42 protein-coding genes are annotated in these 50,274 nt (G+C 73.0%); 29 read left to right on the forward strand and 13 right to left on the reverse strand.

Annotated elements, in window-relative coordinates; translation table 11 throughout:
* The coding region (locus VMN58_02325) for an aminotransferase class IV (protein HUF32029.1) at positions 1 to 609 on the reverse strand (609 nt) is incomplete at its 3' end.
* The gene (locus tag VMN58_02330) at positions 606 to 1,634 is read right to left on the reverse strand and encodes an anthranilate synthase component I family protein (GenBank protein ID HUF32030.1); all 1,029 of its coding nucleotides are present in this window, start codon (positions 1,632 to 1,634) and stop codon (positions 606 to 608) included. The genes VMN58_02325 and VMN58_02330, both read right to left, overlap by 4 nt.
* 128 nt (positions 1,635 to 1,762) lie before the next feature.
* On the opposite strand from VMN58_02330, the gene VMN58_02335 reads away from it, so the two are divergent.
* The 11 genes from VMN58_02335 to VMN58_02385 all read left to right on the forward strand — a co-directional run bounded on the left by VMN58_02335 (position 1,763) and on the right by VMN58_02385 (position 14,633).
* Positions 1,763 to 2,908 carry an acyl-CoA dehydrogenase family protein gene (locus VMN58_02335; GenBank protein HUF32031.1) on the forward strand — a complete coding sequence of 382 codons (1,146 nt, stop codon included), beginning with the start codon at positions 1,763 to 1,765 and terminating at the stop codon, positions 2,906 to 2,908.
* A 47-nt stretch (positions 2,909 to 2,955) separates the two neighbouring features.
* Complete coding sequence (locus tag VMN58_02340; protein ID HUF32032.1) at positions 2,956 to 4,401, forward strand: LCP family protein; 1,446 nt, start codon at positions 2,956 to 2,958, stop codon at positions 4,399 to 4,401.
* A 1-nt stretch (position 4,402) separates the two neighbouring features.
* Positions 4,403 to 5,269 carry a glucose-1-phosphate thymidylyltransferase RfbA gene (rfbA, locus tag VMN58_02345; GenBank protein HUF32033.1) on the forward strand — a complete coding sequence of 289 codons (867 nt, stop codon included), beginning with the start codon at positions 4,403 to 4,405 and terminating at the stop codon, positions 5,267 to 5,269.
* Between the two features lie 11 nt (positions 5,270 to 5,280).
* Positions 5,281 to 6,303 (forward strand): dTDP-glucose 4,6-dehydratase, encoded by a 1,023-nt coding sequence (gene rfbB, locus VMN58_02350; GenBank protein ID HUF32034.1) that lies wholly within the window; start codon positions 5,281 to 5,283, stop codon positions 6,301 to 6,303.
* Positions 6,300 to 7,157, forward strand: coding sequence for a dTDP-4-dehydrorhamnose reductase (gene rfbD / locus VMN58_02355; protein ID HUF32035.1), 858 nt, complete (start codon positions 6,300 to 6,302; stop codon positions 7,155 to 7,157). Before rfbB ends, rfbD begins: the two co-directional genes overlap by 4 nt.
* Positions 7,150 to 9,816, forward strand: a complete 2,667-nt coding sequence (locus tag VMN58_02360) for a nucleotide sugar dehydrogenase (GenBank protein ID HUF32036.1) — start codon at positions 7,150 to 7,152, stop codon at positions 9,814 to 9,816. Before rfbD ends, VMN58_02360 begins: the two co-directional genes overlap by 8 nt.
* Entirely contained in the window at positions 9,817 to 10,755 is a 939-nt protein-coding gene (locus tag VMN58_02365; protein HUF32037.1) for a UDP-glucuronic acid decarboxylase family protein, read from the forward strand.
* A gap of 44 nt (positions 10,756 to 10,799) precedes the next feature.
* Entirely contained in the window at positions 10,800 to 11,666 is an 867-nt protein-coding gene (locus tag VMN58_02370) for a glycosyltransferase family 2 protein (protein ID HUF32038.1), read from the forward strand.
* Positions 11,667 to 11,869: 203 nt separating this feature from the next.
* Complete coding sequence (locus tag VMN58_02375) at positions 11,870 to 12,637, forward strand: hypothetical protein (GenBank protein ID HUF32039.1); 768 nt, start codon at positions 11,870 to 11,872, stop codon at positions 12,635 to 12,637.
* A gap of 8 nt (positions 12,638 to 12,645) precedes the next feature.
* Positions 12,646 to 13,689: an NDP-sugar synthase gene (locus VMN58_02380; GenBank protein ID HUF32040.1), complete on the forward strand. Its 1,044-nt coding sequence runs from the start codon at positions 12,646 to 12,648 to the stop codon at positions 13,687 to 13,689.
* Positions 13,686 to 14,633, forward strand: a complete 948-nt coding sequence (locus tag VMN58_02385) for an NAD-dependent epimerase/dehydratase family protein (GenBank protein ID HUF32041.1) — start codon at positions 13,686 to 13,688, stop codon at positions 14,631 to 14,633. The genes VMN58_02380 and VMN58_02385 overlap by 4 nt, the downstream gene beginning before the upstream one ends.
* A gap of 16 nt (positions 14,634 to 14,649) precedes the next feature.
* On the opposite strand, the gene cofE is transcribed toward VMN58_02385, so the two are convergent.
* The 5 genes from cofE to VMN58_02410 form a co-directional block, all read right to left on the reverse strand.
* Complete coding sequence (cofE, locus tag VMN58_02390) at positions 14,650 to 15,354, reverse strand: coenzyme F420-0:L-glutamate ligase (GenBank protein HUF32042.1); 705 nt, start codon at positions 15,352 to 15,354, stop codon at positions 14,650 to 14,652.
* Between the two features lie 82 nt (positions 15,355 to 15,436).
* Positions 15,437 to 16,405 carry a 2-phospho-L-lactate transferase gene (cofD, locus tag VMN58_02395; protein ID HUF32043.1) on the reverse strand — a complete coding sequence of 323 codons (969 nt, stop codon included), beginning with the start codon at positions 16,403 to 16,405 and terminating at the stop codon, positions 15,437 to 15,439.
* Positions 16,406 to 16,503: 98 nt separating this feature from the next.
* Positions 16,504 to 17,646 carry a glycosyltransferase family 1 protein gene (locus tag VMN58_02400; protein ID HUF32044.1) on the reverse strand — a complete coding sequence of 381 codons (1,143 nt, stop codon included), beginning with the start codon at positions 17,644 to 17,646 and terminating at the stop codon, positions 16,504 to 16,506.
* On the reverse strand, positions 17,643 to 18,713 hold the full coding sequence (locus VMN58_02405; GenBank protein HUF32045.1) for a glycosyltransferase family 1 protein: 1,071 nt from the start codon (positions 18,711 to 18,713) through the stop codon (positions 17,643 to 17,645). Before VMN58_02405 ends, VMN58_02400 begins: the two co-directional genes overlap by 4 nt.
* Positions 18,710 to 19,819: a glycosyltransferase family 1 protein gene (locus VMN58_02410; protein ID HUF32046.1), complete on the reverse strand. Its 1,110-nt coding sequence runs from the start codon at positions 19,817 to 19,819 to the stop codon at positions 18,710 to 18,712. The genes VMN58_02405 and VMN58_02410 overlap by 4 nt, the downstream gene beginning before the upstream one ends.
* Positions 19,820 to 19,932: 113 nt before the next feature.
* Between VMN58_02410 and VMN58_02415 the strand changes: the two genes are divergently transcribed.
* The 9 genes from VMN58_02415 to VMN58_02455 all read left to right on the forward strand — a co-directional run bounded on the left by VMN58_02415 (position 19,933) and on the right by VMN58_02455 (position 30,982).
* On the forward strand, positions 19,933 to 20,889 hold the full coding sequence (locus VMN58_02415) for an ABC transporter permease (GenBank protein HUF32047.1): 957 nt from the start codon (positions 19,933 to 19,935) through the stop codon (positions 20,887 to 20,889).
* A gap of 3 nt (positions 20,890 to 20,892) precedes the next feature.
* Positions 20,893 to 22,146 carry an ABC transporter ATP-binding protein gene (locus VMN58_02420; protein ID HUF32048.1) on the forward strand — a complete coding sequence of 418 codons (1,254 nt, stop codon included), beginning with the start codon at positions 20,893 to 20,895 and terminating at the stop codon, positions 22,144 to 22,146.
* The gene (locus tag VMN58_02425) at positions 22,143 to 23,204 is read left to right on the forward strand and encodes a hypothetical protein (GenBank protein ID HUF32049.1); all 1,062 of its coding nucleotides are present in this window, start codon (positions 22,143 to 22,145) and stop codon (positions 23,202 to 23,204) included. The genes VMN58_02420 and VMN58_02425 overlap by 4 nt, the downstream gene beginning before the upstream one ends.
* A 3-nt stretch (positions 23,205 to 23,207) precedes the next feature.
* Positions 23,208 to 24,290 carry a glycosyltransferase gene (locus VMN58_02430; GenBank protein HUF32050.1) on the forward strand — a complete coding sequence of 361 codons (1,083 nt, stop codon included), beginning with the start codon at positions 23,208 to 23,210 and terminating at the stop codon, positions 24,288 to 24,290.
* Positions 24,287 to 25,369 (forward strand): glycosyltransferase family 4 protein, encoded by a 1,083-nt coding sequence (locus VMN58_02435; GenBank protein HUF32051.1) that lies wholly within the window; start codon positions 24,287 to 24,289, stop codon positions 25,367 to 25,369. The genes VMN58_02430 and VMN58_02435 overlap by 4 nt, the downstream gene beginning before the upstream one ends.
* Positions 25,366 to 26,544: a glycosyltransferase family 4 protein gene (locus VMN58_02440; protein HUF32052.1), complete on the forward strand. Its 1,179-nt coding sequence runs from the start codon at positions 25,366 to 25,368 to the stop codon at positions 26,542 to 26,544. The genes VMN58_02435 and VMN58_02440 overlap by 4 nt, the downstream gene beginning before the upstream one ends.
* Before the next feature lie 83 nt (positions 26,545 to 26,627).
* Positions 26,628 to 28,088 (forward strand): N-acetylmuramoyl-L-alanine amidase, encoded by a 1,461-nt coding sequence (locus VMN58_02445; protein HUF32053.1) that lies wholly within the window; start codon positions 26,628 to 26,630, stop codon positions 28,086 to 28,088.
* A complete protein-coding gene (locus tag VMN58_02450; protein HUF32054.1) occupies positions 28,085 to 29,962 on the forward strand; it encodes a S8 family serine peptidase in 1,878 nt (625 codons plus the stop codon). Before VMN58_02445 ends, VMN58_02450 begins: the two co-directional genes overlap by 4 nt.
* A gap of 72 nt (positions 29,963 to 30,034) precedes the next feature.
* A complete protein-coding gene (locus VMN58_02455; protein HUF32055.1) occupies positions 30,035 to 30,982 on the forward strand; it encodes a GDP-mannose 4,6-dehydratase in 948 nt (315 codons plus the stop codon).
* 80 nt (positions 30,983 to 31,062) lie between these two features.
* Here the strand turns inward: VMN58_02455 and gmd are convergent, their stop codons facing one another.
* The gene (gene gmd, locus VMN58_02460; GenBank protein HUF32056.1) at positions 31,063 to 32,046 is read right to left on the reverse strand and encodes a GDP-mannose 4,6-dehydratase; all 984 of its coding nucleotides are present in this window, start codon (positions 32,044 to 32,046) and stop codon (positions 31,063 to 31,065) included.
* Between the two features lie 65 nt (positions 32,047 to 32,111).
* Here gmd and VMN58_02465 point away from each other — a divergent pair, with 65 nt between their 5' ends.
* Positions 32,112 to 32,570 carry a helix-turn-helix transcriptional regulator gene (locus tag VMN58_02465; protein ID HUF32057.1) on the forward strand — a complete coding sequence of 153 codons (459 nt, stop codon included), beginning with the start codon at positions 32,112 to 32,114 and terminating at the stop codon, positions 32,568 to 32,570.
* Between the two features lie 12 nt (positions 32,571 to 32,582).
* Here VMN58_02465 and VMN58_02470 read toward each other — a convergent pair whose 3' ends face one another.
* From VMN58_02470 to VMN58_02480, 3 genes are all read right to left on the reverse strand, one after another.
* Positions 32,583 to 34,391, reverse strand: a complete 1,809-nt coding sequence (locus VMN58_02470; GenBank protein ID HUF32058.1) for a phosphodiester glycosidase family protein — start codon at positions 34,389 to 34,391, stop codon at positions 32,583 to 32,585.
* Positions 34,392 to 34,504: 113 nt separating this feature from the next.
* The gene (locus VMN58_02475; GenBank protein ID HUF32059.1) at positions 34,505 to 36,919 is read right to left on the reverse strand and encodes a glycosyltransferase; all 2,415 of its coding nucleotides are present in this window, start codon (positions 36,917 to 36,919) and stop codon (positions 34,505 to 34,507) included.
* Positions 36,916 to 38,091: a hypothetical protein gene (locus tag VMN58_02480; GenBank protein ID HUF32060.1), complete on the reverse strand. Its 1,176-nt coding sequence runs from the start codon at positions 38,089 to 38,091 to the stop codon at positions 36,916 to 36,918. Before VMN58_02480 ends, VMN58_02475 begins: the two co-directional genes overlap by 4 nt.
* Positions 38,092 to 38,234: 143 nt before the next feature.
* On the opposite strand from VMN58_02480, the gene VMN58_02485 reads away from it, so the two are divergent.
* Complete coding sequence (locus tag VMN58_02485) at positions 38,235 to 40,211, forward strand: SpoIID/LytB domain-containing protein (GenBank protein ID HUF32061.1); 1,977 nt, start codon at positions 38,235 to 38,237, stop codon at positions 40,209 to 40,211.
* 78 nt (positions 40,212 to 40,289) lie between these two features.
* Here the strand turns inward: VMN58_02485 and VMN58_02490 are convergent, their stop codons facing one another.
* Complete coding sequence (locus VMN58_02490) at positions 40,290 to 40,661, reverse strand: hypothetical protein (GenBank protein ID HUF32062.1); 372 nt, start codon at positions 40,659 to 40,661, stop codon at positions 40,290 to 40,292.
* A 149-nt stretch (positions 40,662 to 40,810) separates the two neighbouring features.
* On the opposite strand from VMN58_02490, the gene VMN58_02495 reads away from it, so the two are divergent.
* From VMN58_02495 to VMN58_02505, 3 genes are read left to right on the forward strand one after another with little or no spacing between them, the layout of a single operon-like run.
* Positions 40,811 to 44,044: a glycosyltransferase family 2 protein gene (locus tag VMN58_02495; GenBank protein ID HUF32063.1), complete on the forward strand. Its 3,234-nt coding sequence runs from the start codon at positions 40,811 to 40,813 to the stop codon at positions 44,042 to 44,044.
* Complete coding sequence (locus tag VMN58_02500; GenBank protein ID HUF32064.1) at positions 44,041 to 45,468, forward strand: DUF5719 family protein; 1,428 nt, start codon at positions 44,041 to 44,043, stop codon at positions 45,466 to 45,468. The genes VMN58_02495 and VMN58_02500 overlap by 4 nt, the downstream gene beginning before the upstream one ends.
* Before the next feature lie 35 nt (positions 45,469 to 45,503).
* Positions 45,504 to 45,968, forward strand: a complete 465-nt coding sequence (locus VMN58_02505) for a hypothetical protein (GenBank protein HUF32065.1) — start codon at positions 45,504 to 45,506, stop codon at positions 45,966 to 45,968.
* 30 nt (positions 45,969 to 45,998) lie between these two features.
* On the opposite strand, the gene ftsH is transcribed toward VMN58_02505, so the two are convergent.
* Entirely contained in the window at positions 45,999 to 48,038 is a 2,040-nt protein-coding gene (gene ftsH / locus VMN58_02510; GenBank protein HUF32066.1) for an ATP-dependent zinc metalloprotease FtsH, read from the reverse strand.
* 75 nt (positions 48,039 to 48,113) lie between these two features.
* Between ftsH and VMN58_02515 the strand changes: the two genes are divergently transcribed.
* The 4 genes from VMN58_02515 to VMN58_02530 all read left to right on the forward strand — a co-directional run.
* Complete coding sequence (locus VMN58_02515; GenBank protein ID HUF32067.1) at positions 48,114 to 48,341, forward strand: DUF3499 family protein; 228 nt, start codon at positions 48,114 to 48,116, stop codon at positions 48,339 to 48,341.
* A 34-nt stretch (positions 48,342 to 48,375) separates the two neighbouring features.
* Positions 48,376 to 49,119: a type II CAAX endopeptidase family protein gene (locus tag VMN58_02520; GenBank protein HUF32068.1), complete on the forward strand. Its 744-nt coding sequence runs from the start codon at positions 48,376 to 48,378 to the stop codon at positions 49,117 to 49,119.
* A gap of 56 nt (positions 49,120 to 49,175) precedes the next feature.
* Entirely contained in the window at positions 49,176 to 49,397 is a 222-nt protein-coding gene (locus VMN58_02525; protein HUF32069.1) for a hypothetical protein, read from the forward strand.
* A gap of 245 nt (positions 49,398 to 49,642) precedes the next feature.
* The coding region (locus VMN58_02530; GenBank protein HUF32070.1) for a hypothetical protein at positions 49,643 to 50,274 on the forward strand (632 nt) is incomplete at its 3' end.

Raw genomic sequence — 50,274 nt, forward strand, 5'->3', positions numbered from 1 at the left:
GCCCGCCAGGCAGCCGCTCGACAGCGGCGGGGTCATCAGCCGGCCGCCGCGGGCGATGAAGACGTTGGTGCCGGTGCCCTCACACAGCTCGCCCCTGGTGTTGGCGAAGATGGCCTCGCTCGCATCCTGACCAGCCGCGGCAGCGAGGGCGACCACGTTCTCGCCGTAGCTGGTGGTCTTCATGCCGGCGAGGGCGCCGCGCTCGTTGCGGGTCCACGGGACGGTGATCACCTCCGCGGTGGGAGGGAACGGCTCGAGGGCGGCCACCGCGGCGATGACGGTGGGAGGCGCGTCGCCTCTGCCGGAGCCGAGGGGTGCCCGGCCACCGGTGATGGTGAGGCGGAGACGGGCGTCGGCCAGCTCAGATGCCTCCACCACCTCGGTGAGGGCTCGGGCGAGGAGGTCGCGTTCGGGGATGCGCAGGCCGAGGCCTCCGGCCGAGAGGGCAAGGCGGTCGAGGTGGCGGGTGACCGCGAAGGGCGCCCCGCCGTAGACGCGCATCGTCTCGAAGACGCCGTCGCCCACGGTGATGCCGTGGTCGAACGCCGACACGCGCGCCTCGTCGGCCGCCACCAGCCCGCCGTCGAGCCACACCATGGGCTCAGTCACGTGAGGACCCCCGCGCCGGATGCCACCTGCAGCAGCCGCTTGGCCTTCAGCTCGGTCTCCTCCCACTCGCCCACGGGGTCAGAATCCCACGTGACGGCGCCGCCCGTGCCGAAGTGCAGCTCGCCGTCGTCGAACCAGAAGGTGCGGATGGCCACGTTGAGGTCACCGAGGCCGGCATCGGCGTCGACCCAGCCCACGGCTCCGCAGTAAGGGCCCCGTCCCACCGGCTCGAGGCGGTCGATCACCTTCAGGGCAGCCAGCTTGGGGGCGCCGGTGACCGAGCCGGGCGGGAAGGTGGCGGCCAGCAGCTCGGGCCAGCCGACGCCGGAGCGCAGACGCCCCTCCACCGTGCTCACCAGGTGGACGAGGCCGGGGTGGTGCTCGACGGCGCACAGGGCGGGAACGGTGACGCTGCCCCACTCGCACACCCGACCGAGGTCGTTGCGGACGAGGTCGACGATCATCACGTTCTCGGCCCGGTCCTTGGCCAGGAACCCCTCGGCCGTGGACGCGGTGCCCTTGATGGGCTGCGAGGTCACCCGGCGGCCGTCGCGCCGGAGGAAGCGCTCGGGCGAGGCCGAGGCGACGTGGACGCCCTGGGCCGGGAGGCGGACCACGGCGGCATGGGGGGCGGGGTTGCCGCCGGCAAGGGCGGTGCCGAGAGCCAGCACATCGGCTCTCGGGGGCAGGGGGGCCGACAGCCGGCGGGTGAGGTTGACCTGGTAGACGTCGCCGTCGGCGATGGCCTCGCGCACGGCGGCGACCCCTGCGGTGAAGCCCGCCCGGTCGAGGCTGGACCGCCACGCGCCTGCGTCGGGGCCCACCCACGTGCGGGCCGGCCGGCCGACCATGGGCCGCCGGGAGCCGAAGCGGGCGCACACCGGCTCGCCCTCGAAGGGCAGGACCACGACCCAGAAGCCGACGCCGTCGAGCGCGGCGACGTCGTCGGTCACGTCGAGCAGCTCGGTTGCCACCCAGCCCCCGACGGCGGCGACCGGCGCCACGTCGAGGTCTGCAGCGGCCATGGGCCCAGCGTACGCACCCTGCGCAGCCTCCCCGAGAGCGTTCTGGCACCAGGATCGCGCCGAGGACCAGCGCGGTTCTGGTGCCAGAACGGGGGTGGGTGGGGCGGGGCCGTACGCTGCACGGTGTGATGCAGGAGCTGACACCCGAGCAGGAGGCCTTCCGAGCGGTGGTGCGCGACTTCGCCCAGGCGGAGATCGCGCCCCACGCGGCCGAGTGGGACCGCGACCACCACTTCCCGGTCGACACCGTCCTCGCCATGGGCGCCCTCGGCCTCTTCGGCCTCCCCTTCCCCGAGGAGTACGGGGGTTCGGACGCCGACTTCACCACCGTCTGCCTGGCGATCGAGGAGCTGGCGCGGGTCGACCACTCCATGGCGATCACCCTCTCGGTCACCTGCGGGCTCGGCGCCGGGCCCATCCACCGCTTCGGGACCGAGGAGCAGAAGCAGCGGTGGCTGCCCGACATCTGCGAGGGCCGGGCCATCGCCGCCTTCGGCCTCACCGAGCCCGACGCCGGTAGCGACGCCGGCGCCACCCGCACCCGGGCCACGCTCGACGAGGCGACCGGCGAGTGGGTGATCGACGGGGAGAAGGCGTTCATCACCAACTCGGGGACGCCGATCACCTCGATCATCACCGTCACCGCTCGCACCGGCCCCGGCGAGATCAGCGCCATCGTCGTCCCCGCCGGGACGCCCGGCCTCGAGGTGCAGCCCTCGTACCGCAAGCTCGGCTGGCACGCCTCCGACACCCACGGCCTGGGCTTCAGCGACTGCCGGGTCCCGGCCGACCACCTCCTCGGTGAGCGCGGGCGAGGCTTCGCCGCCTTCCTGAGCCTCCTCGACGAGGGCCGGGTCGCCATCTCGGCGCTGGCCGTCGGCTGCATCGAGGCGTGCCTGGAGGCGTCGGTGGCCTATGCCAAGGAGCGCCACGCCTTCGGGCGGCCCATCGGCGCCAACCAGGCGGTGGCCTTCGCGTGCGCCGACCTGGCGGTGATGGCGGCCAACGCCCGCAGCCTCACCTACACGGCGGCGGCACTGAAGGACGCCGGCAAGCCCTTCAAGCAGGCAGCGGCCATGGCCAAGCTGTACTCGACCGAGGCGGCGGTGAGCGCGACCCGGACGGCCACCCAGATCTTCGGCGGATCGGGCTTCATCGACGACACGCCGGTGGCCCGCTTCTACCGGGACGCCAAGGTCCTCGAGATCGGCGAGGGCACCAGCGAGATCCAGCGGCTCGTCATCAGCCGCGGCCTCGGCCTGCCGGTCGAGTAGCGGGGCCGCCTCGGCGTTCGGCGCTCGGCGTCGTATCCTCACCGGCGATGGTCGCCGCCACCCCCGCGAGCGTCCGCCTTCGGCGCACCTGGCCGCAGCGGCTGCTCATCACGTTCAACTGCCTGCTGATCGTGGGCTGCCTCAGCGCCGCGGGCGGCGTCGGGTACTTCTACTACCGCTTCGGCACCCTCCCCCGGCTGACCTTCGGTGACGGCGTGCTCAGCGGCGACTCCGACCCCGGTGGCGCCCAGAACTACCTGCTGGTGGGCAGCGACACCCGGGCGGGCCAGGATGCCGAGTCGTTCGGCACGGTTGGTGGTGCGAGGGCCGACACGATGATCCTGGTGCGGATCGACCCCCGCGCCGAGCGGGCGGCGATGGTCTCGTTCCCCCGCGACCTCTTCATCCCGATCTACAGCGCCGAGGGGCTCGAGGGGGGTCGGGATCGCATCAACACCGCCTTTGCGAACGGCCCCGATCAGCTCGTCATGACCATCACCAAGAACTTCGGCATCCCCATCCACCACTACGTGCAGGTCAACTTCGCCGGGTTCCGCGACCTGGTCGACGCCGTCGGCGGCGTGGAGCTGTACCTGGCCGGCGCGGTGCGCGACCGCGAACCGGGGACGGGTCGCAACGTCGCCGGCCTCGACGTGCCCGAGAGCGGTTGCGTGACGCTCGGTGGCGGCCAGGCCCTGGCCTACGTGCGCAGTCGCAACTTCGAGCAGTTCGTCGACGGCCGGTGGCAGCGCGACCCCAGCGGCGACCACGGGCGCATCCAGCGCCAGCAGGACTTCATCCGCCGGGCCGTCCGGGCGGCGCTGTCCGAGGGCCTCACCAACCCCACCAAGCTGAACCAGCTCCTCGACGTGGCCGACGACAACATCGTCGTCGACAGCAAGCTCGACGGGCGCGACGTGGTCAACATCGGGAAGCGCTTCCGGTCGCTGACGCCCGACACCCTCGACCAGCGCTCGCTGGTGGTCAGCGACTTCCGGACGTCGGCGGGGGCCGCCGTCCTGCGCCTCGTCGACGGGCCGGACAACGAGGAGACCTTCGACATCTTCCGAGGGATCGAGGCCGGCCCCGAGGACGTCACGCCGGCGTCGGTGCGGCTGCGCGTGCTCAACGGGACGGGGCGCTCGCGCGAGGCCGGCGGCGCCCGCGACGGCCTGGGCGTGGCCGGGTTCAACGTGGTCGGCGTGGGCGACGGTTCCTTCGGCACCGACCTCACGACCATCCGCTACGCCGCCGGGCAGGAGGCCAAGGCCGCCCTCCTCGCCGCCTACCTCGTCAGCCCCGGAGCCCACTTCGTCCTCGACCCCGCCCTCACCGTCGACATCGTGCTCACCACCGGCATGGACTACGAGGGCATCCTCGCCGAGCCCCGCCCGGTGGAGGCGGTGCCGCCCCCGGCGGCCGAGGAGCCCCCGCCCCCGGCCGACGAGGCGCCCGAGGCCGAGGCCGAACCAGACCCTGCGGAGGACTGCTGACGTGAAGGGCATCGTCCTCGCCGGGGGTTCCGGCACGCGCCTGCACCCGGTGACGCGGGCCGTCTCCAAGCAGCTGTTGCCGGTCTACGACAAGCCGATGGTCTTCTACCCCCTGTCGGTGCTGATGCTGGCGGGCGTGCGCGACGTGCTGCTCATCTCCACGCCCGACGACCTGCCGCTGTTCCGCCGGCTGCTGGGCGACGGCACCGACATCGGCATGCGGATGACCTACGCCGAGCAGGCCGAGCCGCGCGGCCTGGCCGAGGCGTTCGTGATCGGGGCCGACCACATCGGCGACGACAGTGCCGCGATGGTGCTCGGCGACAACATCTTCCACGGCCACGGGCTCTCACAGATCCTCCAAGCCGAGGTCGCCGCCCTCGACGGGTGCACCCTCTTCGGCTACTCGGTCAAGGACCCCGAGCGCTACGGCGTGGCCACCACCGACGGCGCCGGTCGCATCGTCGACATCGAGGAGAAGCCGGCCCATCCGAAGTCGTCCACCGCGGTCACCGGCCTCTACCTCTACGACAACGACGTGGTCCGCTACGCCGCCGAGGTGAAGCCGTCGGCCCGCGGCGAGCTCGAGATCACCGACATCAACAACCGCTACGTGGCCGAGGGGCGGGCCAAGCTCGTCGAGCTGGGGCGGGGCATGGCCTGGCTCGACACCGGCACCCACGACTCGCTGTTGGAGGCCTCCACGTTCGTGCAGGTGCTCGAGCACCGCCAGGGCGACCAGATCGCCTGCCTGGAGGAGATCGCGTTCCGCCAGGGCTGGATCGAGCGGGAGCAGCTGGTGGAGCTGGCGGCGCAGTACGGGAAGTCGTCCTACGGCGACACCCTCCGCCGCCTCGCCGCCACGTAACCTCGCTGGCCATGAACGTCCTGATCACCGGCGGCGCCGGGTTCATCGGCGCCAACCTCGTGCGCCGTTGGGTGAGGGACTCGCCCGGCGACGCGGTGGTGGTGCTGGACGCGCTCACCTACGCCGGCAACCTGGCCAACCTCGAAGGCATCGACCAGCTGGTCACCTTCGTTCACGGCGACATCGCCGACGAGCCGCTGGTCCAGTCGCTGCTGCGGGAGCACCACGTCGACGTCATCATCAACGTCGCCGCTGAGTCGCACAACAGCTTGGCGGTGCTCGACCCGGGCTTGTTCTTCAGGACCAACGTGCTGGGCACGCAGTCGCTGCTGGAGGCGGCACGGCAGGTCGGGGTGCACCGGTTCCACCACATCTCCACGTGCGAGGTATACGGCGACCTCCCGCTCGACAGCGACGAGGCGTTCACCGAGTCGTCTCCGTACCGGCCCCGCACGCCGTACAACGCCTCCAAGGCAGGAGCCGACCACGCGGTCCGTGCCTACGCCGAGACCTTTGGGCTGCCCGTCACCATCACCAACTGCGCCAACAACTACGGGCCCTACCAGTTCCCGGAGAAGGTGATCCCCTACTTCACCACCCTCGCCCTCGACGACAAGCCGCTCCCGCTCTACGCCTCAACCGAGAACCGGCGTGAGTGGATCCACGTCGACGACCACTGTGCCGCCATCGAGATGGTCGTCCGTGAGGGCCGCGTCGGCGAGACGTATCACGTCGGCACGGGCACCGAGGCGTCGATCGACGACATCGCCGACGCCGTGCTCGGCGCCCTCGGCAAGCCGGCGTCGCTCAAGACCATCGTGCCCGACCGTCCCGGCCACGATCGTCGCTACCTGCTCGACTCCTCGAAGATCCGCCGCGAGCTGGGATGGGAGCCGACCGTCGACTGGCCGGGTGGTCTCGCTTCGACCGTGGCGTGGTACGCCGACAACCGGTCGTGGTGGGAGCCGCTGCTCGGTCGGGCGCCGGTGGTCGAGGCGGCCTGGCCTGGCGGTGCTGCGGGCGCTCCATCGTGAGACGACCCACGGTGCTCGTCACCGGGGCCGGGGGCCAGCTCGGGACCGACCTGGTCGCCACCTTCGAGGCCGGCGGCCACCACGTCGTGGCTGCCGACCGGGCCACCCTCGACGTGTCCGACCGCCACGCCGTGCTCCAGGCGCTCACCGGGGTGCGGCCCGAGCTCGTGGTGCACGCCGCGGCGTGGACGGCGGTCGACGCCTGCGAGTCCGACCCCGACCGCGCCTATGCCGTGAACGCCCTCGGCACCCGCCACGTGGCCGAGGGTGCCCGGCTGGTCGGTGCCCACGTGGTCGCGATCTCCACCGACTACGTCTTCGACGGCACCTCGGACCGGCCCTACGTGGAGTGGGACCAGCCCAACCCGCAGTCGGTGTACGGGCGCTCGAAGCTCGGCGGCGAGCTCGAGCTCGATCCGGCCGCCACGCTGGTGCGCACGGGGTGGGTGGTGGGTCCCCATGGCCACAACATGGCCAAGACGGTGCTGCGCCTCCACGCCGAGGGCCGCCCGCTGGCCTTCGTCGACGACCAGCGGGGCAGCCCCACCACCACCGGCGACCTGGCGGCCGCCGTCTGCCGTCTGGCCGTGGCCCGCCAGCCCGGCACGTTCCACGTCACCAACCAGGGCGACACCACCTGGCACGGCTTCGCCCGCGCCGTGGTCGCCGCAGCCGGCGGCGATCCCGGGGCGGTGCGGGCCATCACCACCGCCGAGCTCGATCCGCCCCGTCAGGCACCCCGGCCCGCCATGTCGGTGCTCGACAACGCCGCCCTCCGGCTCCAGGGACTGCCCCTCCTGCCAGACTGGAAAGACTCGCTGGACCGACTGGTGAAGGAGCTCGTGGGTGAGTAGCAGGATCGCGATCGTCGGCACCGGCTACGTCGGGCTCACCACCGGCGCCTACCTGGCCCATCTGGGGCACACGGTGGTCTGCGCCGACCTCGACGCCGCCAAGGTCGAGCAGCTGAACCGGGGCGAGGTGCCCATCCTCGAGGCCGGCCTCGACGAGCTGGTGGCAGAGGGCCTCGACACCGACCGGCTGTCGTTCGTCGTCGGCGCCGCCAACGCCGTGGTCGACGCCGAGTTCGTGTTCCTCTGCGTGCAGACCCCCCAGGACGACGACGGCTCGGCCGACCTCACCTACATCCGCGAGGCGGCGAGCGAGATCGGGCCGGCGCTCGAGGCCGAGTGCGTCGTGATCAACAAGTCGACCGTGCCCGTCGGCTCCACCCGGGTGGTCGAAGCGGCCGTCGGCCGCGACGACATCTTCGTGGTCTCCAACCCCGAGTTCCTCCGCGAGGGCTCGGCGGTCCACGACTGCCTCCACCCCGACCGCATCGTGATCGGCTCCGACGACCAGGCCGCTGCCATGCGGGTCGCCGACCTCTTCGCCAGCCTCAAGGCGCCGCTGGTGGTCACCGACCCCGCCTCGGCCGAGACGATCAAGTACGCCTCCAACGCCTTCCTCGCCACCAAGGTCAGCTACGTCAACGCCCTCGCCAACGTCTGCGAGGCGGTGGGCGCCGACGTGCGCGAGGTCGTCCTCGGCATGGGCTACGACAAGCGCATCGGCTTCGAGTTCCTCAAGCCCGGCCCCGGCTGGGGCGGTAGTTGCTTCGTCCCCGACGAGACGGTGCTGGCGGCCCGGGGCGGCCGGCTGCGGCTGTTGACCTTCGAGCAGCTCTTCGCCGAGGTCGAACGGGTCGGGTCGGATGGGTGGTCCGTGCTCTCATGGGTCCCAGGTGAGGTGACCGCCGAGCTGCTCCCCGTGTCGACGTTCACCGCCCGTCCGTGGGACGGCGACGTGACCGAGGTCCGCACCAAGATGGGCCGACGTGTGACGACCACGCCATGCCACCCCTTCGTCGTCGGTGACGGGGTCGCCGGGCTCCCAGGATCGGTCAAGCGTGCGGACGAGCTGACCACCCGCGACTGGCTCCCCATCGCGCAGGGCATGCCGGTCTTCGTCGACGACCGTGACGAGTCGTCAACGGTCCTCGACGGGCTGGGGAGTGCGGGCATCGCGCCAGAGGCGGTGATCGTCCACCTCTCGGAGAGCCAGCGCCAACTCGCTCGCAAGCGAGACCACCGTCTGCCCGCCCACCGTCGGTACGAGTCGCGCCGGACCGGCTGCCTCCGCCTCCACGAGGTCCGAGAGCTCGACCTCCCAGAGGGCGAGGGAACCTTCGGGACGGTCAACAACGGAACGTTCGTCCCCGCGGGTCTCGACATGGATCACGCCTTCTGGCGCATGGTCGGTCTCTACCTGGCCGAAGGGCACATCGGCAGCGACGGCACCCGCCGGCGCATTGCGTGGTCGTTCCACCTGACCGACGAGCCGGAGCTCGTCGAGGAGGTGGCTGGCTACTGGACGAGCGTCGGGGTGAAGGCGACGGTGAGGCCCATGACGACCGCCTGTCAGGTGTCAGTCTCTTCGCGGATCCTGGCGGGTTGGTTCGAGCACGTCCTTGAGGTAGGGGCCGACTGCTACTCCAAGCGCATCCCTGATGCGATCTGGACGGCGCCGGAGTCGCACAAGCGGGAGCTGCTCCGCGGACTCTGGGACGGTGACGGATCGTGGTCGCTGGTGAGGGGTGGTCCCAGCGTGGTGCTCGAGTACGGCACCGTCTCGCGAGATCTGGCCGACGGCATGCTCCGTCTGCTGGGAGACCTCGGCATCGTGGCCAGGCTGAAGGTGGGGCGCACCGCGAAGTCGACGGTCGACACGTACTGGCTCACCATCAGCGGTGCCGATCAGATCGACAAGTGCGCCTGGCTCCTCCCCGACGACGAGCAGCTGGAGGTGCGCCGAGCCACCGCCGGCCAGGCCAAGCGGATCGCGCCCACGGGGTACCGACGCTTCGCCGAGTCCAAGAACGCCGCGTGGGTCCGGGTGACGAGCACCGAGCGTCGTCACCACCGCGGGACCGTCTACTCCCTAGAGGTCCCCGGGGCCCACACGGTCGTGACCAGCTTCGGGTTGGTGGGCCACAACTGCTTCCCGAAGGACACTCGGGCGATGGTGCACATCGCTGAGGAGGCGGGGTACGACTTCGGGCTGCTGAAGGGCGTCATCACCGTCAACGACGAGCAGTACGAGCGCATGGCCGACAAGGTCGAGCGCATGGCGGGGGGCTCGCTGGAGGGCTGCGTGGTGGCGGCGTGGGGGCTCACCTTCAAGGCCCGCACCGACGACATCCGCGACTCGCCGGCCATCGCCGTCATCCGCCGGCTCCAGGAGCGCGGCGCCACCGTGCAGGCCTACGACCCCGCCATCCCCCGGACCCGCACCGGCCTCGAGGGCATCGACGTTCGGCCCGACGCGTACGCCGCCGCCGAGGGCGCCGAGGTGCTGGTGGTGCTCACCGAGTGGGACGAGCTGCGCTGGCTCGACTTCGCCAAGGTGGCCGGGCTCATGCGAGGGGCGCGCATCGTCGACACCCGCAACCTTCTGGAGCCGGCGGCGGTGCGACGCCTCGGGTTCGCCTACGACGGCTTGGGGCGGGCCTAGGTGGCCCGCATCGTCGTCACCGGGGGGGCGGGGTTCCTCGGGTCGCACCTCTGCAAGGCCCTGCTCGACCGCGGCGACCAGGTCGTCGCCCTCGACAACCTGATCACCGGCAACGCCGACAACATCGCCGACCTGTTCGGGCGCGAGGGGTTCGTCTTCCAGCGCCAGGACGTGTCGAACCACGTGCACGTGACCGGCCGGGTCGACGCGGTGATGCACCTGGCCAGCCCGGCCTCGCCCAAGGACTTCACCGAGATCCCCATCCAGATCCTCAAGGTCGGCGCGCTCGGCACCCACAACCTCCTCGGGATGGCCAAGGACAAGGGCGCCACCTTCTTCCTGGCCTCCACCAGCGAGGTGTACGGCGACCCCCAGGTGCACCCGCAGCCCGAGACCTACTGGGGCCACGTGAACCCCATCGGTCCGCGCGGCGTCTACGACGAGGCCAAGCGCTACGCCGAGGCCATGACCATGGCGTACCACCGCCACCACGGCGTCGACGTCCGGATCGCGAGGATCTTCAACGTGTTCGGACCGCAGATGAGGCCGGGGGACGGGCGGGTGGTGTCGACGTTCCTGGTGCAGGCGCAAGCCGGCAAGCCGCTCACCATCCACGGCGACGGCAGCCAGACCCGCAGCTTCTGCTACGTCGACGACGAGATCCGGGGCTTCCTCGACCTCCTCGACTCCGGCTACGTCGGACCGGTCAACATCGGCAACCCCGACGAGTTCACCGTCCGGGAGCTGGCCGAGATCGTGCTCGAGGTCACCGGGTCGAGGTCCGAGATCACCTACGAGGCGTTGCCTGTCGACGACCCCGCCCAGCGCCGCCCCGACATCACCCTGGCCCGCGAGCTGCTCGGGTGGGAGCCCCGCATCTCGCTGCGCGACGGCCTGGCCCGCACCGGCGAGTGGCTGTCCCAGGTCGTGGGGCACTAGCCGACATCGCCGGTCGCGCGGGGAGCGGTCAAGATGGAGCCGCCATGAGCTCCGAGGTCGCCGCCGTCATCGTCAGCTACAACGTCGCCGACCTCCTGCTCGAGTGCATCGAGAGCCTTCAGGACGACGGCGTCGACCACATCGTGGTCGTCGACAACGCCTCGGCTGACGGCTCCGTGGAGGCCGTGCGCCGGGCCTACCCGGAGGTCGAGGTGGTGGCCCTCGAGCGCAACATCGGGTTCGGCTCGGGCGTCAACCAGGGCGTGGTCCGCACCACCGCGCCCTTCGTGCTGGTCGTGAACCCCGACGTCGTTGTCCACTCCGGTTCGACCAAGGCACTGCTGCAGGCGCTCGAAGCCGACCCCGGCCTGGCTGTGGTCGCTCCCCGCATCCAGACGCCCGAGGGCGCGCTCTACCCGTCGGCCCGCACCTTCCCCGACATGGTCGACGCCGCCGGCCACGCCTTCTTGCACTTCGTGTGGCCGTCGAACCCCTTCAGCCGGCGGTACCGGATGCTCGACTGGGATCACGCCACCGCCAGCGACGTCGACTGGGTGGCCGGCACCCACTTCATGGTCCGCCGAGAGGCGTGGGACGCCGTCGGCGGCTTCGACGAGTCGTACTTCATGTACATGGAGGACGTCGACCTCTGCTGGCGGCTCGAGAAGGCGGGCTGGCGGCGCGGCTACGAGCCCGCCGCCACCGTGACCCACGGCATCGGCCGGTCCACCGACCAGACGCCGTACCGCATGATCGCCGCCCACCACCGCTCGCTGCTCCGCTACGCCGCCCGCACCACCACCGGTGCCCAGCGCCTGCTGCTGCCGCTCATCGCCGCGGCGCTGGTGGTGCGCACCGCCATGGCCTGGGCCCAGCGCGCCTTCCGAGGCCGCCCCCACGCCGCCCCTTAGAAGAGGCCTCGGGGCCCGTCGTCGAGCGGGGCCCTCCCGTCCTCCGCAGGCTCCGGACGGGTCCCTCCCCTCGACGCCACCCGCTCGCGCGCGGTGAAGCGGTCTCGGCTTCGCCGAGGCCCTTCCCCCGTCGGCGACGGGCCCCGTGAGGGTCCCCGGTGAATCGGGGACGGGCCCCGCGAAGCGCTACGGTGGCGCCCGCCATGGGACGAGCATCATCGAGCAAGAAGGTCGCCAAGGCGGCCCGCACCGCCGGGCGACCCGGCGAGTCGAAGAACATCGTGTGGCCCGTCGCCATCGGCGCCGTGGTGCTGCTCGGCGTGCTGCTGGTCGTGGTGTCGCGACCCGACAACCCCGAGCCGGTCGCTCCACGCCTCGGCGACCACTGGCACGCCGCCTACGGCGTCAACGTGTGCGGCGACTGGATGCCCCCGCTGCAAGACCAAGGCCAGGACGCCTCCGGCCTCCACACCCACGGCGACGGCCTGATCCACCTGCACCCCTTCTCCACCCGCTCCTCCGGCCACAACGCCAACCTGAACACCTTCGGTGAGATCGTCGGCATGGAGATCGGCGACGGCTCGCTCTCGCTGCCCGGCGGCATCGAGCTCGAGGACGGCGACGACTGCAACGGCGAGCCCGGCGTGGTGCAGGTGATGGTCTGGGACAACCCGGCCGCCACCGAGGGCCGCCGGGTCCCGGCCGACCCCGGTGGCTACGCCCCGCAGGACGACGAGGTCGTCACGATCGCCTTCCTCCCCGAGGGTGCCGGGCTCGAGATGCCGCCCACGGTGGCCCGCCTGGCCGACCCCCTCGCCGCCGAGGAGGGCCGCGAGCCAGTGCCCATCGACGACCCCAACGCCCCCGACGACCCCAACGCCCCCGAGGATCCCGAGGCGGGCACCTCGCCGGAGGACGGCGAAGCGCCGCTGACCGATGACGAGGGCGACCCCGCCGACGCCGGACAGTGAGGGCGGTCGTGCTCGTCGGGGGCTTCGGCACCCGGCTCCGACCCCTCACCCTGAGCACGCCCAAGCAGATGCTGCCGGTGGCCGGCCGGCCCATGATCGAGCGGGTCCTCGCCCACCTGGCGTCGCACGGCATCGACGAGGTGGTGCTGTCGCTCGGCTACCGGCCCGACGCCTTCATGGGCGCCTACCCCGACGCCACCTGCGCCGGCGTGCGGCTGCGGTACGCGGTGGAGCCCGAGCCGCTCGACACCGCCGGCGCCATCCGCTTCGCCGCCACCGAGGCGGGGATCGACGAGCGCTTCCTGGTCGTCAACGGTGACGTGCTGACCGACCTCGACCTGGGGGCGCTGATCGACTTCCACGACGCCGCCGGCGCCGAGGGCACCATCGCCCTGACCAAGGTCGACGACCCGTCGCAGTTCGGGGTCGTCCCCACCGACGACGACGGGCGGGTGGAGGCCTTCGTCGAGAAGCCGCCGCCGGGCGAGGCCCCGACCGACCTCATCAACGCCGGCTTCTACGTGCTCGAGGCGTCGGTGCTCGGCCGGATCGCGCCCGGTGTGCGGGTGAACATCGAGCGGGAGACGTTCCCGGCCATGGTGGCCGACGGCACCCTCTTCGCCCGGCCCGACGAGGCCTACTGGCTCGACGTGGGCACGCCGGAGCGCTACCTCGCGGCCTCGCTCGACCTCCTCGACGGCAGGCGGGTCGAGCAGCTCGAGGCCTCCGACGCCGACCTGGTGGCAGGCGAGGTCATCCTCCCCGCCGCCCTGGGCGACGGCGTGCGGATCGCCGAGGGTGCCTCGGTGGCGCGCTCGGTGCTCGGCGACGGGGCCCGGGTCGAGCCCGGGGCCCGGGTGACAGGATCGGTGCTGCTGCCCGCCGCGGTGATCGGCCGCAACGCCGTGGTGACCGACTCCGTGGTGGGCCTCGGCGCCGTGGTCGGCGAGGAGGCCACGGTGGAGGGCGTCAGCGTCCTCGGGGACGCCGCCTTCGTCGAGGCGGGCGAGCACCTCGACGGGGCCCGCCGGCCCGACGCGGACGAGGCGTGAAGGCCCTCGTCACCGGTGGGGCCGGCTTCATCGGTTCGACCCTGGTCGACCGCCTGCTGGCCGAGGGGCACAGCGTCGACGTCGTCGACGACTTCTCCACCGGCTCGCTCACCAACCTCACCGCCGCCCGCGCCGACCGGAGCCACGACCTCCGGGTCCACCAGGTCGACATCCGCAGCCCGGAGACCATCGACCTCGTCGCCCGCCGCGAGCCCGAGGTGATCTTCCACCTCGCCGCCCAGGCCGACGTCCGGGTCTCCGTCACACGGCCTGCCCACGACGCGGCGATCAACATCATCGGCAGCCTGAACGTGCTCGAAGGCGCCCGGGCCGCCGGCACCCGCAAGGTCGTCTTCGCCTCCAGCGGCGGCACCATCTACGGCGACCCCGACCCGTCGGATCTCCCCGTCCGGGAGTCGCACCCCCAGCACCCCCTCTCGCCCTACGGGGTGGCGAAGAAGGTGGTGGGCGACTACCTGCGCGCCTACCGCTCGCTCCACGGCCTGGAGTACACCGCCCTGGCGCTGGCCAACGTCTACGGGCCCCGCCAGGACCCCCATGGCGAGGCGGGCGTGGTGGCCATCTTCGCCGGCCGGCTCCTGGCGGGTGAGGCGTGCACCATCTTCGGCGACGGCACCCAGACGCGTGACTTCGTCTACGTCGACGACGTGGTCGACGCCTTCGTCCGGGCCGCCGACCGGGGCAGCGGCCTGCTGTGCAACATCGGCACCGGCGTCGAGACCTCCGTCCGCCACCTCTACGAGACGATGGTGCGCCAGGCCGATGTGGTCGCCACCGCCACCGAGGCGCCGGCCCGCCCCGGTGAGCTGGCCCGCAACGCCCTCGACCCCGGCCGCGCCGCCATCCACCTCGGCTGGACGCCCTGGACCACCCTCGACGAGGGAACCGCCGCCGTCCTCGACTGGTGCCGCCGGAGCTCGTGACGGAACCCGTGAGCCGCTAGCGGAACAGGTCCTCGGCGGGTGGGCGCACCACCTCGTCGTGGACCGACCCCTCCCGCAGCCACGCCGGGTCGATGCCCCGCACGATGGCGACGGGGACGCCCGTGGCCTTGCCCATGACCAGCTCGGCCGCCGCGGCGATCTCGTCGACGATCGCGACCTCGGTGACCATCAGCTCGCGCCCGTAGGCGTCGACCGTGCCCCGCAGGTCGACGATGCCGGCGACGCCCGCGCACCCGATGGCCACGTCGGTGACCCCACGGCGCCAGGCCCGGCCGAAGGTGTCGGACACGATCACCCCGACCTCGACGGCCAGGCGGGCCCGCAACCCGTCGCGGATGCGGCGGGCCGAGCGGTCGCTGTCGACGGGGAGCAGGGCGGCCTGGCCCCGCTCGACGTTCGACAGGTCGATGCCGGAGTTGGCGCACACGAAGCCGTGCTCGGTCTCGGTGATGAGCAGGTCGCCACGACGCCGCAGCACCCGCACCGCCTCGTCGACCACCAGCCCCTTGTGCGACAGCGGGTCGTCGGGATCGACGGCCACGAGGCGGCCCTCGGCTTTCGAGACCACCTTCTGGGTGACGACCACGACGTCGCCGGTGAGGATCTCGGCCCCGGAGGCGGCGAGCACCTCGGCGAGCACGTCGCCGGGCACCACCTCGGGCAGCCCCCGGACCGGGATCACGCGCAGCTCGCCGCTCATCGACCCTCTCCCACGGGCGTTCTGGCACCAGGATCGCGCCGGGATCCGGCGCGATCCTGGTGCCAGAAGCGGGAGGGGGTGCTCATCTCAGCGTCACCTCGGCGAGGGCGGCGGCCTCGGCCGGTCCTCGCATGATCGTGGGCGCCACCACGCACCGCACGCCCTCGGCCTCGACGGCGGCGGCCAGGTCGGCATCGGCCTCGTCGATGACGAGGGTGGCGGCGAAGGGGGCGTAGAGACGGGCCACGCCCACCACCGACGCCTCGTGGCCGAGCTCGGTGAGCAGGCGGTCGGCGGGGCCCTTGAGGGCAGCGCCGGCGACGATGGGGGAGACGGCCACGACGTCGTCGCGGCGGGCGTCGAGGCGCTCGCGCACACCGGCCACGGCCAGGACCGGGCCGATCGAGACCACCGGGTTGGAGGGAGCCACCACGATGCGGCCGGCCCCGTCGATGGCGTCGAGCACGCCGGGCGCCGGGCATGCCTCGCCCACGCCGGCGAAGCGGACCGAGGTGACCGCCACGTCGTGGCGGCGCTGCACGAAGTACTCCTGGAAGCCGACCTCCTCGCCCGTCGCCGCCATGGTCAGGCGGGTCTCCACCCGGTCGTCGGTCATCGGCAGCAGGCACAGCCCCAGGCCGAACGCCCTGCCCACCTCGGCGGCCACGGTGCTCAGCGAGGCCCCCTCGTGCAGGCGCGCCGTGCGGTACAGGTGGGTGGCCAGGTCGCGGTCGCCGAGGCCGAACCACGTGGTGCCGGCCCGGGAGCCTGCCGGTGCGTGGGCGCCGAAGCGGCCGAGGGCGTCCATGGCCTGCCACGTCTCGCCGGCCAGGCCCCACCCGGTCTCGGGGTTGATGGCCCCGGCCAGGGTGTAGGTGACGGTGTCGAGGTCGGGGCTGATGTGCAGGCCGTGGAGGACGATGTCGTCGCCGGTGTTCACCACCGCGGTCACCGAGGTGGGGTCGACCACCTGGAGGAGGCCGCTCAGGTAGCGGGCCGCGCCCACCCCACCCGCCAGCACGGTGATGCGGTCGCCAGCGGGTGTCGGCACCCCGGCGACGCTACCGGCCACGGTTCTGGCACCAGGAACGCGCTGCCCGACGGCGCGGATCTGGTGCCAGAACGGAGGTGGGGGGGTGGGCTCTGGGGTCAGCCTGCCGCCAGGCGGTAGGCGGCGACGTGACCCTCGGCGCAGGCCTCCCACGTGTACGGGGCGGCGACGGGTGGGCCGGCGGCCCGCAGGGCGGTGGCCACGCCGTCGGTGTCGTCCACGAGGGTGGCCAGGGCATCGGCGAGGGCGTCGTGGTCGTCGGGCGGCACGAGCAGGGCGGCGTCGCCCACCACGTCGGCCATGGGGGATCCAACCGTCGTCACCAGGGGCGCCCCGCACGCCAGCGCCTCCAGCGCCGGCAGGCCGAAGCCCTCCTCGAACGAGGGGTAGGCGACGGCCGCGGCTTCGCGGAAGAGCACCGCCGGCACGTCGGCGTCGACGTAGCCGAGGCGGAGCACGCGGCTCTCCAGTCCGTGGTCGGCGACCGACTCGTCGACCGCCGCCGCCCCCCAACCGGGCTGGCCGGCGATGACGAGGCTGAGGTCGGGCCGCGCCTCGGCGATGCGGGCGAAGGCCGACACCAGGCCGGGGACGTCCTTGCGGGGCTCGAGGGTGCCCAGGAAGGCGATGAAGGGGGCCTGCACCCCGAGGCTGGCGAGGCGGACGGCGTCGGCCTCGACCGTCCCGGCGGTGGTGTCGTGGCGGAACCTGGTGTGGTCGACGCCGTGGGGGACGACCAGCACGGGCGCGGTGGGGGCGAGCACCTCGCCGAGGCGGTCCGCCGTCCGTTGGCTGACGCAGATGAGGGCGTCGGCGCGGTGGGCGGCGGCCCGGATCATCCGGCGGAAGTAGACGACCTTGCTGCGCTCGTGCCACTCGGGATGGTCGAAGAAGGTGAGGTCGTGCACGGTCACCACCCGCGGCCCGGACGCACGCAGGGGCATCGTGTAGTGGGGGCCGTGCCAGACGTCGGCGCCGACGCGGCGCACCACCCTCGGCGCCAGCACCTGCTCCCACGCCAGGCGGACCGGCCGGCGGGTGGGAGCCACAGCGTGGATCTGCGCGGCGGGGGCGAGACCGATCCAGCGGCTGACGTCGCGGGTGGTGGTGATCAGCTCGAGATCGATGGCGTCTCCGGCGGCCAGGGCCTCGACCATCCGGAGCACGTAGATGCCCGCGCCGGCGGGCCGTTCGGGGATGGCGGTGACGTCGATGGCGGCCCGGAGGCGGCGGGCGCTCACCTGGATGCCACCGCCGAGCGGTAGGCGCCGGCGTGGCTGGCGGCGCTGGCCTCCCAGGAGAAGTCGCCGGCGCGGGCCCGCCCCGCGGCGGCCCGGCGCGACCGGTGGTCGTCGTCGTCGAGCAGTCGCGCCAGCGCATCGGTGAGGGCGTCGACATCGCCGACCGGTACGAGGTCGGCGGCCCCTCCGGCGATCTCCGGCAGGCAGGCGGCGTCGGTGGTCACCACCGGGCATCCGCGAGCCATGGCCTCGACCACCTGGAGGCCGAAGCCCTCGTAGCGGCTGGGTAGCGCCAGGGCGACGGCCGAGCGGTAGAGGGCGTCGAGCTCGACGTCGCCGACCATGCCGGCGATGACGAGACCGGGGCCCCGTAGGTCGGGCGCGAGGCCCCACCCCTTGGGGCCGGCGAGCACCAGGCCGAGGTCCGGTCGTGCCGCCCGCAGCGCCCGGTGGGCGGCCACCACGTCGACGACCCCCTTGCGGGGCTCGATGGTGGCGACGAAGAGGATGAACGGCGTGGCGACCCCCAGGCGCTCGAGCGCAGCGGCCGTGGACGCCGGGTCGGGATCGGCGGGGAGGTGCACGCCGTGGTGCGCCACGTGGATGCGCTCGGCCTCGAACCCCTCGCTGACGAGGTCGTTGCGCCCGAAGGCGGTGGGGACCACGACGGCGTCGGCATGACGGCGGGCCAGGGCCAGCCCCCGCCGGTGGAACGACACGCCCCGGGGGGTCAGGTGCTCGGGCTGGCGGAGGAAGACCAGGTCGTGGATGGTCACCACCAGGGGTCGCCGCCCGCTGGGGGGCACGGCCAGGCTGGTGGCGTGGACGACGTCGGCGGGGATCCGGATCCGGGGGTGGCGCAGCCGGTGCCAGAGCTCGTAGCGCAGCGGGGCCACCGGCCAGCCCAGGTCGACGTAGCCCTCGACGCCCTCGGGCGGCCCGCCGGCGGCGAAGGGCACCGCCTCGACCCCCGCACCGGGAAGGCTGGCCAGCAGGTTGCGGACGTAGCGGCCGATGCCGCCCGGCACGGGCTGGAGGAGCTGTCCGACGTGGACCGCGGCCCTCACGCCGCGACCGCCTCACGCCACAGCGCCGCCATGCCTGCCGCGTGGTGCGCCCACGAGTACGACGCAGCCCGGGCGCGCCCCGCCGCCACGAGGGTCGACCGGTGGGCGTCGTCACCGAGCACCCGGGCGAGGGCGGCGGCCAGTGCCGCGTCGTCACCGGGCGCCACGAGCTCGGCGGCGTCACCGGCCACCTCGGGGATGGCGCCGGCGCTGCTCGCCACCACCGGTGTGCCCACCGACATGGCCTCGAGCAGCGGGAACCCGAACCCCTCGTCGAGGGACGGGTAGGCGAGGACGGCGGCGCCGCGGAGCAGGGCGGCCCGCCGCGCGTCGGAGACGGCGCCGGGGAGGTCGACCCGGGCGGCCACGGCCGGGTCGAGGCCGGCGACGGCCTCGTCGACGGCGGGCCGACCGGCATCGTCGGCGCCGGCCAGCACCAGCCGGAGGTCGTCGGGCACGCCCGGGGCCCCCGAGGCCACCAGGGCGCCGAAGGCGCGGACGAGGCCGTCGAGGCCCTTGCGGGGGTCGAGGGTGGCGAGGGAGACGATCGTCGGTGGGCCCGGCGGGGACGGGGGGACCTCGGCGACGGGTGGCACGCCGAAGGGGACGACCACCAGCCGCTCGGCCCCGTAGACGTCGCGGACCTCCCGGGCGACGTGGTCGGTGGACGCGTGCACCCACGCCCCCCGGTCGACCGCCCGCTGCACCGCAGCGGTGGCCGCCCGGACGGCGGGGGCGCAGGCCTCGGGGTGGCGGGCGCACCAGCAGTCGTGCACGGTGAGGGTGGTGGGACGCCGGCTCATGGGAGGCACCACGAAGTTGGCGCCGTGCACCACGTCGGCGTCGCCGAGCCAGCGGTCGCCGCGGGGGCGGTCGAGGCGGCCCCACGCCCGCACGACCGCGCCCGCAGGGAGGGGCAGGGCACGCGTGCCGGGCGGCAGACCGGCCAGCGTCGCCGAGCCGGCCCGGGCCCGGCCGCTGAGGACGTAGGGCACGATCTCCACCTCGGGAGCGGCGCCGGGCAGGGCGGCGAGGAGCTGCGACACCGTCTGGGCCACGCCGGAGCCGGCGCCGAGGAGCGGTGTGACATCGAGGGCGACCCGCATGAGGCTCCGCACGTTACCGCCGGGAGCGCACGGTGGTGCGGGTTCCGGGGCCGGCAACGGTTAGTTTGGGCCGGCTCCCGGACCCGGGGGCGCGCCTGCCCAGGACCCGCTCCGTGACCACTGCCAGCCCTGAGACGGCCACCAACGTCATCGCCCCCCGGCGGTCCGTGCTCGAGCACGTGACCCAGCTGTGGCGCTACCGCGAGCTGCTCGGCAACCTCGTGCGCAAGGAGCTCAAGGTCAAGTACAAGGGCTCCAGCCTGGGGTTCCTGTGGTCGCTGCTGAACCCGGCGATGTACCTGGTGGTGTTCTACATCGCCTTCCAGATCGTGCTCGGCGCGGGCATCCCGTCGTTCGCGGTGTTCATCCTCACCGGGCTGCTGGCGTGGAACTTCTTCTCCATCGCCGCCGGCTCGTCGGTCAACGCCATCGTCGGCAACTCGTCGCTCGTCAACAAGGTGTACTTCCCCCGCGAGATCCTCCCGCTGGCGGCGGTGGGGGCCAACCTCGTCCACTTCGCCCTCCAGGCGCTCGTGCTGCTGCTGGTGATCGCCGGCGTGGAGATCTTCAAGGTGGTCGCCGACGTGACGCCCGAGCGGCTGGCGACGCTGCCCAACGTCGACGTCGCCTACCTGTGGCTCCTCGTGCCGGCGCTGGTCGCCCTCTTGCTGTTGACCTCGGCCTTCGGGGTCTTCCTGTCGTGCGTGAACGTCTACGCACGCGACACCCAGCACCTCCTCGAGCTGGCGCTGCTGGCGTGGTTCTGGATGACGCCGATCATCTACCCCTGGGGCCTCCAGGCCGCCAAGGTGCCCACCTGGCTCACCCTGGTGAACCCCATCACCCCGATCGTGCTCGCCATCCAGCGCGCCCTCTACGGGATCGTGGAGGCGCCCCCGGGCGGCATCGGCGTGCAGGGCCAGGCAGGGGTGGTGCTGCAGCTGCCGCCCGAGTCGCCGCTGTGGTACTTCCGCAACCTGGTCATCGTGGCCTTCGTCGCCACCGTCCTCCTCGGCCTCGCCTTCAAGCTCTTCGCCCGCCTCGAGGGCAACTTCGCCGAGGAGTTGTAGACGATGGCGAACGCGATCGAGGTGCGGGGCGTCTCCAAGCGCTTCCGGCTGAACACCGAGCGCCACTCGTCGCTGAAGGAGCGCGTCATCAACATCGGGCGGCGCAAGCCGGCCGAGGAGTTCTGGGCGCTGCGCGACATCGAGTTCGACGTGGAGGAGGGCCACACCGTCGGCCTCCTCGGTCACAACGGGTCGGGGAAGTCCACCCTGTTGAAGTGCACCGGCGGCATCCTCCAGCCCACCACCGGCGAGATCCGCACCCGCGGCCGGCTGGCCTCGCTGCTGGAGCTCGGTGCCGGCTTCCACCCCGACCTCACCGGCCGAGAGAACGTCTACCTCAACGCCTCCATCCTCGGGATGTCACGGCGCGACATCGACATCCGCTTCGACGACATCGTCGGCTTCGCCGAGCTCGAGCAGTTCATCGACCAGCAGGTGAAGCACTACTCGTCGGGCATGTACGTGCGCCTCGGGTTCGCGGTGGCCACCAACGTCGAACCCGACCTCCTGCTCGTCGACGAGGTCCTGGCTGTCGGCGACGAGGCCTTCCAGCGCAAGTGCCTCGACAGGATCAAGACGTTCCAGAAGCAGGGCCGCACCATCGTCTTCGTGACCCACGGCGCTGACCTCGTCCGCCAGCTCTGCGACCGGGCGGTGGTGCTCGACCACGGCCGCCTCGTGATCGAGGGCACGCCGAGCGAGGCGGTGCGGACCTTCCGCGAGCGCCTCCTCCTCGGCGCCACCGAGGCCGCCGAAGGCGCCGACGGCGCGAAGGACGACGCTCCGGCCCACGACCAGCGGGTGCGCATCACCGAGGTCAGCATCGACTACCCCGAGGACGGTCGGCCCTACGTCCGCAACGGCGAACCCCTCACCGTCCGGGTGGCCTACGAGGCCGCCACGGCCGTGCCCGACGCCATCTTCGTCATGTCGCTGCATGGCCAGGACGGCCACATCGTCTACGGGAACAACACCTGGGCGGAGGGCATCCGCCTGCCGCCGCTGAAGGGCGCCGGCGAGATCTCGTTCACCTTCGTGTCGACGCCGCTGCTGGAGGGCACCTACCCGCTCACCGTCGGGGTCCACGGCCTCGAGGGTGGTGTGGTGTTCGACTGGCGTGAGCAACAGCACCACGTCGACGTCATCAACGTCGAGGGCAAGCACACCTGGGGCGTGGTCGACGTGCCCTTCCGCGTGGGCCTCGACAAGATGGCCCTCGCGGCCGGACACACCATCGAGGAGGCGACCCGCCCATGAGCACCGAGACCCCGGCCGGCGACGTGCCGGCGCTCGACCTCGACCGCGTCCGCCGCGAGATCGACGACGAGGTCCGCGCCCGGCGGGCCTCGGGCGACTTCCCGCCCGGCCTCGAGCGCGACCTCGACCTGATCTTCGCCCGCTTCGCCCCCGCCACCACCAGCGGCGACGACCTCGACGGCGTGCTCGAGGCCGCCGACCGCACCTCGTTCGTCAACGTCGACGTCCCCACCGCCTCCAACCTCCCCGGGGTCTCGTTCGTCAAGCGCCTCCTGCGCAAGCTGATGGCCTGGTACCTGCGGTACCTGGCCCAGCAGGTGTCGGTCTTCGCCACCTCCGCCGTCGCCGCACTCAAGCTCCTGGGCCGGCGGGTGGAGGCGCTCGAGGCGGCGTCACCTGGGGCCAACCCCCGGATCCTCGACGAGGGCCGCCACGTCGGCCCCACCGCCGACCCCGCCCCCTTCGCCACCCGGGTGGCCACCGAGATGGGCCGGGTCGGCGGCCGGGTCCTGGTGGCCGAGGTCGGCAGTGGCTCGCTCCTCCGGGACCTGGTGGACGCCGGGGTCGATGCCTACGGGCTCGACCCGGGCCACCACGCCGACCGGATCACCACCACCGGCCTCGAGGTCCGCGACGAGGAGACGGTCGCCCACCTGACCAACGTGGGGGAGGAGGCCCTCGACGGCCTCGTGCTCGCCGGCGGCGTCGACCGCCTCCCGCTGGGCGGCCAGCTGGCGCTGGTCGAGCGCGCCGCCGCGACCCTGGCCGACGGGGCGCTGCTGGTGGTCATCAGCACCACGCCCGCCGCCTGGGCGCAGGCCGTCGACCCCGTCGACGCCGACCTCGCCCCCGGCCGCCCCTTGCACCCCGCCACCTGGCGACACCTGCTCGAGCACCGGGGCTTCACCGACGTCGAGGTCCACGACGGGCCCGCCATCGGCACCCTCGACCGAGTCGACGGACCCGGCGCCGAGGTGCTCAACACCAACCTGGCCCGCATCGAGGCCGCCCTCTTCGGGCCGGCCAGCGTCGCCGTCACCGCCCGCCGCGCCCGCTGAGCGATGCCGCCTGCGGTCCACCAGCTGATCCCGTCGTTCACGCCGCGCTCGGCGGTGGGCAACCACACCCTGCAGGTGCGGGCTCTGCTCCACGAGCTCGGGGTCCGCTCCGAGGTCTACGTCGGCGAGGCCAGCCGCGAGGTGGTCGGCATCTCCCGGCCGTTCCGCGAGTACGAGGGTGCGCCCGGCGACGTGCTGCTGTACCAGGCGTCCACCGGCAGCGCCCTGGCGGACTTCGTCCGGACGAGGGACGAGCGCCTCGTCGTCAACTACCACAACATCACCCCTTCCGCGATGTTCGCCCCGTGGGAGCCCCACGTAGCGGCCGAGCTCGTCGCCGGCCGCCGGCAGGTCGCCGACCTCGCCGCCCGCACCACCATCGCCATCGCCGACTCCTCCTACAACGCCGGCGAGCTCGACGCCTTCGGCTACCGGAACACCACGGTGGTACCGATCCTGCTCGACACCGCCACCTTCGAGCGGGCCGTCGACACCGCCGCCCTCGACCGGCTGCGGTCGGCGGGCGCCAGGGGGGCGACGTGGCTCTTCGTCGGGCGGGTGGCCCCCAACAAGGCCCAGCACGACCTGATGAAGGCGCTGGCGGTGTACCGGCGGACCTACGACCCCCACGCCCGGCTCGTCCTCGTGGGCGGCTCGTCCTCCCACGCCTACTGGACGGCGCTGGAGTCCTACCGCGCCGCCCTGCAGCTCGACGACGCGGTCACCTTCGCCGGCGACGTCACCGACGGCGAGCTGGCGGCCCACTACCGGGCGGCCGACGTCTTCGTGTGCGCCTCTGAGCACGAGGGGTTCTGCGTGCCGCTCCTCGAGGCCATGCACCACGAGCTGCCGATCGTGGCGTACGCGTCGACCGCGGTGCCCGAGACGCTCGGCGACGGCGGCATCTGCATTCCGTCGAAGGCCCCCACCACGTTCGCGGCCGCCGTCCACCGAGTGCTGTCGGACCGGGCGCTGGTCGATGCCCTGGCCGCCGCCGGGCGTGCCCGCTTGGCCGACTTCGCCCTCGACCGGACCCGCGCCGCCTTCGCCGTCGCGCTGGCGCCGGTGCTGGACGGCCAGGGGTGAACACCGGCGCCGTGCACCAGTTCGTGCCCGCCCTCGAGCGGGGGGCGGTGGGCGGTCACCTCCTCGAGGTGCGCCACCTGGCCCGGGAGCTCGGCCTCCGCTCCGAAGCCTTTGCCGAACACGTGCGGCCCGAGATGGCGTCGGTGGGCCACTCCTTCACCGACTACGGCGGGCGGGTCCCGGCACGGCCCGACGACGTCCTGCTCTACCACAGCGCCATCGGCTCGAGCGTGGCCGACTTCGTGCTCCAGCGGCCCGAGCGACTCGCCGTCGACTACCACAACATCACCCCCGAGCGGTTCTTCTCGGCGTGGGAGCCGTCGGTCACCTACGGCCTCAGCTGGGGCCGGTCGCAGCTGGCATCGCTGGCGGCGAGGGCCGAGCTGGGCATCGCCGACAGCGCCCACAACGAGTCCGAGCTCCGCGCCCTGCGGTACCGCCGGACCACGGTGGTCCCGATCCTGCTCGACCTCGAGACCTTCGACGTCGAGGCCGATCCGCGCACCCTCGAAGAGCTGAGCGACGGTGGTGGCGCGGCCTGGCTGTTCGTGGGCCGGGTGGCGCCCAACAAGTGCCACCACGACATCATCAAGGCCTTCGCCGTCCACCGGCGCACCTACGACCCCGCTGCCACCCTGCGCCTGGTGGGTGCCTCGTCGTCCGACACCTACGTCGAGTCCCTGCGGGACTACGTCGCCGCCCTCCAGCTCGACGACGCCGTCCTCATCACCGGGGCGGTGTCGCCCGCCGAGCTGTCGGCCCACTACCGGGCGGCCGACGTGTTCGTGTGCCTCTCCGAGCACGAGGGGTTCTGCGTGCCGCTCCTCGAAGCCATGCACCACGGACTGCCGATCGTGGCGTACGCGTCGACCGCCGTGCCCGAGACCCTCGGGGGCGCCGGGCTGTGCCTGGAGGCCAAGGGCGCCGAGCTGGTCGCCGCCGCCGTCGACCGGGTGGTCCGCGACGGCGAGCTCCGCTGTGGACTCGTTGCCGCCGGTCGGGCCCGCCTGGCCGACTTCGACCTTCGGGTCACCAGGGCGCGGATGACAGCCGCCCTCGAGTCGCTGGTCGGCGCATGAGGGTCGACTTCGTCGTCCCCCGCTACGGCCTCGAGGTGGTGGGCGGCGCCGAGTACGGCGCCCGCATGCTGGCCGAGCGCCTGGTCGAGCTCCGGGGCTGGGACGTCCAGGTGCTCACCACCTGCGCCGTCAGCAGCGACACCTGGGCCGACGAGTACGAGGACGGGACCACCGACATCAACGGCGTCACGGTCCGCCGGTTCCGGTCGCTGGCCGGGCGCGACCCGGGCTTCGACCGCTGGTCCGATCGGGTGCTGGCCGACCCGAGGCGAGCTGCGCCCCGCGACCAGGAGCGCTGGATCGAGCTGCAGGGGCCGGTCAACCCCGACGTCATCGAGGCTGCCCGACGGTCGGACGCAGGGGCGATCGTCTTCTACCCCTACCTGTTCTACCCGACGGTGCACGGCGTCCCGGCGGTGGGCCGGCGGGCGGTCCTCCAGGCGGCGGCGCACGACGAGGCACCGCTGCGGCTCCCGCTGTTCCGCCCGGTCTTCACCGCCGCCGCGGGCCTGGTGTTCCACACCTTCGGCGAACAGGACCTGGTGCAGCGGCTCTTCCCCGTCGCCGCCACCCGCCAGATCGTGCTGGGCCTCGGTGTGGAGGAGGGGCCCGGCGAGGCGGAGCCGGCGCGCGCCGCGCTCGGGATCGGCGACCGCCCCTACCTGGTCTGCGTCGGGCGGGTCGACGACGGCAAGGGCACCCGCATGCTCGTGGAGCTCTTCGCCGCCTACAAGGCCCGCCGGCCCGGGCCGCTGGCGCTGGTGCTGGTCGGGCCGGTGATCGACGAGCCGCCCCGCCACCCCGACGTGATCGTCGCCGGTGGCGTCGACCAGGAGACCAAGTGGGGGGCCATCCGCGGGGCGGTGGCGCTGGTGAACCCGTCGGCCTACGAGTCGTTCTCCATCGTCCTCATCGAAGCGTGGACCGTCGGCGTCCCGGTCCTGGTCAACGCCCGGTGCGCCGCCACCCGGGAGCACTGTGAGCGGTCCGGTGGAGGGCTGTGGTTCGACGGCTACGCCGAGCTGGAGGTGACCCTCGACCGCCTGCTCGCCGACCGGGACCTGCGGAGCAGCCTGGCGGCGAAGGGGCGCGCCTACGTCGACGGGAGCTTCCGCTGGCCGGTGCTCATCGAGCGCTACGCCACCTTCCTCGAAGGTGTTGCCGCCCACGGGTGACCGCTGGCCGTGACGGCGCGCAAACTAGCCTCTCCGGGGACGGCGCCCGCAGGTGCTCGAACGCGTGTGCCAGGAGGGCGGCGGTGGGACGGGACGAGCACGACGAGACAGGCAGGAGGGACGCCGGCCTGCTCGGCCGTCGCTCGCTGCTCGGTGGCGTCGTGGCAGGTGGCGCGCTGGCGCTGGTCGGCCCCGGGCCGCTACGCCCGTTCGCCCGCGCCTCGACCGTCAACGCCGTCCTCACCGGGCCGGTGGAGACCACCTCCGCCCCGCCCCTCCCGCGGATCATCACCCGGGCCGAGTGGGGGGCCGACGAGTCGCTCCGAAGCGGCAGCCGGAGCTTCGCCACCCTCCGCAAGGCCTTCGTGCACCACACCGACATCAAGACGGTGCCCGACCCGGCCGCCCACATGCGCGCCGTCTACCGGTTCCACACCGAGGGCAGGGGATGGTCCGACATCGGCTACAACTTCGGCGTCGACGCCGCCGGGCGGATCTACGAGGGCCGGTGGGCCCGCGCCTACGCCACGGGCGAGCCCCACACCGGTGAGGACACCGCCGGTCGTGGGGTCATCGGCGCTCATGCCGCCGGCTTCAACACCGGCTCGTTCGGCATCGCCCTCCTCGGCGACTTCCAAGGCGAGGGCCGGTCGCCGACCGCCGATGCACGCCGCGCCATGGCCGACCTGATCGCCTGGAAGTTCGCCCGCAACGACCTCGACGCTCACGCCGACGACCCCTACGAGCTGCCCGACGGCTCGGGGACCGTGACGTTCCCCAACATCGCCGGCCACCGCGACGTCGGGCAGACCTCCTGTCCGGGCAGCGACATGTACCCGCTGATGCCGCAGCTGCGGGACCACGTCGCCGACCGGCTCCTCCGCGGGCTCGTCGGCTACCGCGTCCTCGGCAGCGACGGGTCGTTCTCGACCTTCGGGCGCACCCCGACCTTCGGCAGCACCGCCGACATCGGCGACCTGCCCCGGTCGGGGATCGACGGCCGGCCGGTGGGCGGGGCCGCCGGCACCGCCTCGGGGTTCGGTGCCTGGGTGGTCGGGCCCGACGGCGGCATCTACTCCTTCGGCGACGCCCGCTTCTTCGGCTCCATGGGCGGCACCCGCCTCAACAAGCCCATCGTGGGCATGGCCACCACGGTGACGGGCAACGGGTACTGGATGGTCGCCACCGACGGCGGGATCTTCAGCTTCGGCGACGCCCGCTTCTTCGGCAGCACCGGCAACATCGTGCTCTTCCAGCCGATCGTGGGGATGGCGGCGGCGCCGTCCGGCAACGGCTACTGGATGGTTGCCCGAGACGGCGGGGTCTTCGCCTTCGGTGTCGCTCCCTTCCTCGGCAACCCCATCGGGCGCCCGGGCTTCACCGGTCCGGCGCGCTCCATCGCCGCCACGCCGTCGGGCCAGGGCTACTGGGTCCTCGACAGCGCCGGTCGCGTCCACGCCTTCGGTGACGCCCCCGGCTTCGGTGGCGGGATCGTCGCCGGCGCCCGCCCGGCGGTCGACCTCGTGCCCATCGTCCGCCCGTGAGCGATCGAGTCCGCTCCGTGCGCAACCACCTCTCCTCAGCTGGCCTCGCCGGACTCCTGCTCGCCGTCTTGCTGGTGGTGGCGCCGAGCGCGGCGAGCGCCGACCCGGTGGCCCACGACGACCCCGCGTTGGCCGGGGCCGCCGGTCGCCTCGTGGTGCGCCTCGACACGCCGGCAGGGCCGGCCGAGCGCGCCGCCGCTGCGGCACGCCTCGGCGGGCGGGCCGCCATGGTCGTGGCCGACGACACCTTCGTCGTCGAGCTCGACGCCGGGACGGTCGGTGCCAAGGTCCGACAGGCCCGCGCCGACCCGGGGGTGGTCTGGGCCGAGCCCGACTCGGTCTACCGCAGCGCCCGGCTGCCCGACGACGAGTGCTTCCCCGGCTGCGACCAGCTCACCCGGGGCCAGACCGAGCTCGGGTCCGTCGGGGCGCCCGATGCCTGGAACACGACCACGGGCTCGAGCAGCGTGGTGGTGGCGGTGCTCGACACGCCCGCCAACGTCGACCACCCCGACCTGAGCGGCAAGGTGGAGCGCGGCCCCGTCTTCACCGACCCCGGCCGCACGTGCTTCAACGCCACCGAGGCGAGCCACGGCACCGCCGTCGCCGGGCTGGTGGGCGCGCGCACCAACAACACCACGGGGATGTCCTCGCTCGGCTGGCGCACGTCGGTGGTGTCGGTGGGGGTCCTCGACAATTGCGGGGAGGGCCGGGCAAGCGAGATCGCCGCCGGGATCCGCTGGTCGGCCGACCACGGTGCCCGGGTCATCAACCTGTCGCTGGTGGGTGGAGCCAACAGTGCCCTCGACGACGCCGTCACCTACGCCCGGGCCTCGGGTGTGCTCGTGGTGGCCGCTGCCGGCAACGAGGGTGGCACGACGCCGCGCTACCCGGCGGCCTACCCCGGTGTGGTGGGGGTCGGCGCCACCGACAACGCCGGCACCGCCATCGCCTCCTTCTCCAACACCGGCACCTGGGTCGAGGTGGTCGCCCCCGGTGTCGGCATCTTCTCCACCTCCACCCTCACCGGCGGCTACCACGTCTACGACGGCACCTCGTTCGCCTCCCCACTCGTGGCCGCCTCGGCCGCCCTCGTGCTGGCGCACCGGCCCGAGCTCGGCGCCGACGACCTGGCACGGCGCATCTCCTGGTCGGCGGTGCGCATCCCCGGCTCGGGGACGCGTGTGGCGTCGGGCCGCCTCGACGCCGCCGGAGCCCTCGTCGACCCGCCCGCGGCCTATCGCACGGCGGCCAGCGACGGCGCCGTCTACGCCCTCGGCGAGGCCTCGTATCGGGGAGCCGCCAACTCGGCGCCGCTGAACCGGCCGATCGTCGGCTCCGCGGTGACGCCCTCGCCCCAGGTCGGCGGCGCCGGCAAGGGCGGCGGCTACTGGCTCGTGGCCAGCGACGGTGGGATCTTCAACTTCGGCGACGCCGGCTTCTACGGGTCGACGGGGGCGAAGCAGCTGAACAAGCCGATCGTGGGGATGGCGCCGACGCCGACCGGCCGGGGGTACTGGCTGGTGGCCAGCGACGGTGGGATCTTCACCTTCGGCGACGCCGCGTTCTTCGGCAGCACCGGGAGCCTCACCCTGAACCAGCCGATCGTGGGGATGTCGGCCCACCGGGACAGCGGCTACTGGCTCGTGGCCAGCGACGGTGGCATCTTCACCTTCGGCAGCGCCCCCTTCCACGGCTCATCGGCGGGGCAGTTGCCGGCCCCGGTCGTGGGGATGTCGCCCACCCGCGCCGGTGACGGCTACTGGATCGCCACCAGCGCCGGTCACGTCACGGCCTACGGCGCTGCCCTCGACGCCGGCGGGGCCGAGGGCATCGTCAACGCCCCCATCGTCGCCATCAGCGCCGCCTCGTAGTCGAGCGGCGGCGGGGCCCGTCGTCGATCGGAGCCTTGGCGCTTTCGGGGGGGTTGGTCGGGTCGCCGTAGCATGGCTGCTCATGCCTGCCGTGCCGACCGACCGACCCACCGCGTGAAGGCGCTCATCACCGGTGCCGGGGGGTTCGTCGGGGGCTACCTCACCGATCACCTCGAGGCCAGCGGCGACGAGGTGGTCGGCTCCGACTCCGAGGTCGACATCACCGACGGCGAGGCGATCCGACGGCTGATCACCGGGGAAGCCCCCGATGTCGTGTACCACCTGGCCGCCGCCAGCCACGTTGGCAGCTCGTGGTCGGCACCCGTCGAGGTGCTGCGGGTCAACGCCGAGGGGACGCTCAACGTCCTCCTTGCGTGCAGCGAGGCCGAGGTCGACCGCGTGTTGGTGGTCGGCAGCGCCGAGGAGTACGGCCTGGTCGCGCCCGACCAGCTACCGCTGGCCGAGACGGCACCGCTGCGGCCGGTCAGCCCGTACGGAGCCTCCAAGGTGGCAGCGGAGCACCTCGCCCTCCAGGCCCACCTCGGCCGGGGGCTCGGCACGATCATGGCCCGGCCGTTCAACCACCTCGGCCCCGGTCAGTCGGACCGGCTCGTGGCGTCGACCCTCGCCCACCAGGTCGCCCGCAACGAGGCCGACGGCACCGACGTGATCCTCGCCGGCGACCTCAGCCCCCGGCGCGACTTCACCGACGTCCGCGACGTCGTGCGCGCCTACCGGCTGCTGGTTGAGCGGGGCGAGCCGGGCGAGGTCTACAACGTGTGCTCGGGCGAGGACCTGCCGGTGCGCGAGGTGGCCGAGCAGCTCATCGGCCTGTCGGGCCGAGAGATGCGCATCGAGCTCGATCCCGAGCGCCTCCGTCCGGTCGACCTCCCCGCCCTCCGCGGCGACAACTCCAAGCTCCGGGCGGCCACCGGCTGGACGCCGGAGATCCCCCTCTCGAAGACGCTCACCGATCTCCTCGAGTGGTGGCGGGCGCGCGTGGCCGAGGGCGAGGGGTAGCCCCGCCGGCACTCAGGCGTTCTGGCACCAGAAGCGCGCTGGTGGACAGCGCGTTGCTGGTGCCAGAACGAGTGGATGGCTCAGCTGATGCCACGCAGCTTGCCCGACAGGAGGTCGAGGTCGGCGTCGACCATCATCCGGACGAGGTCGGGGAACGACGTCTGGAGCTTCCAACCGAGCACCTCGCGGGCCTTGGTGGGATCGCCGACGAGCAGGTCGACCTCGGCGGGGCGCATGAAGCGCTCGTCCATGACGACGTAGTCGTTGTAGTCGAGCCCGACGTGGGAGAACGCCACCTCGCAGAACTCGCGCACCGAATGGGTCTCGCCGGTGGCGACCACGAAGTCGTCGGGCTCGTCCTGCTGGAGCATCCGCCACATGGCCTCGACGTAGTCGCCGGCGAAGCCCCAGTCGCGCTGGGCCTCGAGGTTCCCGAGGCGCAGCTCGTCGGTCATCCCGAGCTTGATCTGGGCAACGTGGTTGGTGATCTTGCGCGTCACGAACTCCAACCCGCGCCGGGGGCTTTCATGGTTGAACAAGATCCCGGAGCTGGCGTGGAGGTCGTAGGACTCCCGGTAGTTGATGGTGATCCAGTGCCCGTAGAGCTTGGCCACGCCGTAGGGGGAGCGGGGGTAGAACGGGGTCGACTCCACCTGGGGGACGGCCTGGACCTTGCCGAACATCTCGCTGGAGCTGGCCTGGTAGAAGCGGATGCCCGGGTCGACGATTCGCACCGCGTCGAGGATCCGGGTGACGCCGAGGCCGGTGATCTCGCCGGTGAGCACCGGCTGGCCGAACGAGGTCTGCACGAACGACTGGGCGGCGAGGTTGTAGACCTCGGCCGGGCGGTGCTCGCGGAGGATGTTGATCATCGAGACCTCGTCGAGGAGGTCGCCAGGGACGCTGGTGATCTTGTCCTGGAGGTGGGCGATGCGCTCGAAGTTGACCGTGCTCGACCGGCGGACCATGCCGATGACCTCGTAGCCCTTGTCGAGCAGCAGCTCGGCGAGGTAGGACCCGTCCTGGCCGGTGATGCCGGTGATGAGCGCGCGCTTCGTCGTCATGGCACGAGTCTGGTCGCTCGCCCCAGTGTTGTCTGCCAACTGGGTTGGCACGCGACGATGGTGGGGTGGAGGAGCACCTCGGCCGGCGCATCGCCGCCCTGCGAGCCAAGCGCGGCTGGACCCAGCAGCTGCTGGCCGACCGGCTGGCCGTCTCGCGCGTCGCCATCTCCCACCTGGAGGCGGGGATGAGCTGGCCCGGAGAGCGCACCGTCGCCCTGCTGGCCGGGGTGTTCAAGCTCGAGCCCCACGAGCTGGTGGCCGGCACCTCCTACCCCAAGGCCAAGGCCGACCGGCTCCCGCTCGTCACCGCCCGCTACACCCAGGTGGAGCAGGCCCTCGAGCTCCTCGCGGCCGATCTGGCGTGGCTGGCGCGCACCGGTGGCGCCTTCGACCGCCAGGTGCTCCTCGAGTGGGATGCCCGGTTGCTCGCCCTCGTCGGCGAGGCCCGCGATCCCGAGGAGCGGGGGCTGGTGGAGGTCGCCCGCCGCCGGGTGCGGTCCCTCCTCGACGCCGCCCTGGCCTGACCCGACGGTCCTCTACGGGACCGCACTCCGTTCGACCGTTCCCTCCTCCACCAGGAGGTCGAGGAGCCGGGCGAGGAACGACGCCATCTGCTCCCGCTGGACGTGCCCGGCGGGTCCGTACAGGTGGGGGTGCTCACGGCCGCCGGTGATGCCGGCGAAGGCGAGGGCGTTGATGGCGGGCTCGTGGACGTCGTTGGCGTCGTCGGCGAAGTAGTCCGCCGTCGGCGCCAGCGTGAGGCCGCCGCGGTGCTCGTGGGCCCGCACGAGCAGTGACGCCATCTGGGCCCGGGTGACGGGAGCCTCCGGCCCGTAGGTGCCGTCGGATCGCCCGCCGATCACGCCGGCGGCGGCGAGTCGGTTGATGGCGTCGCGGTGGACGGTGTGGCTGATGTCGGGGTAGCGATCATCGGTGGCGGCGGGCAACGAGCCGCCGGTCCGCTCGATCATCCGGGCGAGGAAGGTTGCCATCTGGCCTCGATCGAGGCGCACGCCCGGTGAGTAGCGGCCGGGGCTGGTGCCGGTGGTGAGCGCCCAGCGCACGACGCAGTCGATGGCGTCCCTGTGGGGGCTGGACTCGACGACGTCGGTGAAGTCGCTCGACGAGCCGCCAGGCGGGCAGGCGTCGTCGGTCGACCGCACGGAGGCGGTGGCGACCGTGCCGGGGACGGGCAGGAGCACCAGCGCCGTGGTCACCGGCCGCTCGACCCGGCCGGGGTCGCTCGGGCGGTTCACCACCCGGCTGTTGACGACGAAGGTGGTGGAACCGCCTCCGTCGAGGTTGAGGGCCTCGACCGCTCCGAGGGCGATCAGCAGATCGGCCGCCTCGCTCAGGGGCATGCCCTCGCTGTGGCCGGGCTGGCGGCCGTCGACGGTGACGAGCAGCAGCTCACCCGACGCCGTCCACCCCACCACGGTGCGGGGGTGGCGACCGCGGGTGAAGGTGTCGGGGTTGTCGGGGAACCATCGGTGCGCGTCCCGTACGAGGGTCGGTGAGCCGCCGAGCATCTCGACCACGTCGCCGGGGTCGACGGTGACGGTGGCCTGCCGTTCGCCGCTGCTGGTCACCTGGTGCCAGAGGGCCTGGATGGCGTCGGCGCCACGCCCGTGGCCGGAGAGGACGACCTGGTTGGGCTGGATCGGCGTGTTGCCGGGCACCCGCAGCTCGGCGATGTGCACCGGGGTCCCGCCGGCGGCCCGGCCCCACGGGCCGCCCTGCAGCTCGAGGACCAGCTCCCGGCCGTGGTCGTTGGTAAGGGTGGAGGGTCCGAAGCGGGGGGTGTAGAGCACCAGCGAATCGGCGACGCGCGGCCGGTTGACGCGGTCGATCGTGATCGCCTCGGTGCCGGCCGGGGCGAGGATGAGGTCGAAGGTGGGGTCGTGGGTGATCGACGGCCGGCTCTGGCCGTCGAGCGAGAACAGGCCCATGCGGATGCCCGACGTTCGGATCACCTCGCCGTCGGCCACGACCGGCCCGACGGCCCCCAGGCCGTCGTGCTCGGTGTAGTCGCCGTTGACCGCCACCAGGCACCGGACGCGCAGGCACATCGACGACGTGGTCTCCGTCCGCTGCGTCCCGGCCACCTGGTCGTGGGCGGTCATCACCCGCAGCCGACCGGCCAGCTCGGGGGCGATGCGGGCCACGTGCACGTCCTGGGCGGCGGGGTGGTCGAGGCGGATGTGCCAGTGCATGGCCCCGGTGTCGACGTGGTTGCGGGCGCGGAGCTGCCAGCCGTGGGGGACGGCCTCGCCCGCGGCCTGAGCCGGTGCCCGGGCGCCGGACGTCAGCCCGGCCGCGACGACGAGGGTCGCCAGCGCGGCCACCTGCCACGCCCGCAGCCGCCCCGATCGCCCGCTTCCGCCTGGTTGCACACCGTTCGATCGGCAGATCAGGAGCCGTGATGAAGGGTTGGTCGGCGACAGGACCCGTGAACCCGTCAGGGCAGTGAGGCCACCAGCTCGAGGAGGCGGTCGGCGACGTCGTCGAGGGTCCAGGACTCGGCGTATCGGCGTCCGGCCTCGTCCAGGGAGGCGAGGCGGGCGGGGTCGGCCAGGAGGCGCACCAGGTGTCGGCCCAGCGCCGCTGCGCCCACGTCGTGGGCGACCAGGTCGACGGTGCCCTCGGGCAGCTCGGTGGCCGACGCCGCGTTGGTGACGACCGGAGTGCCGGCGGCCAGGCAGTCGAGCACGGCGGCCGAGCTCTCCCCGTTGGTGCCCAGTCGCAGCTGCACGGCGCAGGTGACCTCGGCCAGCCAGCGCTCGTACTCGACGCCCCCGACGTGGCCGGTGATGGTGACCGCGGCCGTCACGCCCGCCGCGTCGGCCAGCTGCTCGAGGTGGGAGCGGTAGACGTCGTCGACCGGGCCGACCAGCACCAGGCGGGCCCCGGGGGCGGCGGCCAGCACCGTGCGCAGGGCGGTGATGAGCATCTCCACGCCCTTCACCGGGGCCACCATCCCGAAGCAGGCGACCACCGGCGCCGATGCGGGTGCCCGACCCCCGGGGGCTCCGCTGGGGACGGGTGGGGCCCCGAGGGGGACGACCCACGTCGGTGTCGAGGCTGCATCGGGCTGCTGGTCGAGCCGCAGGATCCGGTCGGCCACCTTCGAGCTGACGATCACGCCGCGCGCCTGGTCCACCAGCTCCTTCGACAGGCCGAGCCCGGCGTGGAGGAACGGGATGGTGATGGCGTCGGACACCGGCCCCTCGACGCCCGACGGCAACCGCCTCCGGTACTGGCGGAGCAGGCGCTCGCGGATGAAGGCATCGCCCGACCCGGCGGGCACCCGCTCGCGTGCGTACGTCAGGTAGAGCCCGGGGAGTCGCACGTCGTGCATCCAGAGGATCCCCGGGAGCTCCTGGGCCAGGTCGTAGAGGTCGTGGTGGTCGTCGCTGTTGCCGACGGTGTAGACGATGGCGTCGTACGACCACGGGTTGGCGGTGCGACCGAGCGCCCGCACCGGGAACCACCCGGCGTCGAGGGCGTCGAGGCCGGCGGGGCGCCGGGTCGGGGAGAAGACGTCGAGCTCGCAGCGGTGAGCCAGCACCGGCGCCAGGCGCCCGTTGTAGTCGGCGATGCCCGACCGCACCGGCGGCATGGGTCCGACCAGGGCGATGCGAACCGGTGCGCTGGCACTCGCCCACCCCCCGGGCGGGGGCCGCAGCGAGGCGAGTCGGCTGCCCACGGCGGCGACGGTCCGCTCGGCCACCGCCTCCCACGTCAAGGTCGGCACGCGCGCCGCCCCTCGTGCCGTCAGCTCGTCCCGGAAGCCCTCATCGGCCAGGCCGCGGTCGATGGCGCCCGCCATCTCGTCGACGTCGGTGGGGTCGAAGGTGGAGCCGTCCCAGTCGAGGACCTCCGGCATGGACGACGTCGACGACGTGATCGCCGGGCAGCCGCACGCGATGGCCTCGGCCACGGGCAGCCCGAAGCCCTCGTAGAGCGGGGGGAAGACGAAGAGGTCAGCGCTGCGGTAGAGGGCGCGCAGCACCTCGTCGGAGATCCAGCCGATCACGACGAGGTCGCCCTCGGCCAGGCCGGCGACGCGTGCGAGCTCGTGCCAGGCCTCCAGCGTGGCGTCGTCGACGTCGGAGCGGACCACCAGCTGGCGGCGCCCACGGGTGGAGGGGGGCACCCGACCCCATGCTTCGATGAGGCGTTCGCTGTTCTTGCGGGGGTCGCCGCCGGCCAAGGTGAAGACGAAGGGGGCGCGGACCTCGGGCAGGTGGCGGGCGAGGGTGGCGAGCGGGTCGTCGTCGGCGGTGGCGGGGGAGAAGTAGGCCGAGACACCCGCTCCCACGCTCACGACCCGGTCGGGTGCCAGCCCGAGGTGCTCGATGGCGTCGCGGCGGGTGTGCTGCGAGATGGTCAGCGTGAGGTCGGCCGAGGCCAGCCACTCGACCCGGGCCCGGTAGCGGCGCTCGAAGCGCCGGTCGACGAGGTAGCGCTCGGCGTGCAGCAGCGGGATCAGGTCGTACAGCGTGGTGATGAGGGGGAGGGAGGCCGAGACGACGTGCGGGGGGACGTCGGCCTCCACCCACGGTGAGATCTCGAACGGGGACATGGCGTGGTACGCCAGCGGCTCCGGCGAGCGCCTGGCTGCCCGGCGGAGCTCGGACATGGTGCTCCACGCCAGCTCGGGCGCGGTCAGCAGATCCTCGTCGAGGTGCTTCGGGAACGGCTGGCTGGGGTTCAACAGCAGCGCCTCCACGACGCCGAGGCGCCGCAGGGCACGGGCCTGCTCCTTGGTGTAACGAGCGACCCCGCGGTCGGCGTGCACCGGGCTCTGGGTCGCCTGCAGGTCGAGGGCGAGCCGGTGCTCGAGCCCCCCCGGACCGTGGGCGTCGCTCACGTCGGCGGCGTTGCCCGGAGCAGCACCACGCCGCGGGTGCCGTCGTCCCAGCGCGAGGACGGCGGCGGCCCGTCACCACCGACGGGCTCCCAGGTGGCCGGTCCGGTCTGGGCGCAGGTGCGGCGGTCGACGATCGTCCAGCCCTCGAAGAGGGTGACGAGGTGGGCCTCGTCGTACACGCGCTGTTGCTCGCCGCGCTCCCAGCGGCCGTAGGGAGCAGTGAAGGTGAGCTCGCCTCCGGGTCGGAGCCACTGCCCGAACAAGGAGAGGATCGTGTGGTCGAGGTCGCCGTCGGTGGGCTCCTCGTCGTAGGCGCCGAGGCCGACGTGCTCGAGGGCCGAGATGCACAGCACCGCGTCGAGCGGGCGCGGGGGCCCGGCCCAGCGTTCGATTGGCCCCGTGACGGCGGTGATGCCGGGGTGGGCGAAGGGGTGGGGCCGGAGATCGGCGGCGAGGACCTCGAGGCCGAGCGACGCCAGCGACAGGGCGATGGTCGACTCGGCGGCACCGAAGTCGAGGACGAGCGACCCGGTCGGGAGGCCCGCCACCGCGGCGAAGGCGTAGGGGATCTCGACGATGCGCTCGTTGACCTCGTTGGTGCGCACCGAGCCGGGTTCGTGGAGGACGGTGACCGGGGGGTTGAACCAGACCGCGGCCTGTCCCGAGGGACTGGTGTGGCCTCCCGCCCAGTTGAGCAGCGTGGCCAGGCCCGGCCCCATGGCATCGAGGTCGGTGCCGACGAGCTCACCGGCGACCCGGTCGGCGGCGGCGGGGACCATCCGGACGAGCAGTCGCGCCAGCTCGAGGTCGGCCTCGGCATCACCGGCCGCCGAGCGGCCGATCAGCGCGGGCAGGGTCGGCTCCTGCGGGGCCAGGATGCGCAGGAGGCCGTCCATCTCCTGGCGGAGCAGCTCGCTCGTCCGGCGGATCGTCACCATCGCCTCGGTCGCCACCTGCACGTCGACATCGACACTGCCCTGCATGGCGGTGACCCGCTCCTGGATGTCGGCGACCCGGTCCTCGACGCGATCGACCCGCCGGTCGATCCGCGGACCGATCTGGTGCTCGACGACCTCGTCGAGGTGACGGTGGACGTCGGTGGTCCGCTCGTCGACGTGGGTCCTCACCGGGCCGGTGACCCGGCGCGACAGGCGATCGAGCAGACCCCGCACTCCTACCACTGCACCGTCCAACGGTTCGGCTCCTGGGACGCCGCATCGTAGGCCAGCTGGGCGGCGACGCATCGCCCTCGGCCTGCGGTCGGCCGGCCCGAGGTGCGGTCGGGGGGTGAGAGGCGAGCGGTAGCGTCTGAGCCGTGCTCACACGATCTGCTCCCGGTTGCGGCCGGAAATCGCGTCTGCGGCGCACCGCACTCGTTGCCCTGCTCCTGGCGGTGACCGCCCTCCCGTCACTGGCCCGCACGGCTCCCGCCGAGGCCCAGGTGGGCGCCGAGGTGGGGTTCGAGGGCAGGGGATGGGGCCACGGCCGCGGCCTCGGGCAGTACGGCTCGCTCGGCTACGCCCTCGGCCAGGACCGCACCTACGACTGGATCCTCGACCACTTCTACGGCGGGACGACCAAGGGCACCCAGGCCGACGCCCCCATCTCGGTGCGCCTGAGCGAGCACGACGGCAAGGACATGATCGTCACCTCCGGCGCGGCGTTCACCGTGGGCGGGGAGGCGGGCATCCAGCGCCCGCCGGGCAGCGCGGCGCGGGTGCGCCGCACGGCCGACGGCACCTGGGCCATCGACGCCGGGCCGGGCACGACCGAGGCAGGCGACCCCTGCGCCGGCCCCTGGGAGGAGGCCCTGGCCGGCATCGATGCCACCCAGCGCCCCGAGGCCAAGCTGGTGGTGCCCTACGCCGGCGACGACGTCGGGCTCATGATCCAGGTCTGCGGGGCCAACCTCCGCCACTACCGCGGCTCGGTGATGGCCCTGGCCATCGACGGCGTCACCCGCGTCGTCAACCACGTCGCCATGGAGCAGTACCTGCGTGGGGTCGTGCCCCGCGAGTCGCCGGCCTCGTGGGGCGACCTCGGTGGCGGCAAGGGCATGGAGCAGCTCAAGTCCCAGGCGGTGGCCGCCCGCTCCTACGCCTGGGGCGAGAACCGCCACGCGCTGTTCAAGACCTGCGACACCACCGCGTGCCAGGTCTACGGCGGGGCCGGCCTCAACGGCGTGCGCATCGAGCACGCCAACACCGACCAGGCGCTGGCGGCCACCGGGGGGGAGGTCCGCCTCCACACGTCCGGGACGAACGCCGGCAAGGTCGCCCGCACCGAGTTCTCGTCGTCGACCGGCGGGCACACCGCCGGCGGCACGTTCCCCGCCGTGGTCGACGAGGGCGACGGCTACCTGGTGAACGGCAAGCCCCTCAACCCGAACCACACCTGGAGCACCACGGTCGCGGTGGCCAAGATCGAGGAGGCCTTCCCCACCATCGGCGACTTCCAGAGCATCCGGGTGCTGAAGCGCAACGGCCTGGGCGCCGACGGCGGCCGGGTGGTCGAGGTGGCGGTCAACGGCTCTACGGCGTCGGTGACCGTCAGCGGGCTGGCCTTCCGGTCGGCCCTCCAGCTCAAGTCCGACTGGTTCACGGTGGTGACGCCCACCTACGACCCCGTCCCCACCTCGCGCGACACGAGCCTGTTCGCCTGCCCGCCGCCCGACGTCCCCGACTCGGGCTTCGTCGACATCGCCGAGAACACCTTCGAGGACGAGATCGAGTGCCTGCGCTGGTACCTCATCGCCGCCGGGGGCCCCGGCGGACGGCCGGCGGATCAGTACGCGCCGACGCTGGCCGTGAGCCGGGCCCAGATGGCGACGTTCGTCGTCCGCATGCTCGACCACATCGACGGCGCGCTGCTGGAGCCCTACGACGGCACCAACCGCTTCACCGACGTCCCCGACGACAGCCCGCACGTCGAGTCGATCAACCGCCTGGCCGGAGCGGGGATCGTCTCGGGCGGAGCCGGTGGGGGACCGGCCACGTCCTTCTCGCCGGACGTCGACGTCTCGCGAGCCCAGATGGCCAGCTTCATGGCGAGGAGCCTGAAGGCGGTCACCGGCAACGCGGTGTGCGCCGTCGCGCAGGACTTCTTCGCCGACGACGGTGGCGACGTCCACGAGAACTGCATCAACGGTCTCGCCGCCCTGGCCATCGTCGGGGGCACCGGTCCGCAGCAATACAGCCCGGGCCTGCCGGTCACCAGGGCCCAGCTGTCAGCCTTCGTGATGCGAACCGTCGACCTCCTGGTGGAGGCAGGCAAGACCAGCCCGCCAGCGTAAAGATACGACGAAGGCCGGGTCCGTGGGGGAACGGACCCGGCCTTCGAAGAGGATCTCCCGGCGTCGCCGGGAGTGGGATCAGGCGCCGACGAGCTGGCGCAGCTGGCCCTGGGCGTCCTTGGCCACGGTGCGGGCCTGGCCGAAGACCTCGCCGGCCTGCTCGGGCAGGCGGCCCTGCAGCTCGTCCAGGTAACGCTCGAGCTTGGTCTCGAAGGTGGCGATGGCCGCCTCGACCTGGCCCTGGAGGCCCTCGAAGCGCTCCTCGGCGATCTTCACGCGCTCCTCGACGGTGCCGCTGAGGCGCTCGAAGCCGGCCTTGGGGTCGACCTCGATGTCGGAGAGGCGCTTCTGGATCTCCTGGCGCTGGACCTGGGCCTTCTGGAAGGCGATGACACCGGCGCCGACGGTGATGTAGGCGGCGTCCTTGAGTACGGTGGTGACGTCGTTCATGGTTGCTCCTGGGGGTGGGGGGCAGATCGGCACCGGTCGGGGGCTCCCGCCGGTGTGCTAGCCACCATAGCGCCTTCGTTAAACAGTTGCAAGCACTTCGGTGGGCCGAGTGAGGGGGCCCCGGGGGCGACGACTACCCTCGGTCGGCCGTGGTTGCGCACGACCTCCCCACGCCGGCCGGTGCGCCTCACGACGACGACGCCCCGCCCGACGACAGCCCCCAGGCCCCGCCGGTGGTCGCCGTGGTGGTGACCCACGATGCCGGGCCGTGGTTCCGTGACGCCCTCGGGTCGCTGCGGGCCCAGGACTACCCCAACCTCTCGGTGCTCGTCATCGACGCCGACAGCGCCACCGACCCGATGCCACTCGTCGCCGAGGTCCTGCCCGACGCCTACGTGCGCCACCTGGACGCCAACCCCGGCTTCGGGCCGGCCGCCAACGAGGTGATCGAGGTCGTCGAGGGAGCCGCCTTCTACGCCTTCTGCCACGACGACGTCGTCCTCGACCCCACCGCCATCCGCTTCCTGGTGGAGGAGGCCTACCGCTCCAACGCCGGCGTCGTGGGCCCCAAGGTCGTCGCCTTCGGCGCTCCCCAGCACCTCCTCCAGGTCGGGATGTCGAGCGACAAGACCGGGGTGCTCTCGCCGCTCGTCGAGCGGGGGGAGCTCGACCAGGAGCAGCACGACCGGGTGCGCGACGTGTTCACCATCCCCGGGGCCTGCACCCTCGTGCGCACCGACCTCTTCGAGGCCCTCGGGGGCTTCGACCCGGCGATCACCTTCCTCGGTGAGGACCTCGACCTGTGCTGGCGCGCCCAGGTGGCGGGGGCCCGGGTCATTGTGGTTCCCGCCGCCCGCGTCGAGCACGTCGAGGCCCTCGGGTCCCGCCGGCCGACCGACGACCGGCGCCGCCTGCTGGCCCGCCATCGGCTCCGCACCGTCCTGACCTGCTACGGGCCCTTCCACCTCCTGCGGGTGCTTCCCCAGGCGGCGGTGTTCACCCTCTTCGAAGCGATGTATGCCTCCGTCACCGGTCACCTCGACCAGGCGGGCGACGTCCTGGGCGCCTGGACGTGGAACCTCAGACGCATCGGTGCGCTCCGCCAACGACGCGCCCTGCTGCGCCGGCACCGCCAGCTCGGTGACGGCGAGGTCCGTCGCCTCCAGGTGCGGGGCAGCGCCAGGCTGTCGGGCTTCGTCCGGGGCGAGCTCGGCACCACCGACCGGGTCCGCGCCTCGCTCTCCGGGGTCGGCCGGGACCTGTCCGACCGCCTGGCGTCGGGTCCCCGCCGCGTCGTCGTCGCCGCGTGGCTCCTGGTGGCGCTGCTGCTGCTGGTCGGCTCGCGCGACCTGATCAGCGGCCCTCTCCCCGCCATCGGGGCGTTCGCTCCGATCGAGGAGGGCCCCCTCGGCCTGCTCCGCGAGTACGTGAGCGGCTGGCGCTCCGCCGGCCTCGGCTCCGAGTCGCCCGCCCCCACTGCGTTCGCCCTCCTCGGCCTGCTCGGCATCGTGGTGCTCGGGGCCACGGGCTTCCTGCAACAGGTGCTCGTGCTCGGCATGCTCCCGCTCGGCGTGGTCGGGATGTGGCGCCTCACCGGCCCCCTGGCGTCCAAGCGGGCACGAGCGGTCGCCATCGTCGTCTACGCCGTCGTCCCCCTGCCCTACGACGCCCTGGCGCGGGGCCGATGGGGCGCGCTGGTCGCCTACGCCGCCATGCCCTGGATCCTCGCCCGCCTGCTGCGGAGCAGCGGGGAGGCGCCGTTCGCCCCGGAGGGCGAGGTCGACGAGTCGGCTCCCGACCGCGAGACGGCCCGGGCCCTCGTCGAGACCGACCGACGCCGAGCGGTGTTGGTGCTCGGCGTCATCGTCGCCCTGGTGGCCGCGGTGGTGCCCGTGGTCGTGCTCGTCGTCCCGCTCGTCGCCCTCGCGCTCACCCTCGGCGCCGTCTTCACCGGTGGGGTGAGGCGTGTGCTGCAGACCGTCACCGTCGGCCTCGGCGCGTCGGTCGTGGCCCTGGTGCTGCACCTGCCATGGACCCTCGACTTCGTCCTGCCGGGTTCGGAGTGGGCGACGGTCGGCGGCATCTCGCGGATGGGCGTCGACCGCCTCGGCATCGACCAGCTGCTCCGCTTCGAGACGGGGCCGGCGGGTTCGTCGGTCTTGCACTGGGCCCTGCCCGTGGCCGGCACCCTGGCGCTGCTGATCGGCCGGGGCTGGCGCTTCACCTGGGCCACCCGCGCCTGGTTCGTCGCCCTCGCCTCGTGGTCGCTGGTATGGGTCGCGGGCCAGGACCTGCTCCCCGTCGCCCTCCCGTCGGCCGACCTGCTGCTCGTCCCCGCTGCCGCCGCCCTCGCCCTCGCCGCCGGCCTCGGCATGGTGGCCTTCGAGCGGGACCTGCCGGGCTACCGATTCGGGCTCCGGCAGGTGGCATCGATCGTTGCTGCCGCGGCCGTGGTGGTGGCCTCCCTGCCGGTCCTGGCAGACGCCCTCGACGGCCGCTGGGGTCTCCCGCCGGCGGACTTCCGCACGTCGCTCAACGCCATCGAGGCCGGCGAGGTGCTCGACCAAGGGTCGTTCCGGGTGCTGTGGGTCGGCCACCCCGACGTGGTGCCCCTCGGGTCGCACCGACTCGAGGACGGGCTCGGCTACGGCATCTCGACCGAGGGGGCACCCGGGCTCACCGACCAGTGGGCGGGCAGCGCCGACGGCGCGACCGGCCTGGTCGAGGACGCCCTTCGCCTCGCCGCCGACGGCCAGACCCAGCGCCTCGGGCGCCTGCTCGCCCCCATGGGGATCCGCTTCCTCGCCCTCCCCGAGCGCTCCGTGCCGGAGCGGGCGCGCACCTCCCGCCGACCGCTCCCGCCCGGCGTCCGTCGCACCGTCGACAGCCAGCTCGACCTCCGCCGCCTCGACGTCGACCCCGCCATCGCCCTCTACGAGAACGTCTCCTGGGCGCCGACCCGCGCCGCGCTGCCGGCCGAAGCCGGCGCCGTCGTCGCCGGCGCCAACAGCCTCTTCGGCCCTGCCGTCGCCACCGACCTGTCGGGTGCCGTGCCGGTGCTCGGTGAGAGCACCGGCCACCTCCGCTTCGAGGGGGAGGTGCCGGCGGGGGTGGTCTACCTCGCCGAGGCGGCGTCCGACCGCTGGCGGCTCGAGGTCGGTGGCCGGTCCGCGGCGCGCACCCGGGCGCTCGGCTGGGCCAACGCCTTCGAGGTCGCCGAGGCGGGCGACGCCGTGCTGCGCTACCGGACCTCGCCGACGCGGTGGCTGGTGGTGGCGCTCCAGGCGCTGCTCTGGGCGGCCGCCGCCGTCGCCCTGGTGCGCGGCCGGCGCCGTCGTGCGACCGAGGTGGGCGCCCGCTCGGTTGCATGGGGACGGTCGTGAACCGCCGCCTGCCCGTCCTGGTGGTGATCGTCGGGGTGCTCGTCGTCCTGGGGCTCGTCGCCACCGACGGCCCCACCGGGAGGTCCGACGACCTCGGCGGGGCGGCGGCGCCGCTCATGCCGGTGGCCGACCGCGCCGGCGCGCTGTCGTCGACCTGGTACTGCGCCGCCGGCACGGCGATCGAGGGTGGGGAGGCCAACCTGATCGTGGTGGTCGCCAACCCCCAGCGCGAGGTGCGCCGGGGCACGGTCACCTGGTACCCGGGCGCCGACGAGCCGCTGGTGGAGACCATCCAGGTGGGTCCCCAGGAGTCGCTCACCCTCACCGCCCGCGACTCCCTCACCGCCCCCGTCGTCTCCGCCGTCGTGGAGGTCGAAGGTGGTGGCGTCGGCGTCGAGCACGGCGTCAGCGGCCCGCGTGGCGCCGACGTCGGGCCGTGCGCCTCGGCACCATCCGACCGGTGGCACTTCGCCAACGGCTCCACCACGCGCGACGCCCGCCAGGCCCTCTTCCTGTTCAACCCCTTCCCCGACGACGTGATCGTCGACATCAGCTTCGCCACCGAGCAGCTGCGCGAAGAGCCCGTCGGGCTGCAGGGCCTGCCGCTGGCGCCGGGGACATCGACCGTGATCGACATCGGTGCCTTCGTGCGGCGCCGCGCCGTCACCGCGACCTCCGTGGTGGCCCGCAGCGGCCGTCTGGTGGTCGACCGCGTCCAGACCTTCGACGGCAGCGAGGGCCGCAACGGCCTGTCGCTGGCGCTCGGCGCACCGGCAGCCGCCGAGGTCTGGCACTTCCCCGACGGGCTCCACGACGAGGGCCTCGACCAGCGGTGGCACATCTACAACCCCGGTGAGGACGAGGCCGTGGTCCTCCTCGAGGTGGTCCCCGACGAGGGCAACACCCCCGAGCCCACGGAACGCACGATCCCGCCCCGTTCGCACGTGATGGTCGACGCCGCCGAGCTGGCACCGGTGCCCGCGGGCGTGGCCCACTCCTCGACCGTCCGCTCCATCAACCGGGTCGGGGTCGTCGCCGAGCGCGAGGTCGAGGCCCGGTCGCCGGCGCCCCGGCGGGGCTGGACGTCGAGCCTCGGCTCCCGGGTGGAGGCCGAGCGCTGGCTGCTCCCCTTCGGCCAGGCGTCGTCGACGATCGACGAGTACCTCGTCGTCTCCAACCCCACAGCGGAGGAGGTCACCTTCTCGGTGGTCGCCCTCGCCGGCGGGCGGGTGGTCGAGATCGAGGGGCTGCAGGGTGTCACCCTCGGTCCCGCCGAGCGCACCGCCGTCCGCCTCGGCGACCGGATCCAGCGCAGCCCCCTCCCGCTGGTGGTCGAGGCCGACGGGCCGGTGGTGGTCGAGCGCGACCTCTACCGCGTGGGCGGTGTCGGCATCTCCATCGCCATCGGCATCCCCCTGCCGTAACTGGCCTGCGGCCGAGGCCTCATACTCTGGGTGGGGTGGAGCGCGCGCTGATCGCCGGGGTGCTCGTGGTGGTCGCTGTGGCGGTTGCCCTGCTGCTGGAACGACGGCGTCCGGCCCCGCCCACCCAGGCGCGGTGGGCGGTGCCCAGCCAGCTCGACCGTGCCGACTTCGCCCGGCCCGACGCGGCGTGGCTGGTGGCGGTGTTCACCTCGCTCACCTGTGACTCGTGCGCGGGCACGGCGGCCAAGGCCGAGGTGCTCGCCAGCGACCAGGTCGCGGTCGACGCGGTCTCGGTGCAGGACCGGCCGGAGGTGCACCGCCGCTACGGGATCGACGCTGTGCCCCTGCTGGTGGTGGCCGACGGCGAGGGCGTCGTGCGGGCCAGCTTCGTCGGCCCCCCGACGGCCACCGACCTCTGGGCGGCCGTGGCCGAAGCGCGCGAGCCGGGGTCGAGCCCCGAACCCCACCTGGGCCGGGGCGACCCCCCGCCGGCGGGCTGACCGGTCCGGGCCAGGGCGGCGACCGGCCGGTCAGGCCCCGCGGTCGCCGGTGTCGAGGCGGGCGGTGTCGTCGATCCGGGTGGTGGCGGCACCAACGGGCTCGTCGGGCTCGTCGGGCTGTTCCACGTCGTCGCCGTCCTTGCCGGCGCCGTCCTTGTCCGTGCGGTCCTCGGGGGCGGCAGGGTCGGTGATGTCGGCGTCGGGCCCGCTGGCGTGGCCCAGCTCGATGAGGCGGCCCACCTCGGCGCCGTCGATGGTCTCGCGCTCGAGCAGGGCCCGGGCCACCAGGTCGAGCCCGGCCCGGTTGGCGCGGAGGGTCTCGCGGCAGCGGTCCTCCTGCTCGCGGAGGATGCGCTCGACCTCTTCGTCGATGACGCGGGCGGTCTCGTCGCTGTACTCGTGGCCGGCCATCATCGTGTCGCCGAGGAAGACCTGGCCCTGGCCGCCCCAGGCCATGGGGCCGATCCGGTCGCTCATGCCCCACTCGCGCACCATCTTGCGGGAGAGCTCGGTGGCGCCCATCAGGTCGTTGTTGGCGCCGGTGGAGATCACGCCGAACACCTGCTCCTCGGCGATGCGGCCGCCGAGGCGGACCACGAGGGAGTCCTCGATGTAGTCCTGCCGGTAGAGGTGGCGCTCCTCGGGCAGCTGCTGGGTGACACCGAGGGCCATGCCGGTGGGCAGGATCGTGACCTTGTGGAGCGGGTCGGCGTGGGGGAGGACCGAGGCGCACACGGCGTGGCCCCCCTCGTGGTAGGCCACGATCTCCTTCTCGAGGTCGGACATGGCCATCGAGTCGCGGCGCTGGCCCATGAGCATCCGGTCGCGGGCGGCGTCGAAGTCCTGGTTGTGGACCCGGTCGTCGCCCCGGCGCACGGCGAACAGGGCGGCCTCGTTGACCAGGTTGGCCAGGTCGGCGCCGCTCATGCCGGGGGTGCCCTTGGCGACGACCTCGAGGTCGGCGTCGGACGCCAGCTTCTTGTCCTTGGAGTGGACCCGGAGGATCTCGAGGCGCTCGCTCGCCTCGGGCAGGGGGACCACGACCTGGCGGTCGAAGCGACCCGGCCGCAGGAGGGCGGGGTCGAGGATGTCGGGGCGGTTGGTGGCGGCGATCATCACGATGCCCTCGGTGGCCTCGAAGCCGTCCATCTCCGACAGCATCTGGTTGAGGGTCTGCTCGCGCTCGTCGTGGCCACCACCGAGCCCAGCGCCTCGCTTTCGGCCGATGCTGTCGATCTCGTCGACGAAGATGATGGCGCGACCCATCTTGCGGGCCGACTGGAACAGGTCGCGGACGCGGCTGGCGCCCACCCCGACGAACATCTCCATGAAGTCGGAGCCGGTGACCGAGAGGAATGGCACCCCGGCTTCTCCTGCGACCGCCCGGGCGATGAGGGTCTTGCCGGTGCCCGGGGGGCCGACGAGCAGCACGCCCTTCGGGATGCGGGCCCCGATGGCCGCGAAGCGAGCCGGCTCCTTGAGGAAGTCGACGACCTCGGTGATCTCCTGCTTGACGCCGGCGTAGCCGGCCACGTCGTCGAAGGTGGTGCCCGGCTTCTCCGAGGAGTAGGGCTTGGCCTTGGACTTGCCGATCTGCATCAGGCCGCCCATCTGGCCCTGGGCTCGGCGCTGCATCCAGACGAAGAAGCCGATGATCAGCAGCATCGGCAGCATGAACGGCAGGAAGGAGAGGATGAAGTTGGGCTGCGGCGTCTCGAAGTCGACCGCCACCTCCTGATCCTCGAGCAGGGCAAGGTCGCCCTCGGGGATGTCGGAGGGCCCGCTGGTGGAGAACTCGGAGCCGTCGAGGTTGGTGCCGGCGATGCGGTTGGACTCGGTGTTGATCTCGACCCGCTCGACCCGGCCGTCGGCCACCCGCTGGCGGAACTGGGTGTAGGAGATCTCGTCGCTGTCGTCGCCCGCCACCAGGCCGGGCAGGATCAGCAGGGCCAGCAGGAGCCCGCCCGACGCCCAGATCGCCCAGCGCGGCCAGCCGCCCTCGGGTCGGCGCGGCATGCCGGGCTTGCGCCCGGGGTGCTGGTCGTCGCGCGGGGAGGGCGGCTCGGTCATGGACCCATGGTAGGGAATGCCCCGTGGCTTGCTGGCATCCAACCCCCGGCGCGGAGGGGTCGCTACCGTCGGGCCATGGCCCGCCTCTGTGCCCGGCCCGCCTGCTCCTCGGCGGCGTCGGCGACCATGACCTACGACTACGACTCCCGCACCGCGTGGGTCGACGACCTCACGGGCGACCCCTCACCCGCCGGGTACGACCTCTGTCCCGCCCACGCTGACCGCCTCGGCGTGCCGCAGGGCTGGAGCCGGGCCGACCGCCGAGTGGCGGTCCGCTCCCTCGTCGACCGCCTCGCCGGCTGATCCCTCCCCCGGTGCCCTGGGTACCCTCCCCGGGATGTCCGTTGACCCGGAGGTGGTGACACCCGAGGCCACCTCCCCGCCCGAGGTCCGCTGGGGCATGGGCGACGCCCTGGCCGGCAACCTGGCGATCTACATCGCCTCGTTCGCCGCCTTCGCCGTGGCAGTGGCCGTCTTCGGGCCCGACGTGCTCGACGGTGACATGCCCCTGTGGCGCACGGCGCTGTTCCAGGTCCCGGTGTGGGTCGGCCTCCTCGGGGCACCCCTGTGGGCGACGTACCGCAAGGGCCTCCGCAGCCTGGTCGACGACTTCGGCCTGCGCATGCGGTGGGTGGACATCCCGCTCGGCCTGGGGATCGGGCTGGTCGGCCAGCTGGCGCTGGCCCTCGTCGTCACCGTGGTCTACCGGGCGCTCGGGATCGACCTCGACCGGGTGGGGGAGAGCGCCGAGGCCCTCACCGGCGCCGCCGTCGACCCCTTCAGCGTGGTGCTGCTGGTGCTGGTCGCGGTCGTGGTCGCCCCCGTGCTCGAGGAGCTCTTCTACCGGGGCCTCTGGCTGCGGGCCGCCGAGCGGCGCATCGGCCGGGTGGGGGCGGTGCTGCTCACCTCGGCGGTGTTCGGGATCGTCCACCTCCAGCCCTACGACTTCGTCGCCCTGGCCGGCTTCGGCCTCCTCCTCGGGGTGCTCACGGTGCGCACGGGGCGACTGGGCCCGGCGATCTGGGCCCATGTGGCCTTCAACCTCACCGCGGTGATCAACCTGCTCGCCCTCTCGAGCTGACCGCCGGCGGTCCCGGCCGGTTCAAGTCCTCGCGCCGATCGGTCGAGAAAATGACCATGGCCCCCAGAGCGACCCTCGACCGCACCGCCCGCTGCACCTCCTGTGCCGGGCACCTCGTCTCCATCTCTCTGGCACGCGGCGACGGCACCATGACGATGCACTCCTGTTCGCGCTGCGACACCCGCTGGTGGCAGCGCGACGGCGAGGCCACCGACCTCACTCGGGTCCTCGGGACCATGGTCGACGACCGGCTCACTACGATCCGCGGTCATAACTAGTCAAGATTGATCATTTCCCCCACGGGGGGTGGTGTTCCACCGCACTCAGTCGTACGCTCACCACTGTGCACCCACACGGGGTGCGCGTGGGGAGGCGCTGATCCCCCGGGTGTGATTGGTCACGTTGCCTGGGGAGGAGCCAAAGTGAACCCGGCCCCACCACCGACCTTTTGGAGGCAGTGGTGCGACCAGCCGACCGATCCCCGTCACGTTCCCCCCGACGAACCATCGGAGCAATCGCTGCGGTGGTGGGCCTCGCCCTCCTCCCCATCGGGTTCTTGTCCGCCCCCGCGGGCGCCCACCACAACGAAGGCCACGATGGCGGCCAGGGTGCCGAGAAGGTCTGGGTCTGCAAGATGGTCGGCGTCCCCGGTGACGCGACCCTGAGCCCCGGCCTGAACCCCATCCACGTCAGCGTGAACTCCTCCGACGGGCAGAACGCGTTCAGCGACGCTCACCCGAGCTTCGTCGCCCTCGGTGCGAACGATGACTGCATCAGGACCACGGGCGGTGGCGGTGGCGGCGGTGGCGGTGGCGGTGGCGGCGGCGGCGGTGGCGGTGGCGACACTGGCGGTGGCGACACTGGCGGTGACCCCGTCGTCGAGACCACCGACGTCTGCTCGAACCTCGAAGGGGACCAGGCTGAGGTGCCCAATGGTCTGGTGGCCGTCGACGGTGAGTGCTTCGAGATCGAGCCGACCGAGGTCGGTGGCGTGGTCATCACGCCTCCTGCCGACACGCCTCCTGCCGACACGCCGGCTGCGGAGGTGCCCGTCGAGAGCGCCCCGGAGGTCCAGGTCGACGCGTCGCCGGCGGTGCCGGTGGTGCTCGGCGTCACGCTGGAGCGCGAGGCCGCTGCCATCAGCCAGCTGCCCCG

It is taken from the genome of Acidimicrobiales bacterium, assembly GCA_035512495.1.
In the GTDB taxonomy this organism is placed as follows: Bacteria; Actinomycetota; Acidimicrobiia; order Acidimicrobiales; family CADCSY01; genus DATKDW01.

What these genes read in the sequence shown, in the direction of transcription:
- VMN58_02455 (HUF32055.1), top strand. Translation starts at nt 30,035, where the DNA reads ATGGCTGCTCATGCCTGCCGTGCCGACCGACCGACCCACCGCGTGAAG.
- VMN58_02425 (HUF32049.1), top strand. Translation starts at nt 22,143, where the DNA reads ATGAGCACCGAGACCCCGGCCGGCGACGTGCCGGCGCTCGACCTCGAC.
- VMN58_02525 (HUF32069.1), top strand. Translation starts at nt 49,176, where the DNA reads ATGGCCCCCAGAGCGACCCTCGACCGCACCGCCCGCTGCACCTCCTGT.
- VMN58_02490 (HUF32062.1), bottom strand. Translation starts at nt 40,661, where the DNA reads ATGAACGACGTCACCACCGTACTCAAGGACGCCGCCTACATCACCGTC.
- VMN58_02440 (HUF32052.1), top strand. Translation starts at nt 25,366, where the DNA reads ATGAGGGTCGACTTCGTCGTCCCCCGCTACGGCCTCGAGGTGGTGGGC.
- VMN58_02340 (HUF32032.1), top strand. Translation starts at nt 2,956, where the DNA reads ATGGTCGCCGCCACCCCCGCGAGCGTCCGCCTTCGGCGCACCTGGCCG.
- VMN58_02375 (HUF32039.1), top strand. Translation starts at nt 11,870, where the DNA reads ATGGGACGAGCATCATCGAGCAAGAAGGTCGCCAAGGCGGCCCGCACC.
- gmd (HUF32056.1), bottom strand. Translation starts at nt 32,046, where the DNA reads ATGACGACGAAGCGCGCGCTCATCACCGGCATCACCGGCCAGGACGGG.
- VMN58_02515 (HUF32067.1), top strand. Translation starts at nt 48,114, where the DNA reads ATGGCCCGCCTCTGTGCCCGGCCCGCCTGCTCCTCGGCGGCGTCGGCG.
- VMN58_02410 (HUF32046.1), bottom strand. Translation starts at nt 19,819, where the DNA reads ATGCGGGTCGCCCTCGATGTCACACCGCTCCTCGGCGCCGGCTCCGGC.
- VMN58_02330 (HUF32030.1), bottom strand. Translation starts at nt 1,634, where the DNA reads ATGGCCGCTGCAGACCTCGACGTGGCGCCGGTCGCCGCCGTCGGGGGC.
- VMN58_02520 (HUF32068.1), top strand. Translation starts at nt 48,376, where the DNA reads ATGTCCGTTGACCCGGAGGTGGTGACACCCGAGGCCACCTCCCCGCCC.
- VMN58_02370 (HUF32038.1), top strand. Translation starts at nt 10,800, where the DNA reads ATGAGCTCCGAGGTCGCCGCCGTCATCGTCAGCTACAACGTCGCCGAC.
- VMN58_02420 (HUF32048.1), top strand. Translation starts at nt 20,893, where the DNA reads ATGGCGAACGCGATCGAGGTGCGGGGCGTCTCCAAGCGCTTCCGGCTG.
- VMN58_02430 (HUF32050.1), top strand. Translation starts at nt 23,208, where the DNA reads ATGCCGCCTGCGGTCCACCAGCTGATCCCGTCGTTCACGCCGCGCTCG.
- VMN58_02335 (HUF32031.1), top strand. Translation starts at nt 1,763, where the DNA reads ATGCAGGAGCTGACACCCGAGCAGGAGGCCTTCCGAGCGGTGGTGCGC.
- cofE (HUF32042.1), bottom strand. Translation starts at nt 15,354, where the DNA reads ATGAGCGGCGAGCTGCGCGTGATCCCGGTCCGGGGGCTGCCCGAGGTG.
- rfbB (HUF32034.1), top strand. Translation starts at nt 5,281, where the DNA reads ATGAACGTCCTGATCACCGGCGGCGCCGGGTTCATCGGCGCCAACCTC.
- ftsH (HUF32066.1), bottom strand. Translation starts at nt 48,038, where the DNA reads ATGACCGAGCCGCCCTCCCCGCGCGACGACCAGCACCCCGGGCGCAAG.